General features: G+C 64.6%; 47 protein-coding genes and 1 rRNA gene (2 of these 48 running past the window's edge). 22 read left to right on the top strand and 26 right to left on the bottom strand.

All coding sequences use genetic code 11. The features are described 5' to 3' along the window. The 3 genes in view from atuC to DWF74_RS06240 are tightly spaced (at most 10 nt apart) and all read right to left on the bottom strand, a layout consistent with a single transcriptional unit that may run on beyond the window. Positions 1 to 374, bottom strand: partial view of a geranyl-CoA carboxylase subunit beta gene (gene atuC, locus DWF74_RS06250; protein ID WP_102860944.1) — the 5' portion only. The gene continues 1,243 nt to the left of window position 1, outside the view; the window shows 374 of its 1,617 coding nt (coding positions 1–374); the start codon lies at positions 372 to 374; its stop codon lies beyond the left edge, outside the window. A 3-nt stretch (positions 375 to 377) separates the two neighbouring features. Further along, complete coding sequence (locus tag DWF74_RS06245) at positions 378 to 1,247, bottom strand: SDR family oxidoreductase (RefSeq protein ID WP_102860945.1); 870 nt, start codon at positions 1,245 to 1,247, stop codon at positions 378 to 380. Positions 1,248 to 1,257: 10 nt separating this feature from the next. Next, complete coding sequence (locus tag DWF74_RS06240) at positions 1,258 to 3,048, bottom strand: acyclic terpene utilization AtuA family protein (RefSeq protein WP_102860946.1); 1,791 nt, start codon at positions 3,046 to 3,048, stop codon at positions 1,258 to 1,260. Positions 3,049 to 3,226: 178 nt separating this feature from the next. Here DWF74_RS06240 and DWF74_RS06235 point away from each other — a divergent pair, with 178 nt between their 5' ends. The 3 genes from DWF74_RS06235 (at position 3,227) to DWF74_RS06225 (ending at position 5,190) form a co-directional block, all read left to right on the top strand. Continuing rightward, positions 3,227 to 3,850, top strand: a complete 624-nt coding sequence (locus DWF74_RS06235; protein ID WP_102860947.1) for a TetR/AcrR family transcriptional regulator — start codon at positions 3,227 to 3,229, stop codon at positions 3,848 to 3,850. 96 nt (positions 3,851 to 3,946) lie between these two features. Next, positions 3,947 to 4,741 carry a substrate-binding periplasmic protein gene (locus DWF74_RS06230; RefSeq protein ID WP_115580617.1) on the top strand — a complete coding sequence of 265 codons (795 nt, stop codon included), beginning with the start codon at positions 3,947 to 3,949 and terminating at the stop codon, positions 4,739 to 4,741. Between the two features lie 95 nt (positions 4,742 to 4,836). After that, positions 4,837 to 5,190: a pyoverdine biosynthesis protein gene (locus DWF74_RS06225; protein WP_102861009.1), complete on the top strand. Its 354-nt coding sequence runs from the start codon at positions 4,837 to 4,839 to the stop codon at positions 5,188 to 5,190. A 40-nt stretch (positions 5,191 to 5,230) separates the two neighbouring features. Here the strand turns inward: DWF74_RS06225 and DWF74_RS06220 are convergent, their stop codons facing one another. Then, the gene (locus tag DWF74_RS06220) at positions 5,231 to 5,779 is read right to left on the bottom strand and encodes an RNA polymerase factor sigma-70 (RefSeq protein ID WP_011062465.1); all 549 of its coding nucleotides are present in this window, start codon (positions 5,777 to 5,779) and stop codon (positions 5,231 to 5,233) included. A 374-nt stretch (positions 5,780 to 6,153) separates the two neighbouring features. On the opposite strand from DWF74_RS06220, the gene DWF74_RS06215 reads away from it, so the two are divergent. From DWF74_RS06215 to DWF74_RS06195, 5 genes are all read left to right on the top strand, one after another. Continuing rightward, positions 6,154 to 19,170, top strand: coding sequence for a non-ribosomal peptide synthetase (locus DWF74_RS06215; protein ID WP_115580616.1), 13,017 nt, complete (start codon positions 6,154 to 6,156; stop codon positions 19,168 to 19,170). A gap of 141 nt (positions 19,171 to 19,311) precedes the next feature. Next, positions 19,312 to 20,349, top strand: a complete 1,038-nt coding sequence (locus tag DWF74_RS06210; protein WP_115580615.1) for a ParB/Srx family N-terminal domain-containing protein — start codon at positions 19,312 to 19,314, stop codon at positions 20,347 to 20,349. A gap of 148 nt (positions 20,350 to 20,497) precedes the next feature. Further along, a complete protein-coding gene (locus tag DWF74_RS06205; RefSeq protein WP_115580614.1) occupies positions 20,498 to 21,547 on the top strand; it encodes a hypothetical protein in 1,050 nt (349 codons plus the stop codon). Positions 21,548 to 22,265: 718 nt separating this feature from the next. Continuing rightward, positions 22,266 to 22,622, top strand: a complete 357-nt coding sequence (locus tag DWF74_RS06200) for a DUF6124 family protein (protein ID WP_115580613.1) — start codon at positions 22,266 to 22,268, stop codon at positions 22,620 to 22,622. A 108-nt stretch (positions 22,623 to 22,730) separates the two neighbouring features. Continuing rightward, complete coding sequence (locus DWF74_RS06195) at positions 22,731 to 23,543, top strand: alpha/beta fold hydrolase (RefSeq protein ID WP_115580612.1); 813 nt, start codon at positions 22,731 to 22,733, stop codon at positions 23,541 to 23,543. A gap of 111 nt (positions 23,544 to 23,654) precedes the next feature. Here DWF74_RS06195 and dsbG read toward each other — a convergent pair whose 3' ends face one another. From dsbG to dsbD, 3 genes are read right to left on the bottom strand one after another with little or no spacing between them, the layout of a single operon-like run. Further along, the gene (gene dsbG, locus DWF74_RS06190; protein WP_115580611.1) at positions 23,655 to 24,422 is read right to left on the bottom strand and encodes a thiol:disulfide interchange protein DsbG; all 768 of its coding nucleotides are present in this window, start codon (positions 24,420 to 24,422) and stop codon (positions 23,655 to 23,657) included. Continuing rightward, positions 24,398 to 25,261, bottom strand: coding sequence for a TlpA disulfide reductase family protein (locus tag DWF74_RS06185; RefSeq protein ID WP_115580610.1), 864 nt, complete (start codon positions 25,259 to 25,261; stop codon positions 24,398 to 24,400). The genes dsbG and DWF74_RS06185 overlap by 25 nt, the downstream gene beginning before the upstream one ends. Further along, complete coding sequence (gene dsbD, locus DWF74_RS06180) at positions 25,261 to 27,012, bottom strand: protein-disulfide reductase DsbD (protein WP_115580609.1); 1,752 nt, start codon at positions 27,010 to 27,012, stop codon at positions 25,261 to 25,263. Before dsbD ends, DWF74_RS06185 begins: the two co-directional genes overlap by 1 nt. Before the next feature lie 154 nt (positions 27,013 to 27,166). On the opposite strand from dsbD, the gene DWF74_RS06175 reads away from it, so the two are divergent. The 4 genes from DWF74_RS06175 (at position 27,167) to DWF74_RS06160 (ending at position 31,217) form a co-directional block, all read left to right on the top strand. Further along, positions 27,167 to 27,844 (top strand): response regulator, encoded by a 678-nt coding sequence (locus DWF74_RS06175; RefSeq protein ID WP_016965114.1) that lies wholly within the window; start codon positions 27,167 to 27,169, stop codon positions 27,842 to 27,844. After that, complete coding sequence (locus DWF74_RS06170; protein WP_115580608.1) at positions 27,845 to 29,170, top strand: ATP-binding protein; 1,326 nt, start codon at positions 27,845 to 27,847, stop codon at positions 29,168 to 29,170. Between the two features lie 327 nt (positions 29,171 to 29,497). Then, positions 29,498 to 30,910 (top strand): aspartate aminotransferase family protein, encoded by a 1,413-nt coding sequence (locus DWF74_RS06165; RefSeq protein WP_102860959.1) that lies wholly within the window; start codon positions 29,498 to 29,500, stop codon positions 30,908 to 30,910. Positions 30,911 to 30,992: 82 nt separating this feature from the next. Further along, positions 30,993 to 31,217 carry an MbtH family protein gene (locus DWF74_RS06160; RefSeq protein WP_016965112.1) on the top strand — a complete coding sequence of 75 codons (225 nt, stop codon included), beginning with the start codon at positions 30,993 to 30,995 and terminating at the stop codon, positions 31,215 to 31,217. Positions 31,218 to 31,780: 563 nt separating this feature from the next. Here the strand turns inward: DWF74_RS06160 and DWF74_RS06155 are convergent. The 10 genes from DWF74_RS06155 to DWF74_RS06110 form a co-directional block, all read right to left on the bottom strand. Beyond that, a complete protein-coding gene (locus tag DWF74_RS06155) occupies positions 31,781 to 32,608 on the bottom strand; it encodes a class I SAM-dependent methyltransferase (RefSeq protein WP_115580607.1) in 828 nt (275 codons plus the stop codon). Positions 32,609 to 32,996: 388 nt separating this feature from the next. Beyond that, the gene (locus tag DWF74_RS06150; protein WP_115580606.1) at positions 32,997 to 33,980 is read right to left on the bottom strand and encodes a metal ABC transporter solute-binding protein, Zn/Mn family; all 984 of its coding nucleotides are present in this window, start codon (positions 33,978 to 33,980) and stop codon (positions 32,997 to 32,999) included. Beyond that, a complete protein-coding gene (locus DWF74_RS06145) occupies positions 33,981 to 34,880 on the bottom strand; it encodes a metal ABC transporter permease (RefSeq protein ID WP_115580605.1) in 900 nt (299 codons plus the stop codon). It lies immediately after the preceding gene. Between the two features lie 13 nt (positions 34,881 to 34,893). Further along, positions 34,894 to 35,637: a metal ABC transporter ATP-binding protein gene (locus tag DWF74_RS06140; RefSeq protein WP_115580604.1), complete on the bottom strand. Its 744-nt coding sequence runs from the start codon at positions 35,635 to 35,637 to the stop codon at positions 34,894 to 34,896. Continuing rightward, positions 35,634 to 36,563 (bottom strand): metal ABC transporter substrate-binding protein, encoded by a 930-nt coding sequence (locus DWF74_RS06135; RefSeq protein ID WP_115580603.1) that lies wholly within the window; start codon positions 36,561 to 36,563, stop codon positions 35,634 to 35,636. The genes DWF74_RS06140 and DWF74_RS06135 overlap by 4 nt, the downstream gene beginning before the upstream one ends. A 35-nt stretch (positions 36,564 to 36,598) precedes the next feature. Then, the gene (locus tag DWF74_RS06130) at positions 36,599 to 37,171 is read right to left on the bottom strand and encodes a DUF6162 family protein (RefSeq protein WP_060844244.1); all 573 of its coding nucleotides are present in this window, start codon (positions 37,169 to 37,171) and stop codon (positions 36,599 to 36,601) included. Then, positions 37,168 to 37,506: a hypothetical protein gene (locus DWF74_RS06125; RefSeq protein WP_102860965.1), complete on the bottom strand. Its 339-nt coding sequence runs from the start codon at positions 37,504 to 37,506 to the stop codon at positions 37,168 to 37,170. Before DWF74_RS06125 ends, DWF74_RS06130 begins: the two co-directional genes overlap by 4 nt. Beyond that, complete coding sequence (locus tag DWF74_RS06120) at positions 37,506 to 38,045, bottom strand: hypothetical protein (RefSeq protein ID WP_060840346.1); 540 nt, start codon at positions 38,043 to 38,045, stop codon at positions 37,506 to 37,508. Before DWF74_RS06120 ends, DWF74_RS06125 begins: the two co-directional genes overlap by 1 nt. Beyond that, positions 38,042 to 39,265, bottom strand: a complete 1,224-nt coding sequence (locus DWF74_RS06115; protein ID WP_060840345.1) for a PepSY-associated TM helix domain-containing protein — start codon at positions 39,263 to 39,265, stop codon at positions 38,042 to 38,044. Before DWF74_RS06115 ends, DWF74_RS06120 begins: the two co-directional genes overlap by 4 nt. Positions 39,266 to 39,585: 320 nt before the next feature. Continuing rightward, complete coding sequence (locus DWF74_RS06110) at positions 39,586 to 40,053, bottom strand: VOC family protein (RefSeq protein ID WP_102860968.1); 468 nt, start codon at positions 40,051 to 40,053, stop codon at positions 39,586 to 39,588. Positions 40,054 to 40,332: 279 nt separating this feature from the next. Between DWF74_RS06110 and DWF74_RS06105 the strand changes: the two genes are divergently transcribed. The 3 genes from DWF74_RS06105 (at position 40,333) to DWF74_RS06095 (ending at position 43,079) form a co-directional block, all read left to right on the top strand. Next, positions 40,333 to 41,556: an SfnB family sulfur acquisition oxidoreductase gene (locus tag DWF74_RS06105; RefSeq protein WP_115580602.1), complete on the top strand. Its 1,224-nt coding sequence runs from the start codon at positions 40,333 to 40,335 to the stop codon at positions 41,554 to 41,556. A 4-nt stretch (positions 41,557 to 41,560) separates the two neighbouring features. Next, positions 41,561 to 42,226: a methionine ABC transporter permease gene (locus DWF74_RS06100; protein ID WP_102860970.1), complete on the top strand. Its 666-nt coding sequence runs from the start codon at positions 41,561 to 41,563 to the stop codon at positions 42,224 to 42,226. Positions 42,227 to 42,308: 82 nt separating this feature from the next. Beyond that, positions 42,309 to 43,079 carry a MetQ/NlpA family ABC transporter substrate-binding protein gene (locus DWF74_RS06095; RefSeq protein WP_115580601.1) on the top strand — a complete coding sequence of 257 codons (771 nt, stop codon included), beginning with the start codon at positions 42,309 to 42,311 and terminating at the stop codon, positions 43,077 to 43,079. A gap of 90 nt (positions 43,080 to 43,169) precedes the next feature. On the opposite strand, the gene soxR is transcribed toward DWF74_RS06095, so the two are convergent. Further along, the gene (gene soxR, locus DWF74_RS06090) at positions 43,170 to 43,643 is read right to left on the bottom strand and encodes a redox-sensitive transcriptional activator SoxR (protein ID WP_115580600.1); all 474 of its coding nucleotides are present in this window, start codon (positions 43,641 to 43,643) and stop codon (positions 43,170 to 43,172) included. Positions 43,644 to 43,751: 108 nt separating this feature from the next. Here soxR and DWF74_RS06085 point away from each other — a divergent pair, with 108 nt between their 5' ends. Continuing rightward, the gene (locus DWF74_RS06085; RefSeq protein WP_102860973.1) at positions 43,752 to 44,114 is read left to right on the top strand and encodes an antibiotic biosynthesis monooxygenase; all 363 of its coding nucleotides are present in this window, start codon (positions 43,752 to 43,754) and stop codon (positions 44,112 to 44,114) included. Here the strand turns inward: DWF74_RS06085 and DWF74_RS06080 are convergent. From DWF74_RS06080 to msuE, 4 genes are all read right to left on the bottom strand, one after another. Next, entirely contained in the window at positions 44,111 to 45,211 is a 1,101-nt protein-coding gene (locus DWF74_RS06080; RefSeq protein ID WP_115580599.1) for a sigma-54 interaction domain-containing protein, read from the bottom strand. The genes DWF74_RS06085 and DWF74_RS06080 overlap by 4 nt on opposite strands. 24 nt (positions 45,212 to 45,235) lie before the next feature. Then, entirely contained in the window at positions 45,236 to 46,423 is a 1,188-nt protein-coding gene (locus tag DWF74_RS06075) for an acyl-CoA dehydrogenase family protein (protein WP_115580598.1), read from the bottom strand. Positions 46,424 to 46,557: 134 nt separating this feature from the next. Continuing rightward, positions 46,558 to 47,697, bottom strand: coding sequence for an FMNH2-dependent alkanesulfonate monooxygenase (ssuD, locus tag DWF74_RS06070; RefSeq protein WP_115580597.1), 1,140 nt, complete (start codon positions 47,695 to 47,697; stop codon positions 46,558 to 46,560). Positions 47,698 to 47,706: 9 nt separating this feature from the next. After that, on the bottom strand, positions 47,707 to 48,270 hold the full coding sequence (msuE, locus tag DWF74_RS06065; protein ID WP_102860977.1) for an FMN reductase: 564 nt from the start codon (positions 48,268 to 48,270) through the stop codon (positions 47,707 to 47,709). Positions 48,271 to 48,669: 399 nt separating this feature from the next. On the opposite strand from msuE, the gene DWF74_RS06055 reads away from it, so the two are divergent. The 4 genes from DWF74_RS06055 to DWF74_RS06040 all read left to right on the top strand — a co-directional run bounded on the left by DWF74_RS06055 (position 48,670) and on the right by DWF74_RS06040 (position 52,892). After that, the gene (locus tag DWF74_RS06055) at positions 48,670 to 48,930 is read left to right on the top strand and encodes a hypothetical protein (RefSeq protein WP_102861010.1); all 261 of its coding nucleotides are present in this window, start codon (positions 48,670 to 48,672) and stop codon (positions 48,928 to 48,930) included. 103 nt (positions 48,931 to 49,033) lie between these two features. Further along, positions 49,034 to 49,648, top strand: a complete 615-nt coding sequence (locus DWF74_RS06050; protein ID WP_102860979.1) for a LysE family translocator — start codon at positions 49,034 to 49,036, stop codon at positions 49,646 to 49,648. A gap of 210 nt (positions 49,649 to 49,858) precedes the next feature. Next, positions 49,859 to 51,028: a cysteine desulfurase family protein gene (locus tag DWF74_RS06045; RefSeq protein WP_115580596.1), complete on the top strand. Its 1,170-nt coding sequence runs from the start codon at positions 49,859 to 49,861 to the stop codon at positions 51,026 to 51,028. Between the two features lie 55 nt (positions 51,029 to 51,083). After that, the gene (locus tag DWF74_RS06040; RefSeq protein WP_102860981.1) at positions 51,084 to 52,892 is read left to right on the top strand and encodes an aminopeptidase P family protein; all 1,809 of its coding nucleotides are present in this window, start codon (positions 51,084 to 51,086) and stop codon (positions 52,890 to 52,892) included. Positions 52,893 to 52,963: 71 nt separating this feature from the next. Here the strand turns inward: DWF74_RS06040 and DWF74_RS06035 are convergent, their stop codons facing one another. After that, entirely contained in the window at positions 52,964 to 53,557 is a 594-nt protein-coding gene (locus tag DWF74_RS06035) for a 2-hydroxychromene-2-carboxylate isomerase (protein WP_115580595.1), read from the bottom strand. Positions 53,558 to 53,592: 35 nt separating this feature from the next. Beyond that, positions 53,593 to 54,333, bottom strand: coding sequence for an SDR family oxidoreductase (locus DWF74_RS06030; RefSeq protein ID WP_102860983.1), 741 nt, complete (start codon positions 54,331 to 54,333; stop codon positions 53,593 to 53,595). Between the two features lie 92 nt (positions 54,334 to 54,425). Between DWF74_RS06030 and DWF74_RS06025 the strand changes: the two genes are divergently transcribed. Continuing rightward, complete coding sequence (locus DWF74_RS06025; RefSeq protein ID WP_115580594.1) at positions 54,426 to 54,995, top strand: TetR/AcrR family transcriptional regulator; 570 nt, start codon at positions 54,426 to 54,428, stop codon at positions 54,993 to 54,995. Between the two features lie 9 nt (positions 54,996 to 55,004). Here the strand turns inward: DWF74_RS06025 and DWF74_RS06020 are convergent, their stop codons facing one another. Continuing rightward, positions 55,005 to 55,286: a hypothetical protein gene (locus DWF74_RS06020; protein ID WP_102880366.1), complete on the bottom strand. Its 282-nt coding sequence runs from the start codon at positions 55,284 to 55,286 to the stop codon at positions 55,005 to 55,007. Positions 55,287 to 55,444: 158 nt separating this feature from the next. Further along, positions 55,445 to 56,332: a threonine/homoserine exporter RhtA gene (rhtA, locus tag DWF74_RS06015; RefSeq protein WP_115580593.1), complete on the bottom strand. Its 888-nt coding sequence runs from the start codon at positions 56,330 to 56,332 to the stop codon at positions 55,445 to 55,447. A gap of 696 nt (positions 56,333 to 57,028) precedes the next feature. On the opposite strand from rhtA, the gene DWF74_RS06005 reads away from it, so the two are divergent. After that, positions 57,029 to 57,402, top strand: a 16S ribosomal RNA gene (locus tag DWF74_RS06005) (it continues 1,165 nt past the right edge of the window).

Raw genomic sequence — 57,402 nt, 5'->3', positions numbered from 1 at the left:
TTCAGGCCACTGGGGGAAATGGTCCCGCCCTTGATCGCACTGTTGTTGGCCACCACCAGCATGCGCACCCCGCACACGTAGCCGATGCCGGCGATCAGGCCGCCGCCGGCCTGGCTGCCGTCCTTGTCGTCGTGCAGCTTGTAGCCGGCGAGGCTGGCCAGTTCAAGAAAGGGCGCGCCGGGGTCCAGCAGCAGGTTGAGGCGTTCCCGGGGCAGCAACTGGCCGCGCTTGTCGAATTTGGCCTTGGCCTCGGCCGCCTTGTTCAGCAGGTTTTGCTGCAGGGTCTGCAACTGTTGCAGGCCCGCCAGCATCGCCTCGCGGTTCTGCGCGAACTGCGGGCTGTGGGGATCGAGCTGGGATTGGATCACCGGCATGGCTCAGTCCTCGCCTTTGAGCACATCGGGCAGGTAGGCCCGATGAAAACCGTTGTACGACTCACTGTTGCGCGCCTTGGCCAACGGCCAGGCGCGGCTGCCGAGGCTGGCGGCGCCGTCGATGCGCAAGGTGCTGCCGCTGACAAAGGCCGCACCGGGGCTGAGCAGAAAGACGATGGCCGCGCTGACTTCCGATTCCGTACCGATGCGTTTGAGCGGCACGTGCTCGCGCAGGGTGGGAATGATTGCCTTGAACGCGCCTTCGTAGGTGTCCATGCCACTGGAGGCGATCCAGCCCGGGGCCACGGCGTTGACCCGGACCCCGGCGTGGCCCCATTCGTAGGCAGCGGTCTTGGTGAAGTTGTCCATCCCCGAGCGGGCCGCGCCGGAGTGCCCCATGCCGGGCATGCCGCCCCACATGTCGGCGAGCATGTTGACGATGCTGCCGCCGTGGCGGCTCATGGATTGGTTGAAGACTTCCCGGGCCATCAGGAAGCCGCCCACCAGATTGGTGCGCAGCACGGTTTCGAAACCTTTCTGGTTGATCGAAGCCAGGGGCGCCGGATATTGGCCACCGGCATTGTTCACCAGGCCATGGATCGGACCAAAGCGCTCCACCAACTGCCCTACCAGGGCCTTGACCGCTTCCTCGTCGCGAATGTCGCAGGCCTGCCAGTGGGCCTGGCCGCCGTCCTCGGCAATCTCCCCGGCAACCTTCTGCAGTTTTTCCGCCTTGCGCCCCACCAGCAGCACCTGGGCCCCCAGGGCCGCCAGCTCATGGGCGGTGCAACGACCAATGCCGCTGCCACCGCCGGTGACGATGATGGTCTGGCCGGTAAACAGTTGCGCTTTGAAAATCGAGTCGTACACCACGGCAGCTCCTTTAATTGACGGCATCGGCAATGCTCTGCGGCACCGGGATCTGGATTTCCAGCAACTGCTGGGCGAAGGCCTTGCCTTGCGGGTCGATGCGCAGGCTGGCGACACCGCCGCCGCCCAGGGCGTTTTCCAGCAGGAAGTTGAGGCCATGAATGCCCGGCAGGTACCAGCGCTGGACCCGGCCGTGGACCGGGTCCAGCACATGCCCCATCCAGTCCACCAGCACTTCGGGGGTCAGGGCTTCGGCGATCCATGGCAGATAGTCGGGATGGCGCGCCAGCACACCGATGTTGCTGTGGTTGCCCTTGTCGCCCGAGCGCGCCACCGCCAACTTGACCAGGGGCACGCTGGCATCGGGACGACCTTGGGGCTTGGGCAGTGAATGCGGGGCGGGCAGGGCGCTGGCGTCCAGGCGGTCGACTTCGGGCAGGGCGCAGGGATGACGCTGGCCGGCGAGGTCGATTTCCAGGTGGCAGGCGTCCTTGTCCAGCAGGAAAGAAAACAGCCGGATCACTGGATACACCGTGGGTCGTCCACCGACGATGCCGGTCAGCCCTGGAGCCATGCCGGTGGCGGCCTGGGCAATCTCCCTGGAGAACAGCACCAGCGCCGCCTTGTGCGGATGGCGCACCGCCAGCTTGATCACCACTTCGCGGCTGTCCTGGCGACGGCCATGGGGGCCGTAGGTGGCTTCGCTGCCCAACAGTTCAATGTTGACTTCGCTGTAGTCCGGCCAGCCGCGCTGGCTGAACATTTCGCGGGTCTTGTCGATGATCGCCTGGCTGACCCGGCGTGCCTTGGCCACCGCGTCGATCCCGGCCATCAGGCAACTGGCGGTGCAACGGAAGCCGTCCGGGTAGGTGGCGCTGACCTTGTACTGGTGGCTTGGGGGCAGACCCTTGGCGCCCTGGACCCGGACTTCATTCGGTGCCGACTGCTGCACCTGCACCTGGGAGAAATCGCACACCACATCGGGAAGCAGATAAGCCCGTGGATTGCCTATTTCGTACAGCAACTGCTCACCGACCGTCAGCGGACTGATGAGCCCACCGGTACCCGGAGCCTTGCTGACCACGAACCCGCCGTCGGCGTCGACCTCGACGATGGGAAAGCCGATGTGCTCGTAGTCCGGCACCTCGCGCCAATCGGTGAAGTTGCCGCCACTGCACTGGGCGCCACACTCGATGATGTGTCCGGCGAGGGCCGCCTGGGCCAGGCGGTCGTAGTCCCGCCAGGACCAGGCGAATTCGTGGACCAGGGCGCCGCTGACCACCGCGCTGTCGACGCCGCGACCGGTGATTACGATATCCGCTCCCAGGCGCAGGGCCTCGACGATGCCCGGGGCGCCGAGATAGGCATTGGTGGAGACGCACATCGGTGGCAAGGGGGCGTCACTGAACATTTCCTTGATTCCGGCGCCGGCCAGTTGCTTGAACTGCGGTTGCAGGTCGTCCCCCAGCAGCACGGCGATCTTCAGTGGCACCCCGGCCTGCTCGCAGGCGCTGCGCAAGGCACTGGCGCAGGCGTGGGGATTGACCCCGCCGGCATTGCTGATCACGCGGATCTGCTGTTCGTGGATCGACGCCAGCAGCGGCTTGAGCACCTCGACAAAATCCGTGGCGTAACCCGTGTCCGGGTCTTTCATGCGGGCCCCGGCCATGATCGACAGGGTGATCTCCGCCAGGTAATCGAACACCAGGTAATCCAGGCGTCCACCTTCCACCAGTTGCGCGGCGGCGCTGCTGGTATCGCCCCAGAAGGCGCTGGCGCAGCCGATTCGTACGGTCTTGGTCATGGCAGGGCTCTCGAGAAAAGAACTGCGAGGAGGCTACCAAGCAAGCGCTTGGTTTGTAAATGGGCGAGTGGATTCTTCGACCCAAGCGCTTGCTTGGTAGCAGTGAGGGGCTTAAATTGCGCGCGCTACAGCCGGTTTCCGGCTGAGCTTTTGACGAAGTGACGGTAGGAGAACACCGGTGGATGAGCAAAAAGCCTTGCAGGTAGTGCGCGAGCTGATCGCCAGCGGACAAGTGACCGATCCCGACAGCGCCCGGGGCAAGCTGTTGCAGACTGCCGCGCACCTGTTTCGCAACAAGGGTTACGAACGCACCACGGTGCGCGATCTGGCCGGCGCGGTGGGTATTCAATCCGGCAGCATCTTCCACCACTTCAAGAGCAAGGACGACATCCTGCGCGCGGTGATGCAGGAAACCATCCACTACAACACCGCCTTGATGCGCGCCGAACTGGCCGAGGCCGGCAGCGTGCGCGAGCGGGTGCTGGCGCTGATCCGCTGCGAACTGCAATCGATCATGGGCGGCAGCGGCGAAGCCATGGCGGTGCTGGTCTATGAGTGGCGTTCGCTGTCCCCGGAAGGCCAGGCCGCGGTCCTGGCATTGCGGGACATCTACGAACAGATCTGGCTGCAGGTGCTGGGCGAGGCCAAGGACGCCGGATTCATCAAGGGCGATGTGTTCATTACCCGGCGCTTCCTCACCGGCGCCTTGTCCTGGACCACTACCTGGTTTCGCGCCCAGGGCAGCATGACGCTGGAGCAATTGGCCCAGGAAGCCTTGCTGTTGGTGCTCAAGGATCATTGAGGCGCTGATTTATTCTCTGCCGCGAGATTGTCGAAGCGCCTGAAAACGCCTAGCTTTACGGCATTCCTTTTCTTTTCTCCGAGGTGTGTTGCCTTGATGTCCTTGCCGCTGCGGTCAGCCTTGCGAATGCTCTTGCTGGCGCTGGCAACACTTTGGGTCTGTCCGGCCTTCTCGGCGCAGCTGGTGCGGGTCGCGGCGGCGCATTTTCCGCCCTATACCGTCCGTCCTGAAACCGGTGCCGATACCGGTTTGCTGCCGCAATTGGTGGAAGCGCTCAACCAGTCCCAGAACGACTACCAGTTCGTCCTGGTTCCCACGTCGATTCCCCGGCGCTTCCGAGACTTCGAACAAGGTCGGGTGGACTTGGCGATCTTCGAGAATCCGGCCTGGGGCTGGCAGAGCGTTGCCCATACCAGTGTCGACATGGGCCTGGAAGATGCGGAGATTTTCGTTGCTCAGCGCGAGCCCGGCCGCGGCCAGGAGTATTTTGCCGAGCTCAAGGGCAAGCGCCTGGCACTGTTCAGCGGCTATCACTACGCCTTCGCCCAGTTCAATGCCGACCCCAAGTACCTGGCCGACAGCTACAACGCCACGCTCACCTATTCCCATGACAGCAACCTGCTGATGGTGCTGCGGGGCAGGGCGGACATTGCCCTGGTGACCCGTTCCTACCTCAGCGACTTCCTGGCCCGCAATGCCCAGAGCAGTGGCCAATTGCTGGTGTCCCAGCGCATCGATCAGGTCTACCACCACTACACCCTGATCCGGCCCAAGGCGCCCATCAGCGCCGAAGACTTTGCCGGGTTCCTGCAAAAACTGCGGGACAACGGCCAGATGCGCAAAATCTTCGATCCCTACCGCATCGTCGTGATGCCCGTGCCCCACGCCTGAGGCCCGGGTTTTCCCGCTTCTGCGGCGAGCGCGCCTAAATTTCTCCTCGCGGCCCACGTCACTTGGTTGAATGCCCAATGACGGTGAGCCTTGCCATGTCCCTTGTGAATCCGCTGAGTGTCGAGGCTGTGTCCGCCGGCAGGGCGCCGGTGATCGACGAAGTTGCCGGCCGGCAGCGGCTGTTCGAATGGATCTGTGCCCGGGGGGCGGCGCCCATCGATGCCCAGTCCGTCGAAGTGGCCCGGCAGGACCGGCTGGCATTCTGGCTGTCGGCGCAGGTGCACGCGCTGTACCTGGACCCGCCGGGTACGCAAGCGCCCCCGGCATTCGCCCACGCCCCCGCCTGTGCCGGGCATAACCGTTGTCGGTACTGCCAGCAGGAGTTCGATCTGTTGCACAAACGTGCGGCATTGCTGGTGCTTGGCCAGAGTGGCCTGCTTGAGGTGTGAACACGGTTCAAGCCAGGTGCTGCAGGGTGCCGGTCGCAGGTCAGCGGCGGGCGAAGGTGTCGGGTCGGTTGCCCGAGACTTTGCGGCAATGCACCAGGGCATCGCGAATCATGAAGTTCACCAGGGTCGGCGAGACACCCAGCTCCTTGGCGATGTCCTTTTGCGGAACGCCATGCAGGCGGTACATCTCGAAGGCGTAGCGCGTGCGGCTGGGCAGTTCGGTCAGGGCTTCGGCGATGTTTTCCAGGGTGGAAAAGTTCATGTGGGAGGTTTCAGGTGAGGCGCCATGAATGACCACATTCAAGCCTTCCTCTTCAGTGCCTGAATACTTCTGCTCCAAGGCCTGCTTGCGGTAGTGATCGATGGCCAGGTTGCGCACGATCTGGAACAGGTAGCTGAGCTGGGCCTTGAACGAGGAGGTGATTTGCGGCGCCGACTGCAGGCGGAAAAAGGCATCCTGGACCACATCTTCAGCCCGGGATCGGCAGCCGGTAATACGGGCTGCGATCTTGACCAGGATCAGACGGTTGTCGACAAAAGCCTGGAGTAACGGTGAATCGCACCTGCTTGTGGATACTTGTTCCGTCATGGAAATCACCTTGTTGCAAAGAGGTAAGTGGGACGTCAGAAAAATCCGACCTGTCCTACACATCGAGCGACAAATTAGGCTGAATGATAATGATTGTCAATTGAGAAAAAGAACTAATGCTCTCTGCCGGTGAAGATTGAGAACGGCTGCTCGTTCATGGGGTGGATCAGGGCCTTGAAGGGCAGCATGCGGACTAATTATTTCAAGACGTCATCCGTTCTCATTGGAGAAAGATTCCGGGCAGCAAGCCCGGCCACGGCGCCTTCCGGATGCCCATGATTTACTTATAACTATTTGATTTATAGATAGTTTTTTAGGTTATGGCAGAGCAGGGCCCGATCTCCATTGCAAGCATAATCCTGGCAGGAAACCCCATGACGGACGCGTTCGAACTCCCCAGTACCCTGGCCCAAGCCCTTCAACGCCGGGCAGTCCTGGCACCTGATCAAGTGGCGTTGCGTTTCCTCGCCGAAGAGCAGGCGCAGAGCGTGGTCCTCAGTTATCGGGATCTGGACCTTCGCGCGCGGACCATTGCGGCCGCCCTGCAAGCCAATGCCCGGCAGGGGGATCGGGCGGTCCTGCTATTCCCCAGTGGTCCGGACTACGTCGCGGCATTTTTCGGTTGCCTGTATGCCGGGGTGATCGCGGTGCCGGCCTACCCGCCGGAATCGACCCGTCGTCATCACCAGGAGCGCCTGATCTCGATCCTCGCCGACGCCGAGCCGCGGCTGCTGCTGACCAGCGCCGGGCTGCGCGATTCGCTGTTGCAGATGGACGAACTCAAGGCCACCGGCGCGCCGCAACTGCTGTGCGTGGACACCCTGGACGCCGGGCTGGCCGAAGACTGGCAGGCCGTTGAGCTTGAGGATCACGACATCGCCTTCCTGCAATACACCTCCGGTTCCACCGCGCTGCCCAAGGGCGTGCAGGTCAGCCACGGCAACCTGGTGGCCAACGAGCTGTTGATCCGCCGCGGCTTCGGCATCGACCTCAACCCGGACGACGTGATCGTCAGCTGGCTGCCGCTGTACCACGACATGGGCCTGATCGGCGGCCTGCTGCAGCCGATCTTCAGCGGCGTGCCCTGCGTGCTGATGTCGCCGGCCTACTTCCTGGCCCGCCCCGTGCGCTGGCTGGAAGCGATCAGCGAATACGGCGGCACCATCAGCGGTGGCCCGGATTTCGCCTACCGCCTGTGCAGCGAGCGGATCAGCGAATCGGCCCTGGAGCGCCTCGACCTCAGCCGCTGGCGCGTGGCCTATTCCGGTTCCGAGCCGATCCGCCTCGACACCCTGGAAGGCTTTGCCGAAAAGTTCAGCGCCAGCGGTTTTTGTCGCGACAACTTCCTGGCTTCCTACGGCCTGGCCGAAGCCACCCTGTTCGTCGCCGGCGGCGTGCGCGGCCAGGGCATCCCGGCCTTGCGCCTGGACGACCAGGCCCTGGCGCAGAACCGTGCCGAGCCGGGGCAGGGCAGCGCCATGATGAGCTGCGGTTTCAGCCAGCCGGAGCACGCCGTGCTGGTGATGGACCCACAGCAGCTCAGCGAACTGCCTGACAACCGCATCGGCGAAGTCTGGGCCGCCGGGCCGAGCATCGCCCACGGCTACTGGCGCAATCCCGAAGCCAGCGCCAAGACCTTCGTCCAGCATGCCGGCCGCACTTGGCTGCGCACCGGCGACCTGGGTTTCATGCGTGACGGCGAGCTGTTCATCACCGGGCGCCTGAAGGACCTGCTGATCGTGCGCGGGCACAACCTGTATCCCCAGGACATCGAAAAGACCATCGAGCGCGAAGTGGAAGTGGTGCGCAAGGGGCGGGTGGCGGCGTTTGCGGTCAGCGACCAGGGCCAGGAAGGCATCGGCATCGCTGCGGAAATCAGCCGCAGCGTGCAGAAGATCCTGCCCCCCGAGGCACTGATCAAGGCCATCCGCCAGGCCGTGGCCGAAGCCTGCCAGGAAGCGCCCAGCGTGGTGGTATTGCTCAACCCCGGGGCCCTGCCGAAAACCTCCAGCGGCAAGTTGCAGCGCTCCGCCTGCCGCACCCGGTTGGCCGATGGCAGCCTGGATTACTACGCGCTGTTCCCGCAGGCCGGCAGCGAACCCGCCCGCGTCGGTGAAGGTTCTGATGATGAACTGCAAAACCTGATCGGGCGAATCTGGCAGGAACAGCTGCAATGCGCGGCAGTGGCCGCCGACGATCACTTCTTCCTCCTGGGGGGCAACTCCATCGCGGCCACCCAGGTCATGGCCCGCCTGGGTCAGGAACTGGGCCTGGAGTTGAGCCTGCGGCTGTTGTTCGAAGCGCCGACCCTGGGTGAATTCAGTGCCGCCGTGGCGCGCCTGCAACAGGATGGCGGCGTGGCCCAGGGCGGCATCCAGGCCCTGTCGCGCCAGCAGCCGCTGCCCCAATCCTTGGCGCAGAACCGCCTGTGGATCACCTGGCAACTGGACCCCCACAGCAGCGCCTACAACATTCCCGGCGGCCTGCGCCTGCGTGGCGAACTGGACGAAGACGCCCTGCGCAGCAGCTTCCAGCACCTGCTCCAGCGCCACGAAGCGCTGCGCACGCGGTTCTTCGAGCGCGACGGCCAGGCCCTGCAACAGGTGGACGCGGCCGGTGAGTTCAACCTGCAGGTGATCGACATCAGCGACCTGCCGCCAACCGAGCGCGAAGCCCGGGCGCAGCAGATTCGCGAAGACGAGGCGCGCACCCAGTTCGACCTGGAAAAGGGCCCGTTGTACTGGGCGACCCTGATCCGCCTGGATGATGAAGAGCACCAACTGCTGTTGACCCTGCACCACATTATCGCCGACGGCTGGTCGCTGACTGTGCTGATCGACGAGTTCTCCCGGCTCTACGCCGCTGCGGCCCAGGGCCAGCGCCTGGAGCTGGCGCCCCTGAGCTTGCAGTACGCCGACTACGGCAGCTGGCAGCGCCAATGGCTGGCCCAGGGCGAAGGCCAGCGTCAGCTGGACTACTGGAAGCAGCAACTGGCGGATGAGGCCCCGGTACTCAGCCTAGCCACCGACCACCCGCGTTCGGCCCAGGTCCGCCACAGCGCCGCACGCCACAGCCAGCGCTTGAGCGTGACCCTCAGTGAGGCGATCCGCCAGACTGCCCAGGCCCAGCAAGTGACGCCGTTCATGCTGTTGCTGGCCACCTTCCAGACCCTGTTGCACCGCTACAGCGGGCAGACCGACATCCGCATCGGCGTGCCCAACGCCAACCGTCCACGCCTGGAAACCCAGGGCCTGCTGGGCTTCTTCATCAACACCCAGGTACTGCGCGGCCAGCTGGATGCGCGCCAGACCTTTGCCGAGCTGCTGCAGCAGACCCGCCGCATCGCCCTTGAAGCCCAGGCGCATCAGGACCTGCCCTTCGAACAGTTGCTCGAAGCCTTCCCCGACGCCCGCGAGCAAGGCCTGTTCCAGGTCATGTTCAACCACCAGCAGCGCGACCTCAGCGCCTTGCGCCGTCTGCCCGGTCTGCTGGCCGAAGAGCTGCCGTGGCACAGCCGCGAGGCCAAGTACGACCTGCAACTGCACAGCGAGGAAGACCGCAACGGCCGCCTGAGCCTGGCCTTCGACTACGCTGACGAGCTGTTCGACGCGGCGACCATCGAGCGTCTGGCCGGGCACTTCATCAGCCTGCTGGAGCAGGCCTGCCAGCAACCGGACCGCGCCCTGGGCGACTTGCCGTTGCTCGGCAAGGTCGAAGCGGCGCAATTGCAACAATGGAGCGTGGCGCCTTGCGCGAGCGCTGAACGCTGGCTGCCGGAACGCCTGCATGAGCAACTGCAGCAGACCCCGGAGCGCACCGCGCTGATGTGGGACGGCGGGCAACTGAGCTTTGCCGAACTGCACGCCCAGGCCAACCGCCTGGCCCATTACCTGCGGGACAAGGGCGTCGGCCCGGACGTGTGCGTGGCCATCGCCGCCGAGCGTTCGCCGCAACTGCTGATCGGCCTGTTGGCGATCATCAAGGCCGGTGGCGCCTACGTGCCCCTGGACCCGGATTACCCCGCCGAGCGCCTGGCCTACATGCTCGAAGACAGCGGCGTGCAACTGCTCCTGACTCAAACCCATTTGCTCGGCCAGATGCCCGAGGCCCCAGGCGTCAGCACCATCGCCATGGACAGCCTCAAGCTCGACAGCTGGCCGAGCCAGGCCCCGGGCCTGCACTTGGACGGCGAGCACCTGGCCTATGTGATCTACACCTCCGGCTCCACCGGCCAGCCCAAGGGCGTGGGCAACACCCATCGCGCCCTGATGGAGCGCCTGCAATGGATGCAGGACAGCTACCAGCTGCAAGCCGACGATGTGCTGATGCAGAAGGCCCCCATCAGCTTCGACGTGTCGGTGTGGGAGTGCTTCTGGCCGTTGATCACTGGCTGCCGCCTGCTGCTCGCCGCCCCCGGCGAGCACCGCGACCCGCATCGCATCGCCCAACTGGTTCAGGAGTACGGCGTGACCACGCTGCACTTCGTGCCGCCGCTGTTGCAGCTGTTTGTCGATGAACCGCTGAGCGCCGAATGCCACAGCCTGCGCCGGGTGTTCTCCGGTGGCGAAGCCTTGTCCGCCGAGCTGCGCAACCGGCTGTTGGAGCAGTTGCCGAACGCGCAACTGCACAACCGTTACGGCCCCACCGAAACCGCGATCAACGTCACCCACTGGCAGTGTTCGGTGGAGGACGGCGAGCGCTCGCCCATTGGCCGGCCGCTGGGCAATGTGCTGTGCCGGGTGCTGGATGCCGAGCTCAACCTGCTGCCCGCCGGGGTTCCGGGCGAGCTGTGCATCAGCGGCCAGGGCCTGGCCCGGGGTTACCTGGGACGCCCGGCGCTGACCGCCGAACGCTTTGTGGTCGACCCCCTGAGTGAGGAGGGCGCGCGCCTGTATCGCACCGGCGATCGGGTGCGCTGGTGCGCTGACGGCGTGCTGGAATACCTCGGCCGCCTCGACCAGCAGGTCAAGCTGCGGGGGTTTCGGGTCGAGCCGCAGGAAATCGAAGCACGGCTGCTGGCCCAGGACGGCGTGGCCCAGGCCGCGGTGCTGGTGCGCGACAGCGTCGCCGGCCCGCAGTTGATCGGCTACTACACCGCCCCTGCCTGCGACGAAGATGAAACCGAGCAACGCGCTCGGCTGACCACCGCCCTGGCCGCCGAACTGCCGGAGTACATGGTGCCGGCGCAACTGTTGCGCCTGGAGGCCATGCCCCTGAGCCCCAGCGGCAAGCTCGACCGCCGGGCCCTGCCGGAACCGCAATGGCAGGTGCGCGAGCACGTTGAACCGAGCACCGATCTGGAACGGCAGATCGCCCAGATCTGGCGCGAAGTGCTGGGCCAGCCCCGGATCGGCCTCAAGGACGACTTCTTCGCCCTGGGCGGGCATTCGCTGCTGGCCACCCAGATCATTTCCCGTACCCGTCAGGCCTGCGACGTCGAGTTGCCGCTGCGGGCGCTGTTCGAAGCCAGCGAGCTGGGAGACTTTGCCGAACAGGTGCTGCTGATCCAGCAGTCCGGCGCGCGCAACCAGCAGCCGCCGATTGCCCGGGTCGACCGCAGCCAGCCGGTGCCGCTGTCCTATTCCCAGCAGCGCATGTGGTTCCTCTGGCAGATGGAGCCCGACAGCCCGGCCTACAACGTCGGCGGCATGGCGCGGCTGTCCGGGGTGCTGGACGTGGGCCGCTTCGAGGCCGCGTTGCAGGCGTTGATCCTGCGCCACGAAACCCTGCGCACCACCTTCCCCAGCGTTAATGGCGTGGCCCACCAGCAGGTGCATGCCGACACCGGCCTGCGCATGGCCTGGAAGGACTTCTCGGCCCTGGCTCCGGAGGCCCGGCAACAACGCCTGCAACAACTGGCGGACAGCGAAGCGCACCAGCCCTTCGACCTGGAGACCGGCCCCTTGCTGCGCGCCTGCCTGGTCAAGGCCGGCGAGCAGGAGCACTACTTCGTCCTGACCCTGCACCACATCGTCACCGAAGGCTGGGCCATGGACATCTTCGCCCGCGAGCTGGGCGCGCTGTACGAAGCCTTCCTCGACGACCGCGAATCGCCCCTGGAACCCTTGCCGGTGCAGTACCTGGACTACAGCGTGTGGCAGCGCCAGTGGCTGGAATCCGGCGAGCGCCAGCGCCAGCTGGACTACTGGACCGGGCAACTGGGCCGCGAACACCCATTGCTGGAACTGCCCAGCGATCGGCCACGGCCCGCGGTGCAAAGCCACCAGGGCGAGCTGTACCGCTTCGACCTGAGCGACGAGCTGGCGGCCCGGGTGCGGGCTTTCAATGCCGAACACGGCCTGACCCTGTTCATGACCATGACCGCCGCGCTGTCGGTGCTGCTCTATCGCTACAGCGGCCAGACCGACCTGCGCATCGGCGCGCCGGTGGCCAACCGTATCCGCCCGGAAAGCGAAGGGCTGATCGGCGCCTTCCTCAATACCCAGGTGCTGCGTTGCCAGCTCGACGGGCAGATGAGCGTCGGCCAGTTGCTGGAGCAGGTGCGCCACACCGTGATCGAGGGCCAGTCGCACCAGGACCTGCCGTTCGACCATCTGGTGGAAGCCTTGCAGCCGCCGCGCAGCACCGCCTACAACCCGCTGTTCCAGGTGATGTGCAACGTCCAGCGCTGGGAGTTCCAGCAAAGCCGGCAACTGGCGGGCATGACCGTGGACTACCTGGTCAACGATGCCCGGGCCACCAAGTTCGACCTCAACCTGGAAGTCACCGACCTGGATCAGCGCCTGGGTTGCTGCCTGACCTACAGCACCGACCTGTTCGATGAACCGCGCATTGCGCGCATGGCCGCCCATTGGCGCAACCTGCTGCAGGCCCTGATCGACGATCCGCAACGGCGCCTGTGCGAACTGCCGCTGCTGCACACCGAGGAACAGCAACAGCTGCTGGACAGCCTGAGCGTCGAGCCCGGCGAGCACCGTCTGGACCAGTGCATCCACCACCTGTTCAGTGAACAGGCCCTGGCCCGTCGCGACGCTCCGGCCCTGACCTTCGCCGGGCAGACCCTGAGCTACAGCGAACTGGACAGCCGCGCCAACCGCCTGGCCTGGATGCTCCGCGAGCGTGGCGTGGGCCCGCAGGTGCGGGTCGGCCTGGCGCTGGAACGTTCCCTGGACATGGTCGTCGGCCTGCTGGCGATCCTCAAGGCCGGTGGCGCCTACGTGCCCCTGGACCCGGAATACCCCCTGGACCGCCTGCACTACATGATCGAAGACAGCGGCCTCGGCCTGCTGCTCAGCGATGCGCGAATGTTCGCCGCCCTGGGTGAGTTGCCGGCGAGTGTCGGCCGCTGGTGCCTGGAAGAAGACGGCGCGTTGCTGGCCGACTACCCGGCCAGCGAGCTGCCCTTGATCAGCCTGCCCCAGCATCAGGCGTACCTGATCTACACCTCCGGCTCCACCGGCCAGCCCAAGGGCGTGGTGGTGTCCCACGGGGAAATCGCCATGCACTGCCAGGCGGTGATCCGCCGTTTCGGCATGCGCGCGGACGACTGCGAGTTGCACTTCTATTCCATCAACTTCGACGCCGCCACCGAGCGTTTGCTGGTGCCGCTGCTCAGCGGCGCCCAGGTGGTGCTGCGGGCCCAGGGCCAGTGGGATGCCGAAGAGATCTGCCAGCTGATTCGCCAGCATCGCATCAGCATCCTCGGCTTCACCCCCAGCTACGGCAGCCAACTGGCCCAGCACCTGGCGACCCAGCAGCTGACCCTGCCGGTGCGCATGTGCATCACTGGCGGCGAGGCCCTGACCGGCGAACACCTGCAGCGCATTCGCGCGGCGTTCCAGCCGAGCCTGTTCTTCAACGCCTACGGCCCCACCGAAACCGTGGTCATGCCCCTGGCCAGCCTGGCGCCGGAGCACTTGGCCGAAGGCGTGGCCAGCGTGCCCATCGGCCGCATCGTCGGGGCGCGGGTGGCTTACATTCTCGACGCCGATCTGGCGCTGGTGCCCCAAGGGGCGACCGGTGAGCTGTATGTCGGCGGCGCAGGGCTGGCCCAGGGGTATCACCGTCGTCCGGGGATGAGCGCCGAGCGTTTCGTGGCCGATCCGTTCTCCGGCGATGGCGGGCGCCTGTACCGCACCGGGGATCTGGTGCGCCAGTGCGCCGACGGTCAGCTGGAGTACATCGGCCGGGTCGACCATCAGGTGAAGATTCGCGGTTTCCGCATCGAGCTGGGAGAGATCGAAACCCGTCTGCTGGATCATCCGGCCGTGCGTGAAGCGGTGGTGCTGGCTCTCGACACCCCGGCGGGTAAGCAGCTGGCCGGTTATCTGGTGAGCGAGGTGGCCGAGCACAACGAGGCGCAGCAGGCCAACCTGCGTGAAGCCCTCAAGCAGCAGCTGAAAACCCAGCTGCCGGACTACATGGTGCCGACCCACCTGATCCTGCTCGACAGCATGCCGCTGACCGCCAATGGCAAGCTCGACCGCCGGGCCCTGCCGATGCCGGACCCGGAGCTCAACCGCCAGCAGTACGTGGCGCCGAGCAACGAGCTGGAGCAGACCCTGGCCAAGGTCTGGGGCGAAGTGCTGAACGTGCAGCGCGTGGGCCTCAACGACAACTTCTTCGAACTGGGGGGCGACTCGATCCTGTCGATCCAGGTGGTCAGCCGCGCCCGCCAGTTGGGGATTCACTTCACCCCGCGGGACCTGTTCCAGCACCAGACCGTGCAGACCCTGGCCCGGGTCGCCAGCCACACCCAGCGCATCAGCGCCGAGCAGGGCCAGCTCAGTGGCGAAGCGCCGCTGACGCCGATCCAGCACTGGTTCTTCGACAGCCGCATTCCCCAGCCACAGCATTGGAACCAGGCATTGCTGCTGGAGCCGCTGAGCCTGCTCGATGCCCAGACGCTGGAACAGGCGCTGCTGGCGGTGCTGGAGCAGCACGACGCCCTGCGTCTGCGTTTCTCTCAAGCGGACGGTCAGTGGCGCGCCGAGTACCTGCCGCTGTCCGACGCGCCTGTGCTGTGGCAAGTGCGGGTGCCGTCCATGGCCACCTGCGAGGCACTGTTCGCCGATGCCCAGCGCAGCCTCGACCTGGAACACGGGCCGCTGCTGCGGGCGGTGCTGGTGGACGGGCCGGAAGGCGAGCAACGCCTGCTGCTGGCGATCCACCATTTGGTGGTGGATGGCGTGTCCTGGCGCGTGCTGTTGGAGGATCTGCAGAACGCTTATCGCCAGTTGCAAGCCGGACAGAGCCTGAGCCTGCCGGCCAAGACCAGCGCCCTGCGGGACTGGTCGAGCCGCCTGCAGGCCTATGCCGGCAGCGAATCCCTGCGTGAAGAACTCGGCTGGTGGCAGCAGCAACTGGCCGGCCCGGCCGCGCAACTGCCGGGGCTCAACGCCACTGGCCGCCAGCAGCATCAGCAGGCCCGCAGCCACAGCGTGACCCTGGATGCCGAGCGCACCCGCCAACTGCTGCAACAGGCCCCGGCGGCCTACCGTACCCAGGTCAACGACCTGCTGCTGACCGCCCTGGCCCGGGTGCTGTGCCGCTGGAGCGGGCAGCCTTCGGCCCTGGTGCAACTGGAAGGCCACGGCCGCGAGGCGCTGTTCGACGAGATCGACCTGACCCGCAGCGTCGGCTGGTTCACCAGCGCCTATCCGCTGCGCCTGACCCCGTTGCAAGTGGAAGAAGCGGCCGGGCAGGGCGCTTCGATCAAGGCCATCAAGGAACAACTGCGGGCCGTGCCGCACAAGGGCCTGGGTTACGGCGTGCTGCGCTACCTGGCCGATGACGCCTGCCGCGAGGCCCTGGCGGCGCTGCCGCTGGCGCCGGTGACCTTCAACTACCTGGGGCAGTTCGACCAGAGTTTTGGCGCCGACGCATTGCTGCGTCCGCTGGATGAATCCGTCGGTCCGACCCATGCACCTGAAGCACCGTTGCCCAACGAGCTGAGCATCGACAGCCAGGTCTATGGCGGCGAGCTGGTACTGCGCTGGACTTACAGCGGCGAACGCTTCGCCGCCGAACTGATCGGTGAACTGGCGGACGCCTACCTGGGTGAGCTGCAGAGTCTGATTGCCCATTGCCTGCGCGACGATGCCGGTGGCCTGACGCCGTCGGACTTTCCCCTGGCGCGCCTGACTCAGGCCCAGCTCGATGGCCTGCCGGTGCCGGCTGTGCAGATCGAAGACGTCTACCCGCTAACCCCGATGCAGGAAGGCATGCTGCTGCACACCCTGCTGGAGCCGGGCACCGGCTTGTATTACATGCAGGACCGCTACCGCATCAACAGCGAGCTGGACCCGGAGCGTTTCGCCCAGGCCTGGCAGGCGGTGGTGGCGCGCCACGAGGCTCTGCGCGCGTCGTTCTGCTGGAACGTCGGCGAAGACATGCTGCAAGTTATCCACAAGCCGGGCCGCACCCCGATCGAATTCCTCGACTGGAGCGCGGTGCCCGAGGCCGAGCAGGAACCCAAGCTCCAAGCCCTGCACAAACAGGAGCGCGAGGCCGGTTTCGATCTGCTCAACCAGGCGCCGTTCCACCTGCGGCTGATCCGCGTCGGCGCCGCGCGCTACTGGTTCATGATGAGCAACCACCACATCCTCATCGATGCCTGGTGCCGCTCGCTGTTGATGAACGACTTCTTCGAGATCTACACCGCCCTGGGCGAAGGCCGCGAGGCGCAACTGGCAGTGCCGCCGCGCTACCGCGACTACATCGGCTGGCTGCAACACCAGAGCCTGTCCGAGGCGCGGCAGTGGTGGCGGCAGAACCTTGAAGGCTTTGAACGCACCACGCCGATCCCCAGCGACCGGCCGTTCCTGCGTGAACACGCCGGTGACAGCGGCGGCATGATCGTCGGCGACTGCTACACCCGCCTGGATGCCCGGGACGGCGCGCAACTGCGCGAGCTGGCGCAGCAGCATCAGCTGACCGTCAACACCTTCGCCCAGGCGGCCTGGGCCCTGGTGCTGCGGCGCATGAGCGGCGATCGCGACGTATTGTTCGGGGTCACCGTGGCCGGGCGCCCGGTGGACATGCCGGAGATGCAACGCACCGTCGGCCTGTTCATCAACAGCATCGCGCTGCGGGTCAAGCTGCCCGAGGAGGGCCAGCGTTGCAGCGTGCGCCAGTGGCTCGGCGACCTGCTCGACCGCAACATGCAACTGCGTGAATACGAATACCTGCCGCTGGTGGCGATTCAGGAGTGCAGCGAGCTGCCCAAGGGCCAACCGCTGTTCGACAGCCTGTTCGTGTTCGAAAACGCCCCGGTGGAAGTCTCGGTGCTGGACCGCGCCCAGAGCCTGAACGCCAGTTCGGATTCCGGCCGTACCCACACCAACTTCCCGATCACCGCCGTGTGCTACCCGGGGGATGACCTGGGCCTGCACCTGTCCTACGACCAGCGCTACTTCGAACAGGCGACCATCGAGCGCCTGCTCGGCGAGTTCAAGCGCCTGCTGCTGGCGCTGATGCAGGGCTTGCATGGCGACATGGCCGACCTGCCGCTGCTGGGTGAAGAGGAGCAGGATTTCCTGCTGGCCGGCTGCAACCAGAGCCAGCGTGAGTACCCGCTGGAGCGCAGCTACGTGGAGCTGTTCGAGGCCCAGGTGGCGGCCCATCCGCAGCGCATCGCCGCCAGTTGCCTGGACCAGCGCTACAGCTATGCCGAGTTGAACCGCTACAGCAACCGCTTGGGTCATGCCTTGATCGCCAACGGCGTGGGCTTTGATCAGCCAGTGGCCTTGCTGGCCGAGCGCGGCCTGGAACTCTTGGGCATGATCATCGGCAGCTTCAAGGCCGGGGCCGGCTACCTGCCCCTGGACCCGGGCCTGCCAAGCCAGCGCCTGGGGCGCATCATCGAGCTCAGCCGCACGCCGATCCTGGTCTGCACCGCGGCTTGCCGCGAACAAGCCCAGGCCCTGCTGGACGAGTTCGCCTGTGCCGCACGGCCACGGTTGCTGGTCTGGGAAGAGCTGCAAGCCGCCGGGCATGCCGAAAGCAACCCGGGGCGCTACAGCGCGCCGGACAACCTGGCCTACGTGATCTACACCTCCGGTTCCACCGGCCTGCCCAAGGGCGTGATGGTGGAGCAGCGCGGCATGCTCAACAACCAGCTGAGCAAGGTGCCGTACCTGCACTTGAGCGAGGCTGACGTGATCGCCCAGACCGCGTCCCAGAGCTTCGACATTTCGGTCTGGCAGTTCCTTGCCGCGCCGCTGTTCGGTGCTCGGGTCGACATCGTGCCCAACTCCATCGCCCACGATCCCCAGGGCCTGTTGGCTCACGTCCAGGAGCAGGGCATCACCGTGCTGGAGAGCGTGCCGTCGCTGATCCAGGGCATGCTCGCCCAGGACGCCATCGCCCTGGATGGCCTGCGCTGGATGCTGCCCACCGGCGAGGCCATGCCGCCAGAGTTGGCACACCAATGGTTGCTGCGTTATCCACAGATCGGTTTGGTCAACGCCTACGGTCCGGCGGAATGTTCCGATGACGTGGCCTTCTTCCGGGTGGACCTGGCTTCGACCCGGGGCGCCTACCTGCCCATCGGTACGCCCACCGACAACAACCAGCTGTACCTGATGGACGAAGCCCTGGCGCTGGTGCCCCTGGGCGCGGTCGGCGAGTTGTGCGTGGCCGGCACCGGGGTCGGCCGCGGTTACGTCAGCGACCCGTTGCGCACCGCGCTGGCCTTCGTGCCCCATCCGTTCGGTGCGGCGGGCGAACGCCTGTACCGCACCGGCGACCTGGCACGCCGGCGCAGCGACGGCGTACTGGAATACGTCGGCCGGATCGACCATCAGGTGAAGATCCGCGGCTACCGCATCGAGCTGGGGGAGATCGAAGCGCGCCTGCACGAACAGCCGGAACTGCGCGATGCCGCCGTGGCGGTGCAGGAAGGGGTCAACGGCAAGCACCTGGTGGGCTACCTGGTGGCCAGTGACTCAAGCCTGAGCCCGAGCGAATGCCTGGAGCGGATCAAACCGCGTCTGCGCGCCGAACTGCCGGAATACATGGTGCCGCTGCACTGGCTGTGGCTTGCGCGCCTTCCCCTCAATGCCAACGGCAAGCTTGATCGCAAGGCCCTGCCGGCCCTGGAGATCGGCCAGTTGCAGAGCCAGGACTACCAAGCCCCGGGCAGCGAGCTGGAGCAGACCCTGGCGGACATCTGGGCCGAGGTGCTCAAGGTCGAACGGGTGGGCGTGCGCGACAACTTCTTCGAGTTGGGCGGGCATTCCCTGCTGGCCACGCAGATCGCCTCGCGGGTACAGAAAACCCTGCAACGCAACGTACCGCTGCGGGCCATGTTCGAATGCAGCACGGTGCAGGAGTTGGCCGCGTACATCGACGGTTTGGGTGCCAATGAAATCAGCGAGGAGAAGGTCGACCGGCTGAGTGATCTGATGGCTGAGTTGGAGGGCTTGTAACCAAGGTGTCGGCTTCGCTGGCAAGCCAGCTCCTACAGGAGTCGGGTTGACGGTACATAGGCCCTTGGACCCTCTGTTATGATCGCGCCCGGCCCAGGTCCAAGCACCTGCGCCGGGCGTTTTCATTCAAGGACCGGAACCATGGCAGAGCCGCTTTACTGGCACGACATCGAAGATACGATGGGCAACTGGAGCGGTCTGGGTGTCGAAGTGCAGCCAAATGCCACGGACAAACCGCCGCTGTATCTGCGCACCGGCGCCAATGCCCGGATCAAGTTGATGCACCACGACACGCCGTTGTTCTGGGCCACCCTGGCCCGCGACCACGGCGGCGTTTGGCTGGTGCGCAACCCGTTGGCCGAGTGCGCCGAATGCCGGTTGCTGGCACCCATCGACTCACCCACGGTGGAGCAGCACGCGGCGCTGGCGCCCGAGCGGCGGATCAAGGCCTGGAGCCGCTATTTCGTGAGCCATCTCAGTGAAAGCGCCCGGCACTTCCTCACCCCCGGTTACTGGCTGGCCCAGGGCCTGCTGCCGGAGCCCTCCAGCACCGCGAGCGGCCTGGACAACTGGCGCTTCAGCTCTCGCGAAGATGCCCTGACCCACGTGCCCAACTGGCGGCTGTACGGCGAGGATTTTCTCGACAACCTGCAACCCCAGACCCTGGAATGGATCGATTGGTGGCACGGCGGCGGCAAGCTTATCGGCCTGCACCGGGTCGACCCCGAGGCTGGGCGCTTGAAATGGTGGCGCAAGAAGGCCCGGGAAGGCAGCCTGCCGCCGATTCTGCTGTGGTACGTCGGCGGGCTGGCCTCCTATGTGGTCATCGATGGGCATTACCGCTTGCAGGCGGCCATCGCGGAAAACCTCGCGCCATCATTCATCGTTCTCAGCGCCACCCGCGAGCGCGACTTCACGCCGAGCCTGGAGCATCAGCAGCGGGTCATGGATTCACTGCGCAAGCGCGGCGACGCGGTGCCGCGCAACCCGGCGCTGAGCACCGAGCACCTCAACCGGGTGCTGATCCAGGCGTTCGATGACCGGCCGCAATACCGCAGCGCTACCCCGGCCTGGGTCGGCAACGAGCCGCAATCGCAGTGGTGCGACGAGGTGCGCCAGTGCCTGAGCGGGCAAGGGCTGGAGGACCAGATGGAGGCGGTGATTGCCCGGCGTGGATAGGGCGCTGGCCGTGTTCGCTGGCAAGCCGGCTCCTACAGGGGGGCTGCTTGTAGGAGCCGGCTTGCCGGCGAACAGGTCCCCAAACACTCTGCTATATTCGCGCCCGCCCGCCGCAGGGCCGGTCATTGATAAAGGATTAGGGACAATCGTGGAACAGCTTTTCTGGCGTGACATCGAGGATTTGGCCGGCCAGTGGAACGGCCTCGGCGTGGACGTCAAACGCCCGGCCGGCGGCAAGCCCAACCTGTGCCTGCTCAGTGGCAACAACCGCCGCATGCAGCTGGTGCTGGGGGACCAGACCCTGCTCTGGGGCACCATGTCGCACTGCCGCTATGGCGTGTGGCTGGTGCGCAATGACCTGCCGGAGCAACTGCCGCAAACCCTGGTGGGCCCCATCGACTCGCCTCAGGTTGAACAACAGGCGCGCCTCGACCCGGCCCTGCGCCTCAAGGCCTGGAGCCGCTTCTTCGTCGAGCAACTGATGCAGCACCAGCCGGACTTCTTCTACCCCGGCTCCTGGCTGGTGCGGGCCTTGCGCCCGGCGTCCCAGAAACCCATGCGGCCACTGCTCAGCGGCACCGAAGCCTGGTACTTCAAGGGCGGCGAAGACGCCCAGAGCCATATGCCGCAGTGGGCGATCTACGGCCGCAACATCCTCGACAACCAGCAGCCCGGCTCGGCGCGCTGGGTCGAGTTGTACGAGGGCGGCGGGGCGGTGGTCGGCCTGCATGCCGTGGACCCCCATTCCGGACGCTTGAAATGGTGGCGCAAAAAAGCCCGCGAAGGCAGCTTGCCGCCGATCCTGCTGTGGTACGTCAGCGGCCTGAACTGCCACCTGATCCTCGACGGTCATTACCGCCTGCAGGCGGCCATCGATGAAAACCTGCCACCGGAGTTCCTGGTGCTCAGCACGCCGCGGCTCTACCACTATCGCCCCAATCCGCAAGAGCAGCAGAAAGTGCTGGGGGCGCTGCAAGTGCAGGTCCAGCGCAACAACCTGGACACCAGGCGCTTCAACCAGTTGCTGATCAGCACCTTCGACGATCGGCCGTATCACGGCTTCGGCAGCCAGTCGTGGGCGGGGATTGCTTCGGAGCAGGAGTGGATCGACCAGGTCAGCGGCATCCTCAAGGCGCGCGGAGGCCTGAGCGATCTGGAGGAAATCCTCGAACGCGAGGCGCCGGAAGAATACCGCTGAGTCATGCTTGCGGCTGATGCCAATCGGTTTTTTGTAGCCGCTGCCGCAGGCTGCGTACGGCTGCGCAGCAGACGCGGCGATTTCAAGGCCGCCTCAGGTCTTTGACGGGAGATCGCCAAGCAAGGTCCTGCGGACCTTTTCGCAGCCTCGCTAAGGCTCGACAGCGGCTACAGTACCCCCTGGCGACCCTGTAGCCGCTGCCGCAGGCTGCGTAGCAGACGCGGCGATTTCAAGGCCGCCAGCGGTCTTTGACGGGAGATCGCCAAGCAAGGTCCTGCGGACCTTTTCGCAGCCTCGCCAAGGCTCAGCAGCGGCTACAGGGCAACAATTCCATAGGTCCACAGGCCAATGCCGATTGGGGCAAGGTGATTTCGGAAGCGGGCTGGAAGGTCGCTGGAACGGTGTTTAGTCGCTTTCTTTTGTAAGGCAAATCCGAGAAACTGCGGGCCGCTTGAATGCGCCTGGTGGGCGGGCTAGGGTTCCGGAGCCATCGCCCAATCGATGGCTCGGATGTGCAAGTCCGACCGTTACCAGACGCATAAGCGCTCAGTCATGCCTGAGCGATTTCATGTTCGCCGTGTTATGGCGGCCGTGCGCGGGAGATCTTCGGATCTGCCGGGGTTCTGGTAACTCGGTCTTGCACACCCGCGTACGGCTGCCACCTTATTCGTGTGCAAGCGAACGGTGTCAGCTCCTTGTCATTACCAGGAGTTTGACCATGAAAAAGCTCGTCCCCGATCCCCCCACGTCCTATCGCGATCCCGCCCTGAAGGAAGCCAACGCCACCCTGCGCGTGGCCCTGGCCCGGCAACCGCTGGACCCCGCGCTGTTCCAGCTCACGACCCAAGCCAAAGCCGTTTCCCCCGACTCGCTGTTCAGCGTGCGCGAAGGCGTCAGCGCCGAAGAGGCCCTGGTGCATATGGCGTTGTTGCTCAAATGTGCTGAAGAGGTCTGCGATGAAATCACCCAGCAGGGCAGCGGCCTGGAGCGCGGGCTGATCTGGTCCATGGTGCATTCGGTGGAGATGGCCCGCGCGGTGGTGGAGGCCTTGCTCGACGGCCAGCGCGAGCCCTGAATCCGGGCATTTCCTGATACGTTTTTGTCGCCCCGGTCCGATTGACTGAGCCTGGTTCACGGCACAGTCTGCCGGACCTTTTTCGTCATTCCCTTCAGGAGCTAGCCGATGCCTTTCGCCACCCTCGATGGACAACCGTTGCACTACCTTGACCAGGGCCAGGGGCCGGTGGTGTTCCTGGCCGGCAGTTATTTGTGGGACACCAGCATGTGGGCGCCGCAGATCGAGGCGTTGTCGGCGCAGTACCGGGTGATTGCGGTGGACCTGTGGGGCCATGGCCAGTCCGGGGCGCTGCCGGCAGGCACCGCGTCGCTGGACGATGTGGCGCGGCAGATGCTGGCCTTGCTCGATCATTTGCACATCGAGCGGGTGACGTTGGTGGGCTTGTCGGTGGGCGGCATGTGGGGTGCACGTCTGGCCCTGGCGGCGCCGCAGCGCATCGACGGCCTGGTGCTGATGGACACCTACCTGGGGGCCGAGCCGGAGCCGACCCGGCAATACTACTTTTCCCTGTTCCAGCAGATCGAGGACAGCGGCCTGATCGCCGAAGCGCTGCTGGATATCGTGGTGCCGATCTTCTTCCGCCCGGGTATCGATCGGCAGTCGGCGTTGTATCAGGGTTTTCGCGCCAGCCTCGCGGCACTGCCGGCCGAGCGTTTGCGCGCGAGCGTGATTCCCATGGGGCGCATCACCTTCAGCCGGGCGGATGTGCTGGAGCAGTTGCAGCACCTGGATGGGCCGAACACCTTGCTGCTGTGTGGCGACCAGGACCAGCCGCGGCCACCGGCGGAAACCGTCGAGATGGCCGAGCGCATTGGCTGCCCTTATCAGCTGGTGCCCGAGGCCGGGCATATCTCCAGCCGTGAGAACCCGGAGTTCGTGACCCGGGCCTTGCTGGCGTTTTTAAAGCGCCACGGTTGAAGCCCGATTCTTCCGTTGCAGGAGCTGGCTTGCCAGCGAAGGGGCCCGCAAGCCGGACGCCAGCCTGACGGACGCTTTCGCCGGCAAGCCGGCTCCTACAGGGGCGGGGATTTATTTCGGGCCGAAAATCTGCGTCAGCTTGCCCGGGGCCGGGGCGCCTTGCTGTTGTTGCAGTTCGCCCTTGTCGTCGAGGTAGAAGATCGCCGGGGTCGCCGACAGCTCCAGTTCCTCCATCAGCTTCATGTTGGCGTCGAGCTTGGTCTGCACCGCCGCTGGAATGCTCGCCAGGGGTTTCAGGGCGCTGGCCTTGCCGGCTTTCTCGTGGTCCTGCAGGGCCTGTTGCGGGTCCTTGGCGGCCAGCAGGGCGGCGGATTTGCCCGGGCTGTCTTCGCGGATGATGCCCACCATGATGTGCCGCAATTGCACCTTGCCGGCGTTCACCCAGGGCCGCGCCTGTTGCCAGAACATGTTGCAGTAGGGGCAGTTGGGGTCGCTGAACAGGTAGACGATGCGCGGCGCATCGGCCTTGCCGTCGGCGATCCAGTTGCTCTTGTCCAGGTTGTTCCAGACTTCCTTGGCCATCGGTGCGTAGACCAGTTTCTGCAAGGGTTCGGCGCTCAGGTCCTTGCCGTCGGCGTCGTACAGGTTGCCCAGCAGCACGTGCTTGCCGTCCGGGGTCAGGTACAGGGTCATGCCACGGTTCTGGTACTGCGCGGCGTAGCCCTTGAGGCCATCCGGGGCATCGAAGCTGCCGAGGATCTTGGCGCCTTTTTCTTCGATCTTGCGGATCGGTGCGGGCAGTTCTTCGGCCTGCAGCAGCGGCGCGTTGAGCAGGGCTGCGCCCAGGGACAGGCTCAGCAGGTGGCGGATGAAGGGCATGGCAGTTTCCTTGCAGGGGCGACCGGGGTCGGATGGGCGTCGTCGAAGTTTTCCAGGGCACGGGCCAGGCTGGCTTCCGAGAGTTCACCCAGGTGACTGCTCAGCAGGCGGCCGTCGGCGCTGTAGAACAGTGTAGTGGGCAGGGCCATGGAGCCCACGGCCTGGCCCAGGCGGCCGCCGCTGTCGAACAGTACGTTGTTCAGGTTCAGTTCCTGGGTGGCGAGGAAGGTGGCCACGCTTTGCATGCTTTCGCCCTGGTTGACGAACAGGAAGGTCAGGTCCGGACGTTGCTGCTGGGCGCGCTCCAGGACCGGCATTTCTCGCCGGCACGGCGGGCACCAGGTGGCCCAGAGGTTGATCACCAGTGGCCCACCCTGGTAGTCGGTGAGCTGCACGGTGTCGCCTGTGGCATTGCGCAGGGGCATTTCCGGCAGGCGGGTGCCCTGGTCGTAGAGCGTCAGGGACAGGCTGGCCAGCAGCCAGAAGGCCAGGCCGCTGGCGATACCGGCGCCCAGCGGGCGGCGCAGCGGTGGGCGTTTCCAGCCCCAGGCCAGGGCTGCCAGGAGCATGAAGATGACCCCCGGCCAGGCCAGGAAGCCGCCGTCGCGCAGGTCGATGATCAGCCACAGGTTGTGCTGGTAGTGCTTCCAGTAAGCGATGACGAAGCAGATCCGCGCCGCGAGCATGCCCAGCAGGAACAGCATGAACAGCACCGATTCCGGGTTGTCGCCGCCGCGCTTGGCCACCCGCCAGCCCACCAGGGTGGCCAGGGCCAGGGCACTGATCAACAGCAGGTGGTTGAGGGCGATGGCGAAGGTGCCGATGGTAAAGGTCAGCATCAACGGGCTTCCCGGGTCTGGGTCCAGCGTTGCAGGAAGGCCGTGGCATCCACTTCGCCGGTGATGCGCTGGCTGCGGCGCTCGCTGCCATCCGGGCCGATCCACAGGAAGCTGGGTGGGCCGGGCACTTTGTAGCGGCTGAGCAGTTCGCGGCCGTCGGCGTTGTCATGGGTGACGTCCAGGCGCAGCAGGCGCACGTCCTTCAGGGCGTCGAGGACTTGGGGCTGGCCGAACACGGTTTTCTCCATGATCTTGCAGGACACGCACCAGTCGGCGTAGTAGTCCAGCAGCACCCATTGGCCCTGGGCCTGGGCGCTGTCCAGGGCACGTTGCAATTCCGCGGGCGACTTGACGGTGGTGAAGGCATCGTGGGCCGTGGCGCTGCTGGCCACGCTGCCACCGCTGTAGACCTTCAGCGGTCGCCACAGGTCATCGCTGCCACCGGCGGCGCCCACCAGCAGCACGCTGCCCCACAGGCCAGACAGCACGGCGGCGGCGCCGAACAGGTGCAGCAGGCGCCCGGCGATGGCCCGTTGCTGCCAGGCGCAATAGGCCAGTACCAGGGCCAGGGCGCCCCACAGACCGATCCACAGGCTGGTGTCGAGCACCGGGCGCAACATATAGATAGCGGTGCCCAGGAACAGGAAGCCGAACACGCCCTTGAGCAGGTTCATCCAGGGCCCCGGCTTGGGCAGGAAGCGGTTGCCCAGGGTCACCAGCAACAGCAGCGGCAGGCCAATGCCCAGGCCAAGGGCGAACAGCGCCAGGCCGCCAAACAGGGCGTTGCCGGTCTGGGCGATGTACAGCAGGCCACCGGCCAGGGGCGCGGTCATGCACGGACCCACCAACAGCGCCGACAGCGCGCCGAGAGCGCCACAGCCGATCAGGCTGCCGCCCTGGCGCTGGCGGCTGGCGCCTTCCAGGCGGTCGCGCAGAAACGCCGGCATTTGCAGTTCAAAGAAGCCGAACATCGGCAGCGCCAGCAGCACGAACAGCGCTGCGAAGCTGCCCAGCACCCAGGGCTGTTGCAACCAGGCCTGCAGGTTGCTGCCCAGCAGGGCGGCGATCACCCCCATGCCGGCATACACCAGGGCCATGCACAGCACGTAGCTGGAGGCCAGGGCCAGGCCCCGGCGCGGGCTGGCGCCGCTGCCGACCACGATCCCCGCGAGGATCGGCAGCATCGGCAGTGAGCAAGGGGCGAAGGCCAGCAGCAGGCCGAAGCCGAAGAAGGCCAGCAGGCCCAGGCCCCAGGATTTTTGTTGCAGGTCGTTGGCCAGCAGTTGGTCCTGGGCCGTGCCGTTGCCGGTTGCGGCGCTGTTGCCGGCGGCAACGGCGGGGGCGCCCCCCAGGTTGACTTCCAGGGTCTGAGGCGGGTAGCACAGGCCGGCGTCGGCGCAGCCCTGCCAGCCCAGTTTGATCTTGCCGCTGGCGGCTGCCGGCAGCTTCACTTCCAGGCCCTGGCGATACACCGTCTGTTCGCCGAAGAACTCGTCGCTGTGGTGTTCGCCGTCCGGCAGGGCCGGCTGATGGTCCTGGGCCAGGCCGTCGAACTTCAGGCGTTTCTGGTACAGGTAGTAGCCGTCGGCAATCTGCCAGAACAGCTGGGTTTCCCCGGAAGGCAGGCGCTCGGAGGTGAAGGTGAAGGCCTTGTCCACCGGCAGGAAGTCGGGCTTGACCTCGAACGGATTGTTGCTGGCTTCTGCCAGGGTGGTGAACAGCATAAACAGCAAAATGAGCAATCGACGCATGGTCAAGCCTTAAACCGGTGCAAGTGGGATGCACAATGGCGGGTCCTGATTAACCGATGATTAACCATACTTGGGTTGTTGCACGGCAGTGGCGGGCATAATGTCCGCTTAATCCGCCGCCTGTCTAATCAACGCCTTTGTTACAGGACCGACCATGCACGTACTTGTCTGTGAAGATGATGAGCTGATTGCCAGCGGAATAGTCGCCGGCCTCACGGCCCAGGGCCTGACGGTCGAGCATGTGGCCTCTGCCTCGGCGGCGCGGGCCATGCTCGGCGTGGCCGATTTCGACGTGATGGTACTGGACTTGGGCCTGCCGGATGAAGATGGTTTGAAGTTGCTCAAGCAACAGCGCCAGCAGGGCCTGGAGATTCCGGTGCTGATCCTCACCGCCCGCGACTCGGTGACCGATCGGGTCGACGGCCTGCAGGCCGGGGCCGACGATTACCTGCTCAAGCCCTTCGACCTGCGGGAACTGGCGGCGCGCCTGCACACCCTGTTGCGCCGGGTGGCGGGGCGCAGTGTCAACCTGATCGAGCACGGGCGCCTGACCTACGACCCCAGCACCCGGGAAACCCGCCTGGGCGGCGAACCGGTGGACCTGTCCCGGCGCGAACAGGCGCTGCTCCAGGCCCTGCTGCACAATCGCGGCCGGGTGCTGTCCAGCGAACAGCTCAAGGACAGCGTCTACGGGTTCAACGACGAACTGGAAAGCAACGCCCTCAACGTGCACATCCACCACCTGCGACGCAAACTGGGCAACGGCATCGTCGAGACGGTGCGCGGCCTGGGCTATCGCCTGGGGCCGGCCGATGGCCAGGAGAAGTCCTAAGTGAGGAGCCTGCGCCTGCGCCTGAGCGTGACCCTGGGCGCCGCCTTCATTCTGATCTGGACCCTGGCCGCGGCCTGGATGCTCAGCGATCTGCGCAATCAGATGATGTTTTCCCTGGACCAACGCCTGGTGGCCTCGGCGCGCATGGTGGCGGGCCTGCTGGAACAGATGCCGGCGCTGCCTTCAGACACCCACGCCCATCCCATTGCCAGCGCGGCCTTGACCATTCCCGGGGGCATGGCCTGTCAGGTCAGCTCCCTGCGCGGGCAGGTCCTGGCCCGCAGCCACAGCACGCCTGAACACACCCTGGAAGCCGAGAAACTGGGCTTTCATGACCAGATGATCGACGGCGCGCCCTGGCGCACCTTCACCCTGGTGCGCGGTGATCTGCGCATCACCACCGCTGACCGCCAGGTGGAACGCGAAGCCCTGAACATGTCGGTGCTGCTGGCCGCTTCGGTGCCGGTGGGGGTGGCCTTGCTGGGCTGTCTGTGGCTGTTGTGGCTGGGCATCGGCCAGAGCCTGGCGCCGCTGAACCGGATTCGCGACGCGCTGATGCGCCGTAGCGCCGATTCCCTGGAACCGTTGCAGATCCGGCCCATGCCCAGCGAATTGCGGCCGCTGGTGGACACCCAGAACCAGCTGTTCCAGCGCATCGCCAAGACCATCGAACGCGAACGCCGCCTGACTGGTGATGCCGCCCATGAATTGCGCAGCCCGCTGACCGCGATCAAGACCCACCTGCAGGTGGCGCGCATGACCGACGGTGCGGCCCGGGATCAATCCCTGGCCCGGGCCGAGGAGGGCGCCGACCGCCTGCATCGGACCCTGGAACAACTGCTGTTGCTGGCTCGGGTCGAGGGCAGCCTGTCGTTTGATGACGGCGTGCACTGCAATGCCGAGCAAGTGGTTCGCCTGGCAATCCAGGATGCCGCCGTGGGCGCCCGGCAGCGGGTCAAGGTGCACCTGGGAGAGCACGCCGCCGAGGCCCCGGTGGCCATGCCCTCGACCCTGGCGATTGCCGCCTTGCGCAACCTGTTGGACAACGCCCTGCGCCACACCCCGCAAGACTGCCCGGTGGAGTTGAACCTGGAGCTGGTGGCCGGTCGCCTGCGTTTCCAGGTGCGTGACCATGGCCCGGGGATTGCCCAGGAAGACCTGCAGCACCTGACCCAGCGCTTCTGGCGCAACAGCCAGAGCACGGGGTGCGGACTGGGCCTGGCGATTGTCCAGGCCATCGTCCAGCGCTGCGGCTGCGAGCTGAACTTCGACAGCCGTCCTGACGGCCTGCGGGTCGAACTGACCCTGCCTGCCCACCCCGCCTGACCCATCACCGCCCGCCGCAGGCGCTGGCTTGCCAGCGAAGGGGTCCTTGAAACCGCCTTCGCCAGCAAGCGGGCTCTTACAGGGCCTTGTACGTTCCGCCTGCCCGCCGCAGGCGCTGGCTTGCCAGCGAAGAGGCCCCTGAGATCGCCTTCGCCAGCAAGTTGGCTCCTACGGGGCGGTATATGCAATTTCCTCGTCCTGGGGTGTAAATCCCGACCGCGCTGATGCGTTTTTAGAACAGGAAAACCTGTCAGTGCGCACCCGCGCTTGGGCTGCGCATCCGGCCGGTGGTCGTTTTGCTCAAATTGCAGCGCGAGGGTTCGAGACATGTCAGCCGTTACCAGCCTTATGGACGATCAGCCGGTGGGCCTTGCTCCCGCCCCGGCCGAGGCGCTTTACCAGTTCGAGGAGTCGCCCCTGCTGGCCCGTCAGAGCCGTCAGGAATCCAATGCCCGCAGCTATCCGCGGCGCATTCCCCTGGCCCTGAAGCGGGCCAGTGGCATTCATGTCGAGGATGTCGAAGGCCGGCGTTTCATCGATTGCCTGGCCGGGGCCGGGACCCTGGCCCTGGGCCACAACCACCCGGAGGTGATCGCCGCGATCCAGCAGGTGCTGGCCGATGAACTGCCGCTGTTGACCCTGGACCTGACCACCCCGGTCAAGGACCAGTTCGTCCAGGACCTGTTCGGCCTGTTGCCCGAGGCCCTGGCCGCCGAAGCCAAGATCCAGTTCTGCGGCCCCACCGGCACTGATGCCGTGGAAGCCGCGCTGAAGCTGGTGCGCACCGCCACCGGACGCAGCACCGTGCTGTCGTTCCAGGGCGGGTACCACGGCATGAGCCAGGGCGCGCTGAGCCTGATGGGCAGCCTGGGGCCCAAGCGTGCGTTGGCGGGACTCTTGAACAATGGTGTGCAGTTCCTGCCCTTTCCCTATGACTACCGCTGCCCGTTCGGACTGGGGGGCGCCGAGGGGGTCAAGGTCAACCTGCATTACCTGGAAAACCTGCTGAGCGATCCTGAAGCGGGCGTGGCCCTGCCGGCGGCGGTCATCGTCGAGGCGGTGCAGGGCGAGGGCGGGGTGATCCCGGCGGACCTGGACTGGCTGCGAGGGTTGCGGCGCATCACCGAGCAGGCCGGGGTGGCGCTGATCGTCGATGAAATCCAGAGCGGCTTCGGTCGCACCGGCAAGATGTTCGCCTTCGAGCACGCCGGGATCATTCCCGATGTGGTGGTGATGTCCAAGGCCATCGGCGGCAGCCTGCCGCTGGCGGTGATGGTCTATCGCGACTGGCTCGACACCTGGCAGCCGGGGGCACACGCCGGGACCTTCCGTGGCAATCAGATGGCCATGGCCACCGGTTCCGCGGTGATGCGCTACCTCAAGCAGCACCGTCTGCCCGAGCACGCGGCGGCCATGGGCGAGCGCTTGCGCGAGCACCTGCTGATCCTGCAGCGGGACTTCCCGCAACTGGGGGATGTCCGTGGCCGTGGCCTGATGCTTGGCGTCGAGCTGGTGGACCCGGCCGGCGCCCCGGATGCCCAGGGCCATCCGCCGCAACATTTGCGCCTGGCGCCGCTGGTGCAGCGTGAATGCCTCAAGCGCGGCCTGATCCTCGAACTGGGCGGGCGCCATGGCAGCGTGGTGCGCTTCCTGCCGCCGCTGATCATCAGCGCGGCGCAGATCGATCAGGTGGCGGACATCTTCAGCAAGGCAGTGGCTGCCGCGGTGGCCAGCCTCTAATTTTTCTCGGCCCTGGTTCGTTCCTTCTACACAACTGCCACGCCTGGGGCGCGGCACACCTTATTAACGACGGAGACAAGCAATGACTTCAGTATTCGACCGTGAGGACATCCTGTTCCAGGTGGTGGTCAACCACGAAGAGCAATACTCGATCTGGCCCGACTACAAGGCCGTGCCCCAGGGCTGGCGCACTGTGGGCAAGAGCGGCTTCAAGAAAGAGTGCCTGGCCTACATCGAAGAAGTCTGGACCGACATGCGGCCCCTGAGCCTGCGCCAGAAGATGGACCAGCAGGCCGTGGCCGGCTGATCTGCAAGACCTGTAGCCGCTGCCGAGCCTGCGAGGCTGCGCAAAGGGCCGCAGGCCCTTCAGCGTTCTCAAGAGCAGCGCCTCCTGCGGAGCCGTTCGCAGCCTGCGGCAGCGGCTACAAAAAACCGGGTCGAGATTGTTGTGTAGCTGCTGCTGAGCCACGGCGAAGCTGCGCAAAGGGCCGCAGGCCCTTTTGCGATCTCAAGAGCAGCGCCTCCTGCGGAGCCGTTCGCAGCCTGCGGCAGCGGCTACAAAAAACCGAATCGAGATTGTTGTGTAGCTGCTGTTGAGTCACGGCGAAGCTGCGCCAAGGACCGCAGGCCCTTCAGCGTTCTCAAGAGCAGCGCCTCCTACGGAGCCGTTCGCAGCCTGCGGCAGCGGCTACAAAAAACCGGATCGAGATTGTTGTGTAGCCGCTGCTGAGCCACGGCGAAGCTGCGCCAAGGGCCGCAGGCCCTTCAGCGATCTCAAGAGCAGCGCCTCCTGCGGAGCCGTTCGCAGCCTGCGGCAGCGGCTACAAAGGCGCTGGCGTCTTGAGCTTGGTGGTTTTTCATGCCGGGCGATCAGGCCGTGCGCTTGACGGCCTGCAGGGTGTAGCTCAGTGGCAGGCGCCATGGCGCTTCCTTGAGTCGCCATTCGCCGCGTTCATCCACCACCATCTGCCCGGGCAGGGCCTCCCAGGGAATGCTCTGGTGTTCCACCAGCCCGGTGATTTCCAGGCCTTGGGCCAGCAAGGCGCTGATGATTTCCCCCAGGCCGTGATTCCACTCGTGGGTCACTGTGGCCTTGAGGCTGCTGTCGGTTTCCACGTACGTGGCGTCATCGTCCCAGACCAGCGGCTCGCTGCGTTCGAAGTAGGGAAACGCCACTTGCAGCGAGTCGCTGTGACCCTCATCCAGGGCCCAGAGCATTGGATGCCCCTCGCGGATAAACAGCCGGCCACCGGGCTTGAGCAGGGCGCCGACGGTCTGTGCCCAGCGCTCGATGCTCGGCAGCCAGCACAGCGCGCCGATGCCGGTGTAGACCAGATCGAAGCTGCCCTTGGGCAGCACCTCGGCGGCCAGGAACACGTCCGACTCGTGGTAGTCGATGGGCGTATGGCAGCGCTGGGCCAGGGATCGGGCTTCAGCCAGGGACGCCGAGGAGAAGTCCACGCCGCTCATCTGTGCGCCCAGGCGCGCCAGGGACAGGGTGTCGGTGCCGATATGGCATTGCAGATGCACGCCGCGCAGGCCCTGGATGTCTCCCAGCAGGGGGCGGTCGAACTGCACCACGTCGGAGAGAAACTGCGGGTCATCGACAAAGCGCTGCACCGCGTAATCTGCCGAGGCGGCGTGCAAGGGCGCGCGTTCGTCCCAATTGGTCTTATTGAGTGTCAGGTATTCGCTCATGGCCTGGTCTTCCTGTCTGGGCATTGTTGCGACGCGCAGACTAGCACCGGGAAATGACCGCAATCTTGAGCAAATATGTAAGCGGCACCGTTCCCCTGACCCCGACTGTAGCCGCTGCTGAGCCATAGCGAAGCTGCGCAAAGGTCCGCAGGACCTTGCTTGGCGATTGTCTGTCGAACACCGCGTCCCTGCGTCGGAGTGCCGCCCAGGCCGTTCGCAGCCTGCGGCAGCGGCTACAAAAGCCCGGATCGAGATGGGGGCTGTAGCCGCTGCTGAGCCATGGCGAAGCTGCGCAAAGGTCCGCAGGACCTTGCTTGGCGATTGTCTGTCGAGCACCGCGTCCCTGCGCAGGAGTACCGCCCAGGCCGTTCGCAGCCTGCGGCAGCGGCTACAAGGCCAGGGCCTGGGTGACTTTCTGCAGGTTGCCTTCCAGTTCGTCGAGCGGGTCGGCGCCGTCGGTTTCAAGGACCAGCAACTGGCTGCCACCGGCGCTGATGGCGGCTTTCAGTGCCTCGGACGGCTGGCGGTGGTGCAGGACCAGGGCCACGTCGTTGTCCTTGAGCCGGGCTTGCAGCTTCTGCAAGGCTTCGGGCGTCCATTCGTTGTCGGCGCGGGCGTCGACTTCCACCAGCTCCAGGTTCAGGCCGCTGACCAGATAGCCAAAGTGCTCGGAGAGGCTCAGCACGCTGAGGTTGTCGGCCTCGGCCAGGCGCGCTTCGCTGTCGGCGCTGAGTTTGAGCAGGCGTTGTTTGATTCCCGCCAGGTTGCGCTCGATTTGCGGCTTGGCTTCGGGGGCCAGGCGTGCCAGGTCGGCGGCGAGCACATCCGCCATGCGCCCCAGGTTGTTGCTGGACAGCCAGGGCTGGGCGTTGAGCCCGTCGCTCTGGCCCGGTTGCAGGGCCACCCCGGGCAGGGCGCCATCCACCGGGCGGGCGGCATCGATCTCGACGATGCGGATATTGCTGCGCCGGGCGTTGGGGTACAGCGGGTCGTCCGGCCAGATCGAGCGCAGACCGATCACCGCGTCGGCATCCAGCGCCAGCTTGCTCAGGGCTGGGGCACCGCGCCCGGTGAAATAGGCGGTCTGCCGCGAGCCGGGAAGATTGGCCGGGGCCGCCCGTTCCAACTTGACGTGGGTGCCCTGCAGCAAGATCTGCCCCAGGCCGAAGGTCACTGGCAGCGAGGCCAGCACCGTCAGTGGCTTTTGCGAGGCGGCGCTGTGCAGCGCGGTATTGCCCATGCCGTGGCTGGCCACCACGCGCATCGGTTCGAAGTGGTCGCGCTCGGCCAGGGCCGGGCTGCTGATCAGGCCGCCGAGGATCAGGGCCAGGCTCAGTTGAGGCAGTGACAAGTGACGCAGTGAACTGTGCATTTATCCGATATTCCCTTTCAGGCTGGGGACGGTGCCGCGGGCGATGGCAGCCAGGGCGAAGGCCACGCCGGCCACCAGGATGATGGCCGCGCCGGAGGGCACCGGCAGGTCGAAGACGATGGGCAGCAAGATGCCGCACAGGGTGCTGACGGTGGCGATGCTCACCGAGATCCAGAAAAAGCCCTTGAGCGACTGGCTGAGCAGGCGGGCCGCTGCGGCCGGAATCACCAGCAGCGCGCCCACCAGGATCGCGCCGATGACCTTCACCGCGGCCACGGTGATCAGAGTCACCAGGATCACGAACAGGTAGTCCAGGGTCTTCACCGCCACTCCGCGCACGGCCGCCAGCTGCGGGTTGAAGCTGGCCAGCATGATGCGGTTGTACAGCGGCAGGCTCAGGCCCAGCACCAGGGCGCCGACGATCAACAGCACCAAGAGGTCGTTGCCGTTGACCGTGAGCACCGAGCCGAACAGCACGTTCTCCAGGATGTGCACGTTGATCTTGCCGGCCAGGATCAGCAGCAGGCTGGCGCCCAGGGCCAGGGACACCGAGAGGAACACCCCGATCAGGGTGTCCGGAGCCAGCCCGGTGCGGTTGCGCAGGTAGTTGAGGAGGATGCCGAACAGCAGGCAATAGCCGAACAGGCTGCCGTAGGGGCCGGTGTAGGGTTCGCCCAGCAGGATGCCGATGGCCACACCGGTCAGCGCCGCATGGCCCACGGCTTCAGAGAAGAAGGCGAAGCGCTTGACCACCACCAGCGTGCCCAGGCCGCCGAGCACCGGGCCGATCAGCAGGCCGGCCAGCAGCGCATTGACCACAAAGCCGTAGGCCAGGGCTTCGGGCAGGTAGCCGGCCGAGGCCCAGCCCTGGACCATCAGGCGAAAAGTTTCATAAGTCATCAGGCGGTACTCCTCAGACAACGGCAGCGCCGGCTCGTGGATGGGTGGAGAACAGACTGAGCAGGCGCTCCGGGGTCAGGGTCTGTTGCGCCGGACCGTCGAACAGCACCCGGCGGTTGAGGCCGGTGACTCGGTCCGCCAGGCGACCCACCGCCTCAAGGTCGTGCTCGATCCACAGCAGGGTGATGCCGCTCTGGCGCCAGTCGTGGAGCAGGCGTTCGAAGACCTGGATCCCGGCTTCGTCCAGGGCCGACATCGGTTCGTCCAGCACCAGCAGTTGCGGGGCCGGGATCAGGCCCTGGGCCAGCAGCACGCGCTGGCGTTCACCCCCGGACAGGGCGCCCATGCGCCGTTTGCGCTTGTCCTGCATGCCGACCCGTTCCAGGGCTTCGCCAATTGCCTGGGCGTAATGCCGGCTCAGGCCAAGGAAGGCCGGGCGCCGCTGGCACATGGCAGCCATGAAATCGTCCACGGTCATCGGCAGGCCACGGTCGAACTCCAGGGCCTGGGGCACGTAGCCGATGGTGCCGGGGGCGCCGGGCCATTGCAGGCGCAGTTGGCCCTGGTGCGGCATCTGCCCCAGCAGGGTCTTGATCAGCGAACTCTTGCCGCCGCCGTTGGGCCCCACCAGTGCGTGCACGCTGCCGGGCCGCACCTGGAAGGTCACGCGGTCGAGGATGGTGGTGCGGCCCAGGGTCAGGCTGACCTGGTCGAACTCGATGGCCGGGCCGCGCAGCAGGGTTTCGATGGCGGTCATGCCCCGGCCTCCTGGATGGCCCGGACCACGGTGTCGAGGTTGCCTTTCATTTCCTTCTCGTATTTTTCGGCGCTGTAGTCGCCGTAGGAAATGTGCGACAGCGGGTAGAGCTTGACCCCGGATTCGCGCTGGATGGTCTCGACGTAGGTGGAGGGGAAGTCCATCTCCGAGAAGATCACCTTGACGTCCAGTTCCCGCAGTTGGTCGATGGTCTTCTTCAACTGGCTGGGGCTGGGCTCGATGCCGTGGGCCGGTTCCACCACCGCGGTGACTTGCAGGCCGAACTCACGCAGCAGGTAGTCGTAGGCCGCGTGTACCGTGGCCACCCGCAGGTCGGCGTTGGGCGCCTGGGTCAGCTTGGCCAGGGCGTCGGCGCGCATCTGCCGCAGGCGCTTGCCGTAGGCCCGGGCGTTCTGGGTGTAGGTCTTGGCGTTGGCCGGGTCCATCTTGCCCAGCTCCCGGGCGATGTTGTTGACCTGGGCGATGGAGGCGCTGATGGACAGGAAGGTGTGCGGGTTGACCACTTTGCCGGCGCCCCGGGCGGCGACGCCGGTGGCGGCCAGCAGCGGCACGTTCTCGTTGGCTTCGATCACCGGGATGTCCGGGCGCTCGCTGGCGGCGATCATGCGGTCGGCGAAGTCATCGTGGCCCACGCCGTTGAGCACGATCACGTCCAGGCTGCCGATGCGCTTGATGTCCTCGGCCCGGGGCTCGTAGGCGTGGGGGTTGAAGCCGGCGGGAATCAGCGGCACCACCTCGGCCTTGTCGCCGACAATGTTCGCTACGTAGCTGTAATAAGGGTGCAGGGTGATACCGATGCGCAGGCGCTTGGCCGGGTCGGCGCTGACCAGGGGGCTGAGCACTAGGGCCAGCAGGCTGACCAGCAGCACCCGCAGGAATGGGCGGCGTTGCGATGAAATGGGCATGGCTAGCGTTCTTCTCTCGGGTGAATGCAAAAAGATCAGTGACGATGCTGGCGAGTCACCCCGGCATCGAATTGCGCGACCACCTGTTGCCAGCCGGCGGCGGCCAGCGTCGCGTCGCTGAGATCGACCGGCACGGCGACGGATGGGGCGCGGTTGAGCCAGATGTCCACCTTGGCCTGATTCTCGGTGTCCAGGCGCATCAGGAAGGAGCCGGCCACTTGCGGGTTCTGGCTCAGGCCCAGATAGGCCTGGTCCTGCAATTGCCAGGCATGGCCGCCGCGACTCACCGAGCTGGCGTCCTGGGCGAAGGGGGCGAAGCCTTCCTCGGCCAGTTGCTCCGGGCTCGGCAGCGTCTGGCTTTCGGCCTGCAGCAGATGGATCTCGTCGAGGGTCACTCGCAGGTCGGCGTAGATGCCCTGTTCGCCGGCGCTCAGATCGCGGCGGGCGTCGAGCTGGTGGCTGGCGACGCTGGCGGTTTCGACTGTTTCGCCGCGCCACAGCACCACGCTGCCGGCGACACACAGAATCAGCAGGCACAGCAACAGGACGTAGAGGGTTTCGTGACCGGCGCCGGCGGGGCGCACGACCTGGGTGGTGGCAGGAGTCATGGGGTCTCGATATCCGCTTGGTCGATCTCGACCACGTGGCCGGGGCCTGCATCGAACAGCACGTAGAACTCGCTGGAAGGCTTCTTGAAGGTCAGGGTCGAATCGCTGCCGAGCTTGCCCGGCACGAGGATGGTTTCGTCGTAGCCGATCACGTCCAGGGTCACTCCCGGCGCGCCGCTGCCGTCGGAAAAACCGCCGGTGCAGCGGATCTGCTCGGCGTCGATGGCCTTGCATTCGCACATCGGGTTGTGGGCCAGGGCGCTGTGGCTGAAGGCTGCGCCCAGCAGCAACAGGGCAGCGGCGCCGAGGCGCCGGGTGGATACTGCGCGAATCATCATTTGCCTCCTTGTTTTTCGAGCCAGGCCACGGTGGCGGGGGATGCCTGGCTCAGGGGAATGGATGCCTGGTGCATGCTGCCGTCCCAGCCTTCCAGGGTGATCCACAGCTCAGCGTCGGCTTTGGTCTTTTCCGGAATCGGCAGGCTGGCCCCCATGCGGTACGGGCTGCCGAAGAAGATCACCCCGGCGGCCCGCAGGCTGCGGGGTTTGCCGATGCGCAGGTAGGTCGCCTTGACCGGTTCGATGCAGGCCTGGCACAGGGCGGCGTTGAAGCTTTTCAGGTAGCCGGCGGGGCCATCGCTGCGGGGCGCTTCGTTGCGCATCTCGGCCAGACGCAGGCTCCAGGGGCCGACCTGGATTTCACCGATCTCCCGTTCCCCCAGGCCGCTGTCGCCGCGAAACAACGAGGCATCGGCGAGGTACTTGGGCATGAAGCCCAGGGGGATCAGCAACAGCAGGATGTTCAGGTGAAAGCGCCATTTATGCCAAAGCCGGCTCAGCTGCGAAGGCGCGGTTGCGCTGTGGGTCTGGCTCACGGGTGGCTCTCCGAAGTTTCGATGCTCATGGCCGGGGTGGGCGTCGGCACGGGTTTGCTCGCGGGACGCGCCCGGGCGGCCTTCTCCTCACGCTTGAGGGCGTTGGCGGTGGCCAGGGCGGTGCGCTTGGTCCAGATCAACAGCCCGCTGAGGACCATCATGCTCAGCACCAGGCCGAAGAAGAACCAGATCAGCTTGACCCAGATCCCGCCAAAATCTCCGGTGTGCAGCGGGCGCATGGACTCGGTGACGAACTCCAGGGTGTTGCGGTCCCCCAGCAGGTGAGAGGTGTCCAGGGAGCCGGTGTAGGGGTTGATGTTGGCGGTCTGGTACATCAGCGGGTACCAGCCACGACCGCCTACGTACAGGTGGCTGTAGGCATTGCTTGGCAGGCTGACGAAGCTGATGTCGAAACCGGGGATCTTCTGGGTGGCGATGCCGATGGCCTGGTCCAGGCCGATCATCGGCGCGGGGCTGCCATCGGTGGTGGTCGGCACCTGCTCCCGGGCGATGACCGGAACAATGGGTTGGCTGGAAATGCTGATGTGGTTGTCGGCGAGCACGGCCTCGATCAGGAACCAGATGCCGGTGATCGAGATCACCGTGATAAACCAGATGGACCAGATGCCGCTCAGGCGGTGGAAGTCGCCCCAGAAGATCCGTGCCCCATGGCGCAGGCGCAGGGTCGGCTTGAGAAAGCCCTTCCAGAACTTCTTGTAGACCACCAGCCCGGTGATCAACGAAATCAGCAGCGGCAGGCCGAGGAACGACACCAGGTACCAACCCCAGCTGTAGCCGTTGGTGAAGGGCACCAGCCACCAGCCATGCAGGGCCCGGGTGAAGCCCTGGAAGTCGAACACTGGGCTGGTGCCCTGGATCGCCCCGGTGTAGGGGTTGACGTACAGCGTTGGGGACCGGCCGTCCGGGTAGCTGACGCTGACACTCAGGGCGAAATGGCTTTCGTCCGGGGTCACGATGGTATCGATGCGGGTGCTGGGGTCGGCCTGCTTGATGGCCGCCACGATCTGGTCGTAATTGAGCGGCTGGGCATCATCGCTGGGTTTACTGGCTCGGATATCCGGATTGGCCAGCCACACGATCTCCTGGCTGACCACCGCCAGGGTGCCGGTGACACAGACGATCAGCACAAAGAACCAGATGGGCAGGGCCAGCCAGCTGTGCACCAGAAACCAGATTTTTGAACGGGACTTCTTCGACATGGAGTGGGCGTCTTGATTCGAGGAATGGAGCGGCACTGGAACCCTGGGCCGAGCCCGGCGCAAAGGTGCCGGGCATAGCCTTGGCCAACGCGGCCTGCTGCATCTAATTAAGACGAATGAGAATCGTAAATCCTGAAAGGCGATATGAAAGTAAATGTTACGAAGCCAGGGAAGCCCCGTAAAAATGGGTTTTTTCCTGGGCTTTGGGTTTGTGCATCAGGGGCGGCTGATCGGTGTAGGCGCTGGCTGGCCAGCGAAGGGGAGCCTGAGATCACCTTCGCCGGCAAGCCGGCTCCTAGGGTCTTGGACGTCAGGGCGGGTCAAAGGGGTTGTTGCTGGAACATTTCCTGCGCCCGCCGGCTGATTTCCTCGGTACTCAGGTCTTCCTTGCGGCTGGCCAGGAACCACACATGGCCGAACGGGTCACGCAGGCTGCCGCTGCGGTCGCCGTAAAACTGGTCCTTGAGCGCCGACACCTCGGTGCCGCCGACGGCCAATGCCCGGGCGAAGCTGCGATCGACATCTTCCACATACAGATGCAGTCCAACCGACGTCTTGTGGCTGTCCGGGCTTTCCATCGGGGTTTCTTCACAGGGGCTGCCGAGCATGATGGCCGAGCCGCCGATGCGCAGTTCGGCATGGCCCACGCTGCCGTCGGGCATCTCCAGGCGCATGGTTTCCACCGCGCCGAAGGCCTGCTTGTAGAACTCGATGGCCTCGGCGGCGCGCTTGATGCCCAAGTAGGGAGTGACGCCGTTGAAGCCTTCGGGAATGGGTTTGACGCTCATCTGGGTTTCTCCTTGATGTTGTTGGAAACGGGTCCGTCGCTGGATCGAGCAGCGTTCACTCTATACCCGGGAACCTTCGGTGCCGGTGTGGGCTGACGAGGTGTCGTCCAGGCAACAGCGACTCACTGTTGGCCCAACAACAGCCCTCCAGCAATTTGTCTGGCGGCCCGCTGGGCAACCGCCAGGAACGGGCTGTAAGCCCTTGAATTCACGGGGCTGATCTTTCGGCACAGAAGCTGCAATGGCGGGGTGGAACCTTCATTCGCCCGAGAGCGCTGTATGCCTTCATTGCCTGAATCTGCCGTTTATCCCCTGCATACCCCGGCCGCCCATGTGATCCGCGATGGCGCCGAAGCGTTGATCGTGGCCCGGCGCGTGGCTGCCGTCCTGCTGGAGCAGGACGCCGAGCGCGACCGCACTCGTGAGGTGCCGTCGCAGGTGGTCGACCTGTATTCCAACAGTGGCCTGTGGGGCATCAGCGTGCCCCGGGAATATGGCGGTGCCCAGGTGTCCTACGCGGTGCTGGCCGAGGTGATCGCCATCATTTCCGCCGCCGATCCGTCCCTGGGGCAGATCCCGCAGAATCACTACTGCCTGCTGGAAGACATCCGCCTGCAAGGCACCCCGGAGCAGCAGGCGCACTTTTTCGCCCTGGCCCTGCAAGGCCACCGTTTTGCCAATGCGCTGTCGGAAACCGGCGGCAAGAACGTTCAGGACATTCAGGCCAGCATCCGTCGCTCAGGTGAGGGTTATGTGATCAACGGTCGCAAGGGTTACTGCACCGGTTCGCTGTACGCCCACTGGCTGGCGGTGCTGGCCCTGGACGAGCAGGGCCGCGGGCAACTGGCCTTTGTGCCCCGGGGCAGCGAAGGGCTGGTGGTGATCGATGACTGGGACAGCATCGGCCAGCGCACCACGTCCAGCGGCACGGTGCTGGCGCAAAACCTGCTGGTGCCGGCCTTCAACCTGTTCCCCACCTATCGCTCCTATGAAAGCCCGACCCTGGCCGGGCCCTTCGCCCAGCTGACCACGGCGGCCATCGACGCCGGCATCGCCCGGGCGGCGTTACGGGACACCATCGCCTTTGTTCGTCAGCACGCCCGGCCGTGGATCGACGCCGGGGTGGAAAAGGCCAGTGAAGATCCACTGACCATCATCCAGGTGGGGGCCCTGGAGATCCGCCTGGAGGCCGCCGAAGCCCTGCTGGAGCGGGCCGGCCTGGCCCTGGATGCGGCGCGTCCGGCACCTGATGAAAACAATGTCGCCCGGGCGTCCCTGGCGGTGGCCAAGGCCAAGGTGCTGACCACCGAGATCGCCATCGAGGCCAGCAACAAGCTGTTCGAGTTGGGTGGCACCCGCTCGACCCTCAAGCGCCACAACTTCGACCGCCACTGGCGCAATGCCCGGGTGCACACCCTGCACGACCCGGTGCGCTGGAAGTACCACGTGGTGGGCAACTGGCTGCTCAACGACATCAAGCCACCGCGCCACGATTGGTCCTGATGCCATGGCCGAGTGGTTCAAGAACATTTATTGGGCCGATATCGCCCAGGCCTGTCTCGACACCCTGAGCATGCTCGGTGCGGCCCTGGGCTTTACCGTGCTATTGGGGCTGCCGCTGGGGGTGCTGCTGTTTCTCACCAGCAAGCGCCAGTTGCATGAAGCCCAGGGCATCTATCGAGTGCTGTCGGTGCTGGTCAACGTGCTGCGTTCGTTGCCCTTCATCATCCTGCTGATCGTGCTGATTCCCCTGACCACCCTGCTGGTGGGCACCTCCCTCGGGGTGCCGGGCACCATCCCGCCGCTGGTGGTGGGCTGTACACCGTTCTTTGCCCGGCTGGTGGAAACCGCCCTGAGGGAGGTGGACCGTGGAGTGGTGGAGGCGACCCAGGCCATGGGCGGCAGCACCTGGCAGATCATCCGCCACACGTTGTTGCCCGAAGCCCGAGGCGGCCTGCTGGCAGCGGTCACGGTGACCGCCATCGTGCTGGTGGACTACACCGCCATGGCCGGGGTGATCGGCGCTGGCGGGCTGGGGGACCTGGCGATTCGCTACGGCTATCAGCGTTTCCAGACCGACGTGATGCTGGTCACCGTGGTCCTGCTGCTGGTGCTGGTGCAGGCCCTGCAGATGACCGGCGACCGCCTGGTGGCGCGCTACAGCCGACGTTGACCCGACGTATTCACAACCTGAAAAAAACCGGCCTCACGTGCGCCCCACGACGGCTCTCCGTATCTGCCTTAGGAGCAACTCCATGAAAAAGACCCTGGCCATGTTGGCCGCTGTGCTGTCCTTGAGCGTGCATGCCAACGAGAAACTGGTGGTGGGCGCCACCCCGGTGCCCCACGCCGAGATTCTCGAATTCGTCAAACCCGAGTTGGCCAGGGAGGGCGTGGACCTGGACATCAAGGTCTTCACCGACTTCATCCAGCCCAACCAGCAATTGGCGTTGAAGAACCTCGACGCCAACTACTACCAGTACCGGCCGTTCCTCGACGACTTCAACAAGACCCGGCACACCGACCTGGTGCCGGTGGTGGGGGTGCACATCGAGCCCTTCGGTGCCTATTCCACCAGGATCAAGCACATTGCCGAGCTCAAGGACGGCGCCACGGTGTCGATTCCCAACGACCCGGTGAACACCGGTCGTGCCCTGGTGCTGCTGCATGAGGCGGGGCTGATCAAGCTCAAGGACCCGAGCAACACCCAGGCCACCCCGCGTGACATCGTCGACAACCCCAAGCACCTGAAGATCCGTGAACTGGAAGGCGCCTTGCTGGCTCGCTCGGTGAGCCAGGTGGACCTGGCGTTCGTATTCGCTAACTACGCCCTGGAAGCCGGGATCGACACCAACAGCGCCTTGATCGTAGAGAAGGGCAAGGACCTGTACATCGAGTTCCTGGTGGCCCGCCCGGACAACCGCAACGACCCGCGGGTTCAGAAACTGGCCAAGGCGCTGAACTCCGACGCTGTGCGCCAATTCATCCTGACCCGCTACAAAGGCCAGATCGCCCCCGGCTTCTGAGCACCTGCTCCCCTTGTGGAGCTGGCTTGCCAGCCAAGAGGCTCGTGAATCCGCCTTCGCCGGCAAGCCGGCTCCTTGGAGGGAGGCCGGCTACGGGGTGTCGATGGTGGCGTCGGGCTCCAGCAGGCGGGCGCCCGGGCCGGCGTCTCCCAGGGCATCTCCGTGGTTGCGCAACGGACACCCTTCCAGGGACAGGCAGCCGCAACCAATGCACTGGTTCAGCCGCTCGCGCAGCAGGCTCAGTTGGCGGATGCGTTCGTCCAGTTCGCGGCTCCACTGTTCCGACAGACGCTGCCAGTCCGCGGCAGTGGGCGCGCGGTCGGCGGGCAGGGTCGCCAGGGCCTGGCCGATCTCTGCCAGGGGAATGCCCAGGCGCTGGGCCACCTTGATCAAGGACACTCGACGCAGCACCGAGCGCGGATAGCGCCGCTGGTTACCGGCGTTGCGGTTGCTCTTGATCAGTCCTTTGTTTTCGTAGAAGTGCAGCGCGGTCACGGCCACGCCGCTGCGGGCCGAGAGCTGGCCCACCGTCAGTTCTTTGTGGAGGGCGTCGGGTTCGATCATTAAAGGGCACCAGGATGAAAAACAGGCTTGACCTTGACTTAACTAGAGGTTTTACCCTGCAGCGCATTCAATCGCAAGATTCTGTCCGATCGCTGTAAGGAGCCGTTCATGACCGCATTTGAGAGAAACCGCAGTTTCACCCAGTTGATCGAGTTCGAGATCGAACCGCACCAGCAGGAGGCTCTGGTGTCGGCCTTGTCCTTGCAGACCGAGCGTCTGGCCCAGGGCTATGGCGGCTTTCTCAGTGCCAGTGTGCAAGCCAGCGACGACGGTCGGCGGGTGCTCAATTACCTGCAATGGCAATCCCGGGAAGCCGGCGAGGCGGCCTTCGAGCGTTTCGAGAGCGGCGAGCAGGATTTCTGGCAGTTGATCCTGACCCATCAGGCCAAGACCGTGACCTTCGGTTCGTTCCAGGTGCTGAGCAGTATTGCCCGCAGCCAGGACAATGCCTTGCACTGCAAACTGCTCTAGATCGACAATTGCAGGGTGCGTTCGCTGTGGGCGTCCACCGGGCGCCGCTTGTTGACCGCCAGTTCGCCGATCTTGATCAGCCGGGTGCGGGTGACGTTGCGGCTCAGGCCCAACAGGTTGGCGGTGTGCACCTGGTTGTAGTGGCTGAAGCGATAGGCCGCCCGCAGCAGGGCGTCCTCGACCTTTTCATGCAAGGCGCCGGCCTGTTCGGCGAAGAGTTTCTGGAAGGCGCGGTCCAGCAGCGCTTCGGCTGAGTCGTCGTGGCTGGGATGGCTGTCGTCGGCACGCTCGATGCGCATGTTCGACAGGCGCAGGTCATCGCGCTCGATCACGCCGTTGCGGCAGATCAGCAGGGTGTGGTGGATGACGTTTTCCAGTTCGCGGATGTTGCCCGGCCAGCTGTAGCTCTTGAGTTTGTATTCGGCCTCTTTGCTGATGCTGATGCTGCCGTAGCCCAGGCGCTGGCTGTAGGCCTCGATGAAATGCCGGGTCAGGGGCAGGATGTCGCCGGGGCGTTCGCGCAGCGGGCTCAGTTCCAGGCTGACCACGTCCAGGCGGTAATACAGGTCCTCGCGAAAGTGCCCGGCGTTGATGGCCTTTTCCAGTTGCACGTTGGTGGCGGCCAGGACCCGCACATCGATGGGGATGCTTTTGCGCGAGCCCAGGCGCACCACTTCGCGCTCCTGCAGCACCCGCAGCAGCTTGACCTGGATGGCCATGGGCAAATCGCCGATCTCGTCGAGGAACAGGGTGCCGCCGTCGGCCTCTTCGAACCAGCCGGCCTTGGCGCCGAGGGCGCCGGTGAAGGCGCCTTTTTCATGGCCGAACAGTTCGGCCTCCACCAGGGATTCGGAGAAGGCTCCGCAGTTCACCGCCACGAACGGCCGGTTGCGCCGGGCGCTGAGGTTGTGGATATGGCGTGCCACCAGCTCCTTGCCGGTCCCGGTTTCACCGATGATCAGCACGCTGGCTTCACTGGGTGCCACCTGTTGCAGGTGCGCCAGCAGGGCCTGGGATTTCGGGTCCTCGAACACCTGGGCGGTGGCGCGGATCGAGGTCGCCAGGGCGGGCGAAGGGGGTAGGGTCAGCAGCTGCATCGGCACTCTCCGTGAACAATAGGGCTAGGAGTAAAAAGTCGGGGTCGGCAGGGACTGGTTCAGTGCCCAGTCACCCAGCTCGTGAAGCTTGTAATCCAGCGGGTCGTGCAGGGTCTGGGTGCGCAGGTTGCGCCAGTGGCGGTCCAGGCGCAGGGAGGCGTGGGTCGAGCGTGCGCCGGTGACTTCGAACAGCCGGCTGCACAGGTCCAGGCCCTGGCGGCTGGCGGCGACCTTGGCGGTGGCGATCGCCGTGGCCAGGTGCCCGCGCTCCTCGGCACTGAGGATCGGGCCTTTGGCCCAGGCCTGGTCCAGCAGCCCGGCGGCCCGCTCCACCAGCAGGCGGATGCCTTCAAGGGCCACCCAAAACTCGCCGTAGTGGCTGAGGATGTAAGGGTCCTGGCGCACATCCTGGGCGCTGGACTTATGCCAGACCCGGGTTTCGCTCAGGGTGTATTGCCGGGCTTCCTCGAAGGCGCCTTCGGCAATGCCGAGGAACATGTGGGTAAAGGTCAGCTGAGCGATCAGCGGGCGCAGGCAGGCGAACGGGGTGCTCAGCGGGCCCGGGTCCAGCAGCAGTTCCGACTCTTCCACCCTGACCCGTTCAAAGGTGGCGCTGCCGCTGTCGGTCTGGCGCTGGCCCATGTTGTTCCAGTCGTTGTGCAGGGTGATGCCGCTGCGGCCGCTGGGGATGGCGGCGATCAGCAATTTGCCGCCGTTGCTCTCATCCACTGCCGAGGCGATGAGCATTTCCGAATCGCTGGCCCCGGAGCAGAAGCTCTTCTTGCCGGAGAACTCGCGCCAGCCGCCGAGGTTCTTGACCAGGGTGCGGGTGTCCAGCGGGTTGAGGGCGTTGCCCCAGAACCAGTTCTTGCGCGCGGTCTGTTCGAACCAGGGTTGCCATTGTTCGGGCTTGGCGAACAGGCGCACGGTGGCCAGCATCAGGTGATGGAAGCCGAAGACGTGGGCGATGGAGCTGTCGACCCGAGCGAACTCGCGGACGATGTTCAGGGTTTCGCTCCAGGGCGCGCCGAGCCCGCCGAACTGGGTGGGGATGCTCAGGGCCAGCAGGCCACTGTGGCGCAGGGCATCACGCTCGGCTTTGGGGGTGCCGCCACGTTCATCGCGCTCGACGGCGGTGAGGGCAAACTCGGCGGCCAGTTGGCGAGCGGTCTGCAAGGGGGACAACAGGGCGCTTTGCGGTTTGGCAGTCACGCGGTGTTCCTCGTGGGTGGCCGTTGCGGCGGCCGGGAAAAGGTACTGCGAGCTGCAGGAGCTGGCTTGCCAGCGAAGAGGACCGGAAGATCGCCTTCGCCGGCAAGCTGGCTCCTACAACAGCTTTGGGGATTTCAGCGGCTGTTGGGCAACACGTCATTGGCGATCATTTCGCCGAACGGCCCGGTCAGGTTGGTCACACCGCGGCCGGCCAGGCTGGCATAGGGTTCCGGCAGCAGTGGGAACACCAGTTCGGCGAAGCGGTAGGCCTCTTCCAGGTGCGGATAGCCGGAGAAGATGAAGCTCTCGATCCCCAGGTCGGCGTATTCCTTGATGCGCTCGGCCACTTGTTGCGGGTTGCCCACCAGGGCGGTGCCGGCGCCACCACGCACCAGGCCGACCCCGGCCCAGAGGTTGGGCGCGATCTGCAACTGATCGCGGCGACCGCCGTGCAAGGCGGCCATGCGCCGCTGGCCTTCGGAGTCGAAGCGCGCGAAGGATTGCTGGGCGGCGGCGATGGTGTCGTCACTGATGTGTCCGATCAGTTTGTCCGCAGCTTTCCAGGCTTCGTCCTCGGTTTCGCGGACGATCACGTGCAGGCGAATGCCGAACTTCACCGTGCGGCCCTTGCGCGCAGCGCGTTCGCGCACGTCGGCCAGCTTTTGGGCTACCGCCGCCGGAGGCTCGCCCCAGGTCAGGTACACGTCCACCTGATCGGCAGCCAATTCGTGGGCGGCCTCGGAGGAGCCGCCGAAGTACAGCGGGGGATAGGGTTTCTGCACCGGTGGATACAGGGCCTTGGCGTTCTGCACATGCAGGTGCTTGCCCTCGAAGTCCACGGCTTCGCCTTGCAGCACCCGGCGCCAGATCTGCAGGAATTCGTCAGTCACTTCGTAGCGTTCGCTGTGGCTGAGGAAGCTGCCGTCGCCACGGTTCTCGTCCGGGTCGCCACCGGTGACCACATTGATCAGCAGGCGGCCGTTGGACAGCCGGTCCAGGGTGGCGGCCATGCGCGCGGAAACAGTGGGGGAGATGATCCCCGGGCGAATCGCCACCAGATAGCGCAGGCGCTCGGTCAGCGGCACCAGGGCCGAGGCGATGACCCAGGAGTCTTCGCAGGAGCGTCCGGTGGGAATCAGCACGCCGTGATAGCCCAGGCTGTCCGCAGCCTGGGCCACTTGCTTGAGGTAGTTGAGGGTGACCGGGCGGGCGCCCTGGGCAGTGCCCAGGAAGTGGCCGTCGCCGTGGGTCGGAAGAAACCAGAACACATCCATGACAGGTCCTTAAGCGATTTTCAGCAGGTTTTTCGGGTGAGCGCCAAACAGCGGCGCAGCCCGTTCGGCGGCCAGCTGGATGCGGGCTTTCAACAGTTCGCTGGTGATCTGGTAATGGCTGAAGTCGGCTTCGGTGGCGTACACGCCGATCGGCAGGGTCAGGGCCTGGAAGAAACTGAACAGCGGACGCAACTGGTGATCCAGCACCAGGGCGTGGCGCTCGCTGCCTCCGGTGGCGGCCAGCAGCACCGGGGTATCGATCAAGGCGTTCAGGTCGATGAGGTCGAACAGGTGCTTGAGCAGGCCAGGGTAGGAGCCGCGATAGACCGGGGCGGCAACGATCAACAGGTCGGCGTTTTCGATGGCCTGGAGCTCGGCCTCGACCTCGGCGGGCAGTTCCTGGCGCGACAGGGCTGCGCCTAGCGGACGGGCAATATCGCCCAGTTCGATGAGGTGGCTGTTGATCGGCAGGTGCCCGGACAGTTCGTCCAGCAGGGCCTGGGTCAGCACCAGGGTGCGGGACGGGCGCCAGGTTCCACCGGAGAGGGCAACGACGTTCAAGGGACGGGACATGATCGGTTCCTTTTTAAACAGTGGCTCTACGAGCAATGGCAGGTGTCCTGGATCGGGAGCAAGAGCTGTACCAACCCGTTAAAGCCTTGTATTACGGGGCTTTCCGGCGATCCGGTGCGGATTGGCTGCTGTTGCGCAGGCACTGTTTTGTTGATCGACTGTTGCCGGATGAACAGTTGCCAGGGCAACAGTTGGGCAACGCAATGCAGCTGTTATAAAGGCTTGCTGTTATTCCTCAAAAGAGCTTGTTTCCATATTTATAGGTCTTTATGGAATATGAGGGGTGACTGCCAAGGCCTTGGAACGGTCAATAGCGACTATCGAGCTGGATGATTTTTGCCAGTGCCGGTGCGGGAGTAGCCTTTGTTCATTGTTCGCAACCCGCTCCTGGTGCTCGCCATGAAGGCTTCCTCCGTTGTTCTGTCGATGTTGGTTTTTAGCGTGCTGGCCGGCTGCGCCAGCCCGGGCACTCCAGAGCTGCGTCCCTACACGGCCGAGGAAACCCGCGAACTGGCGCTGGAAGCCTTGAATCGCCGCGGCTTGTCGTTCGATGAGTACCAGCAGAAAAAGGCCGAGCTGCTTGGCCGTCCTGCGGCGTTCGATCACCAGGGCGAGATGAGCGCCCAGCGCAATATCAGTCGACACCATCCGGCCAGTTGAAGAGAACTGTACGGGTCGAAGTTTTGCGTAACTGTCCGTGGGTTTCAGGCAGGCCCTGAGTTAGGGTCGAGGCCTGATCGCCCTTGCCCAGGACCTTGCATTCATGACCCTTTCCGTTGACCTGCTGTTGGCGTTCGCCCTGTTTGCCCTGGTCACTTCCATCACGCCCGGCCCTAACAACACCATGTTGCTGGCCTCGGGGGTGAACTTCGGCTTCAACCGTTCCATTCCTCATATCCTGGGCATCAGCTGCGGTTTTTTCGTTCTGGTGCTGGCGGTTGGCCTGGGCCTGGGGGCGGTGTTCGAGGCCTATCCGTTGCTGTACAGCGTGCTGCGATATGTCGGAGCGGCGTACCTGCTGTACCTGGCGTGGAAGATCGCCCGTTCCGGGCCCATGTCCGAGGAGCAGCAGGGCCAGGGGCAACCTTTGGGGTATTGGGGGGCTGCGGCGTTCCAGTGGGTCAATCCCAAGGCCTGGGTGATGGCGGTGGGGGCCATCAGCACTTACACCCCGCTACAGGGTTATTTCACCAATGTGCTGGTGATCGCGGCGGTGTTCGCTTTGATCAACGCCCCTACGGTCAGCCTCTGGGCCGCGTGCGGCAGCTTGCTGCGTAACGTGCTGCGCAACCCTCGCTGGCTGCGCCTGTTCAATCTGGGAATGGCCGGATTGCTGGTGATTTCCCTGGCGCCCTTGCTGCTGGAAAACATCAGTTAAGCGGCGCTTCAACGCGTTGCCCCGAGCCTGTTAAGCTGCGTCCCAGGAGCGTTCCTACGCACTTTTAAACGAAGGTGTTCTTCTTTAACTGCATCCGATCGCGTATTGCTCAGTGCCCGCTGTTGACGCGCCGTTCTTGTACGGCGCGCTTGTGCATCATCTTCTCTGAGCCAATGCCGATCCTGGAACAAGCTCTGCGGGTCTTCAGTCATGAACAAACGTCCTCTTTATTTCGACTACGCCGCCACCACGCCGGTGGATGAGCGGGTCATCCAGGTCATGCTGGAATGTCTGGGTTTCAACGCCAATTTCGGCAACCCGGCGTCCAGTTCCCATGCTTTTGGCCAGGAGGCGCGGCGCAGTGTCGAGCGCGCCCGGCAGCAAGTCGCACAGTTGGTGGGGGCGCAGCCGGAGCAGATCGTCTGGACTTCCGGCGCCACCGAATCCAACAACCTGGCGCTCAAGGGCGTGATGCAGGCTCGGGGCCTGAGCGGTGGGCACATCATCACCAGCCAGATCGAACACAAGGCGGTGCTCGACACCGCCCGCCAGTTGCAGGAAGCCGGCGTGGCGGTGACCTATCTGGTGCCCGACGCCGACGGGTTGATCACCGCCCAGGCGGTCAGTGAAGCCTTGCGCGACGACACTTTTCTGGTCTCGTTGATGCTGGTCAACAACGAACTGGGCACCCTCAACGACATCCCGGCGATTGGCCAGGTGGTGCGTGAGCGAGGCGCGCTGCTGCACGTGGATGCGGCCCAGGGTGCCGGCAAGGTGGCGATTGATCTTGGGCACTGGCCGGTGGATCTGATGTCGTTCTCCGCGCACAAGGTGTATGGCCCCAAGGGCATCGGCGCGCTGTATGTCGGGCCGCGGGCGCAGCAGCGGCTGCTGGCACAGATTCATGGCGGCGGTCACGAAGGCGGATTGCGTTCTGGGACCCTGGCCACCCACCAGATCGCCGCCATGGGCGCGGCCTTTGCCCTGGCGGGTGAGTTGTTCGAGGAAGAAACCGCGGCCATCGTCCGTCTGCGCCAGCGACTGCTGGAGCAACTGGCGGGCATTGCCGGCCTGCGCTTGAATGGCAGTGTCAGCCAGCGCATTCCCCATACCTTGAGCCTGACTTTCAGCGAGGGGGGCTTCGATTCGGCAGCTCTGAGTGCGTCCCTGGCGTTTTCCGCGACCTCGGCCTGCAATTCGGCGAGCAATGCGCCTTCCCATGTGCTGCTGGCCCTGGGGCACGATGCATTGCAGGCCAGTCGCACCATTCGCTTGAGCCTCGGGCGTTTTACCACCGAGGAGGATGTGGATCGCGCCGCACAATTGATCAAGGCGTCATGCGCCACTGCTCCGGCGTTCTGGGCCGGAGCCCAGTCTTGAAGGTCGAGTGATCTCGATCTTCCATAACAATGAATAAGCCGGTTAAGGAGACACAATGAGTACCCAGCCTTCGACCCAGGGAGTGGTCCCCCAGCGCTTGGCGCACGTCCGTCAGTTGATGAGCCGCGAGGGCATTCATGCCTTGTTGGTGCCGTCGGCCGACCCGCATCTGTCGGAATACCTGCCGGGTTACTGGCAGGGGCGCCAGTGGCTGTCGGGCTTCCATGGCTCGGTGGGCACGCTGATCGTGACCGCGGATTTTGCCGGGGTCTGGGCCGACAGCCGTTACTGGGAACAGGCCAGCAAGGAGCTCAAGGGCAGTGGTATCGAACTGGTGAAGTTGCAGCCGGGCCAGCCTGGCCCCCTGGACTGGCTGGCGGAGCAGACTCCGCAAGGCGCGGTGGTGGCGGTCGATGGCGCGGTGATGGCTGTGGCCTCGGCCCGCACCCTGAGCGCCAAGTTGCAGGAGCGCGGAGCCCGTCTGCGGACCGACATCGATCTGCTTCAGGAAGTGTGGAGTGACCGTCCCGCGTTGCCGGATCAGCCGGTGTATCAACACGTGCCGCCGCAGGCGACGCAGAGCCGGGTGGAGAAGCTCGGCAAGCTGCGGGAAACCCTGAAGGAGCGTGGCGCGGATTGGCATTTCATCGCCACCCTCGACGATATCGCCTGGCTGTTCAACCTGCGGGGGGCGGACGTTTCGTTCAACCCGGTGTTTGTGTCCTTCGCCTTGATCAGCCAGCAGCAGGCCACTTTGTTCGTGGCCTTGAGCAAGGTCGATGACCCGCTGCGTGGGGTGCTGGAGGCGGATGGCGTGAGCCTGCGGGACTATTCGGAAGTGGCGGCGGCGCTGCGCGCAGTGCCTGAAGACGCGACCTTGCAGATTGATCCGGCACGGGTCACCAGCGGCCTGCTGGACAATCTGCTTCCCGGGGTGAAGCTGCTGGAAGGGCTCAATCCCACTACCTTGTCCAAGTCACGCAAGAGCCTGGCGGACGCCGAGCACATTCGTCAGGCCATGGAGCAGGACGGCGCGGCCCTCTGTGAGTTCTTCGCCTGGTTGGAGAGTGCCCTGGGGCGTGAACGAGTCACCGAGCTGACCATTGATGAACACCTGACCGCCGCCCGTGAGCGGCGTCCGGGTTATGTCTCCCTGAGTTTCAATACCATTGCCGCATTCAATGCCAATGGGGCGATGCCTCATTACCACGCCACGCCTGAAGAACACGCGGTGATCGAGGGCGATGGCCTGTTGCTGATCGACTCCGGCGGCCAGTACCTGGGCGGCACCACCGATATCACCCGCATGGTGCCGATCGGTACACCAAGTGCCGAGCAGAAGCGCGATTGCACCCGAGTGCTCAAGGGGGTTATCGCCTTGTCCCGGGCGCAGTTCCCTAGGGGCATTCTTTCGCCGCTGCTGGATGCCATCGCTCGTGCGCCGATCTGGGCCGAAGGCGTGGATTACGGACATGGCACCGGGCATGGTGTCGGCTACTTCCTGAATGTGCATGAGGGGCCGCAGGTGATTGCCTATCAGGCCGCACCGGCGCCGCAAACCGCGATGCAGCCGGGGATGATTACTTCCATCGAACCGGGGACTTATCGTCCCGGGCGTTGGGGGGTGCGGATCGAGAATCTGGTGTTGAACCGTGAGGCAGGTACGACCGAGTTTGGTGAGTTCCTGAAGTTTGAAACCCTGACGTTGTGCCCGATCGACAGCCGTTGCCTGGAACCGTCGTTGCTGACTCAGGATGAGCGCGAGTGGCTCAACGCTTATCACGGTGATGTTCGCCGGCGCCTTAGTCCGCTGTTGCAAGGGGCGGCGCTGGAGTGGTTGCAGGCGCGCACTGCGGCGATCTGATGCAAGGCCTCACCCGCGCAACGCGGGTGAGGTGGCTGCGGCGACTCAAGCGTCGCCGCAGATGCTGGTGGTCACTTGCTCAAGGCTTCCCGGACGAAGTCGAGCCGATCCTGACCGAAAAACAATTCCTCACCCACGAACATGCTGGGAGCACCGAATACTCCCCGCTGCAAGGCCTGTTCGGTGTTGTTCCTGAGAGCGGTCTTGACGTCCTCGGCATTGCTCAGGTCGAGGATCTGCTGTGGGTCGAAACCGCCTTGTTCCAGGACCTGGGCGACGCTGGCGGCGTCGTTGAGGTTGCGTTTGTCGACCCAGAGTGCGCGGAACAGGCAGTCGATGAAATCGATGAAGCGTTCCGGTAAATGCATCTGCACTCCGGTCGTGGCGCGCATCAGCAGCAGGGTGTTGATGGGGAAGTGCGGGTTGAAATTGAGCTCCACCTGATAGCGCTGGGCGAAGCGCGCCAGGTCCTGCAGCATGTAGCGGCCTTTGGCGGGGACGCTGATGGGGGATGCGTTGCCGGTGGTCTTGAAGACGCCGCCCAGCAGCATGGGTTGGTACACCAGTTGGCTGTCGGTCTGGGCACAGATCTTCGGCAGTTGGGTGTAGGCCAGGTATGAAGTCGGGCTGCCCAGGTCGAAGAAGAACTCCACCTTTTTATTCATGATGCAGATTCCCTGATTGTTGTTATGGAAGGGGATTACCAGCGTTCGTTCCAGGGACGCAGGTCCAGTTCGAAGGTCCAGGCATCACGGGGCTGGCTGTGCAGGTACCAGTAGTTCTCGGCGATATGCTCGGGGTTGAGGATGCCGTCCTGATCCTTGAGGGCATATTTCTCGGGAAAGCTGGTGCGGATGAAGTCGGTGTCGATGGCACCGTCGACGATGATGTGGCCGACGTGGATGTTCAAGGGCCCCAGCTCCCGGGCCATGCTCTGGGCCAGGGCGCGGATACCGTGCTTGGCGCCGGCAAAGGCGGCAAAGCCCGCAGCGCCGCGGACCCCGGCGGTAGCGCCGGTGAACAGGATGGTGCCGCGCTTGCGGGTGACCATGCGCTTGGCCACCTCGCGGGCATTGAGGAAGCCCGAAAAACAGGCCATCTCCCAGATCTTGAAGTATTTGCGTGCGGTTTCCTCAAGGATGCTGCAGGGCACGTTGGCGCCGATGTTGAAGACGAAGGCTTCGATCGGACCGATCTGGGTTTCGATTTGTTCGATCAGTGCCACCACGTCTTCTTCTTTGCGCGCATCGCAGGCAAAACCATGGGCTTGGCTACCGGTTTGCTGGATGGCCTCCACCAGCGGCTGCAGTTTGTCCGCGCTGCGTCGGGTCACGCAGGCAGTAAAGCCTTCTGCGGCGAAACGCTTGGCAATGGCACCACCGGTGGCATCACCGGCACCGACCACCAGTACGACTTTGTTCTTGTTCGAGGCTGTAGTCATGGGAGGCTCGCTATTGGGTAAACGATCGTTAACTAAACGAACGTTATGCTATGATTTTTCTGTCGTCAAGCGAGCAGGGGAGTCCATCAGGAATGCGTTATTCAGTCGGCCATAAGCAGGAAACCCGTGAACGCCTACTGCGGAGCAGTGCCACCCAGGCCAAGAACAACGGTTTTTCTACTGTCGGTGTAGATGCGTTGATGAAGGCCATCGGCCTCAGTGGCGGGGCTTTTTATACGCACTTCACGTCCAAGGACGAGTTGTTCGGTTCCATCGTCGAGCGCGAGTTGAGCCAGAGCCTGGAGCGCCTGGGCGGGGAGGGGCGGCAGAATCAGGCAAAGCTGCGGCGCTGTCTGAAGCAGTATTTGAGTGTGGCGCATCTGCAGCAGCCGGGAGCGGGCTGTGCGTTGCCAGCGTTGGGTGCGGAGATTGCTCGGGGCAGTGTCGAAGTCCGACAGGAGGCGCAAGACTGGATCTGCCGTTTGCATCAGGCTTGGGCGCAGACTTTAGGTAGCGAGAGCCTGGCCTGGTCGATTCTGTCGCAGTGTGTCGGCGCGTTGGTGGTGGCGCGAATGCTGGTGAGCCCGAGTATCCAGCAGCAGGTGCTGGCGTCGAGCCATGAACAGATCATTGGGCAACTGGAAGGGCTGCCCGAAGATTGAACGGTGCCACTATTTGCAGATGATGATCATGCTGCGGCTGGTGTAACCGGCTGGGTTCAGGCCGAAGGGGTAATCCCCCGGGTCCTCCACGGCATCACCAGATTTGGCGATCACCTTGTAGCCTTTGGGGCCGCAGGACTGGGTGGCCTTGGTGTAGCACTTGTCCCAAGAAGAAGACAAACCCGAGCAGTTGATGTGGAGTCCTTTCTTACCCCGTTTGACTTCAGTTTTCGCGGTCGCAGCGCAGCCTGCAATGGCAAGTACGGCCAACATTATCAAAAATCGTTTCATCCCCGTCCTTATCGCTAGCCCCGGATCTAACGCCCGAGTGTGACTGCATTAGCTATGGTCTTTTGCGTTTGCGATATCCCTGTCTGACAACTCCATGGCTGACGTTGAGTAGCCGACTAAACATGGCCTAATTGAACGGCAATTACCAGAGTTGAATCTCAATCAACCGCAACTAATGGTTTGGACTCGCGGCGCATGGTCAGGGTTGCCCCTACGGAAGCAAGGATGATGCAGGCGATGGCCATCCATTGCGCGAGGGAAAGGTATTCGTGCAGGAATAGCAGGCCGGAAAGTGCACCGAAAGCGGGTTCGATACTCATCAGGGTGCCAAAGGTGCGCGCGGGCATGCGAGTCAGGGCGACCATCTCCAGGCTATAGGGAAGCGCGGTAGACAAGATGGCCACGCCCAGGGCTACGGGGATCAAGGAAGGTGTGAGTAGTGCGGCGCCGGCGTGGACGATGCCAATAGGAGCGACGAAGAGTGCCGCGATCATGACTCCCAGGGCTGCGGTCTGGATACCGTTTTCGGCCCCGGCCTTTTGCCCGAACAGGATGTACAGTGCCCAGCAGACTCCAGCCCCGAGTGCGTAGCCTGCGCCCACTAGGTCGATGGCGGTTTCGGTAGCTCCAGTGGGAATCAGCAGTAGCAGTCCGACGATGGCCAGGGCGATCCACAGGAAGTCGATAGCCTTGCGTGAGGCGTAGATGGCCACCGCCAATGGGCCGGTGAACTCCAGAGCGACAGCGATTCCCAGGGGCACGCTTCTCAGGGACATATAGAAGAGGAAGTTCATCCCGCCCAGGGCCATGCCGTAGACAATCACGGTGCGCATGGTATTGGCGGTGAACTTGGCGCGCCAGGGCCTTAATAGAAGCAGCATGATGATGCTGGCGAAGATCAGGCGCAGGGTGGTCGTGCCTTGGGCGCCAACGACGGGGAACATGCTCTTGGCCAGGGAGGCGCCTGATTGAATCGAGGCCATGGCAATGAGCAGTAACCCCACCGGAAACAAGGTCGAGGCAAGGCTGCGCGGTTGGTCGTTCATGCGGAGAGTCATCCAGAGTCTGAGGGGAGGAGCGCGTGGGTCATGATGCTTAACTAATGCTCAATGAGCAATATAGTGCGCAAAGTCTTTTTTGCGCCTCTATATAGACGCTGCCGGCAGGGCTTTTTGCGTTGAATCATAGAAAATGCAAATTAAGTGTTGACGGCAGATTCTACAGGTCTATAATTCGCCCCACTTCCGGCGCAGTCGAAACGGAAAACTCCTTGAGATTCAACGAGTTACGCGGTTTTCGGCAGCGGTTACGCTTCAGTTCATCGAGGCCAGAAGCAGTTGGTAAGGCAGTGTGTTTTCGCCTTATTAACGATTCGATCCTCTCGGTCGAAAGCGGTTAAAAAGAGGTGTTGACAGCAGCGTGTAACGCTGTAGAATTCGCCTCCCGCTAACGAGAGATCGGAAGCGCAAGTGGTTGAAGTTAAAAAGGAAACTTTGAAAACTTCTTAAAAAAATCACTTGACAGCAAATGAGGCTGCTGTAAAATGCGCGCCTCGGTTGAGACGAAAGATCTTAACCAACCGCTCTTTAACAACTGAATCAAGCAATTCGTGTGGGTGCTTGTGGAGTCAGACTGATAGTCAAAAAGATTATCAGCATCACAAGTTACTCCGCGAGAAATCAAAGATGTAACCAACGATTGCTGAGCCAAGTTTAGGGTTTTCTCAAAACCCAAAGATGTTTGAACTGAAGAGTTTGATCATGGCTCAGATTGAACGCTGGCGGCAGGCCTAACACATGCAAGTCGAGCGGCAGCACGGGTACTTGTACTTGGTGGCGAGCGGCGGACGGGTGAGTAATGCCTAGGAATCTGCCTAGTAGTGGGGGATAACGTCCGGAAACGGGCGCTAATACCGCATACGTCCTACGGGAGAAAGTGGGGGATCTTCGGACCTCACGCTATTAGATGAGCCTAGGTCGGATTAGCTAGTTGGTGAGGTAATGGCTCACCAAGGCGACGATCCGTAACTGGTCTGAGAGGATGATCAGTCACACTGGAACTGAGACACGGTCCAGACTCCTACGGGAGGCAGCAGTGGGGAATATTGGACAATGGG

It is taken from the genome of Pseudomonas protegens (genome assembly GCF_003363755.1).
Taxonomy (GTDB): Bacteria; Pseudomonadota; Gammaproteobacteria; order Pseudomonadales; family Pseudomonadaceae; genus Aquipseudomonas; species Aquipseudomonas danubii.
The sequence above is the reverse complement of the archived record's forward strand: the minus strand, read 5'-3'. Positions and strand labels throughout refer to the sequence as shown.

Coding starts and splice junctions, on each gene's coding strand:
- soxR (WP_115580600.1), bottom strand. CDS start 43,643: ATGATCGAACCCGACGCCCTCCACAAAGAACTGACGGTGGGCCAGCTC.
- DWF74_RS06080 (WP_115580599.1), bottom strand. CDS start 45,211: ATGCAGCTGCTGACCCTACCCCCTTCGCCCGCCCTGGCGACCTCGATC.
- DWF74_RS06045 (WP_115580596.1), top strand. CDS start 49,859: ATGAACAAACGTCCTCTTTATTTCGACTACGCCGCCACCACGCCGGTG.
- dsbD (WP_115580609.1), bottom strand. CDS start 27,012: ATGCGTCGATTGCTCATTTTGCTGTTTATGCTGTTCACCACCCTGGCA.
- DWF74_RS06240 (WP_102860946.1), bottom strand. CDS start 3,048: ATGACCAAGACCGTACGAATCGGCTGCGCCAGCGCCTTCTGGGGCGAT.
- DWF74_RS06115 (WP_060840345.1), bottom strand. CDS start 39,265: ATGTCGAAGAAGTCCCGTTCAAAAATCTGGTTTCTGGTGCACAGCTGG.
- DWF74_RS06130 (WP_060844244.1), bottom strand. CDS start 37,171: ATGACTCCTGCCACCACCCAGGTCGTGCGCCCCGCCGGCGCCGGTCAC.
- DWF74_RS06125 (WP_102860965.1), bottom strand. CDS start 37,506: ATGATTCGCGCAGTATCCACCCGGCGCCTCGGCGCCGCTGCCCTGTTG.
- DWF74_RS06185 (WP_115580610.1), bottom strand. CDS start 25,261: ATGCTGACCTTTACCATCGGCACCTTCGCCATCGCCCTCAACCACCTG.
- DWF74_RS06055 (WP_102861010.1), top strand. CDS start 48,670: ATGAAGGCTTCCTCCGTTGTTCTGTCGATGTTGGTTTTTAGCGTGCTG.
- DWF74_RS06030 (WP_102860983.1), bottom strand. CDS start 54,333: ATGACTACAGCCTCGAACAAGAACAAAGTCGTACTGGTGGTCGGTGCC.
- DWF74_RS06215 (WP_115580616.1), top strand. CDS start 6,154: ATGACGGACGCGTTCGAACTCCCCAGTACCCTGGCCCAAGCCCTTCAA.
- DWF74_RS06220 (WP_011062465.1), bottom strand. CDS start 5,779: ATGACGGAACAAGTATCCACAAGCAGGTGCGATTCACCGTTACTCCAG.
- DWF74_RS06035 (WP_115580595.1), bottom strand. CDS start 53,557: ATGAATAAAAAGGTGGAGTTCTTCTTCGACCTGGGCAGCCCGACTTCA.
- DWF74_RS06195 (WP_115580612.1), top strand. CDS start 22,731: ATGCCTTTCGCCACCCTCGATGGACAACCGTTGCACTACCTTGACCAG.
- DWF74_RS06150 (WP_115580606.1), bottom strand. CDS start 33,980: ATGCACAGTTCACTGCGTCACTTGTCACTGCCTCAACTGAGCCTGGCC.
- DWF74_RS06140 (WP_115580604.1), bottom strand. CDS start 35,637: ATGACCGCCATCGAAACCCTGCTGCGCGGCCCGGCCATCGAGTTCGAC.
- DWF74_RS06110 (WP_102860968.1), bottom strand. CDS start 40,053: ATGAGCGTCAAACCCATTCCCGAAGGCTTCAACGGCGTCACTCCCTAC.
- DWF74_RS06230 (WP_115580617.1), top strand. CDS start 3,947: ATGTCCTTGCCGCTGCGGTCAGCCTTGCGAATGCTCTTGCTGGCGCTG.
- DWF74_RS06210 (WP_115580615.1), top strand. CDS start 19,312: ATGGCAGAGCCGCTTTACTGGCACGACATCGAAGATACGATGGGCAAC.
- DWF74_RS06175 (WP_016965114.1), top strand. CDS start 27,167: ATGCACGTACTTGTCTGTGAAGATGATGAGCTGATTGCCAGCGGAATA.
- DWF74_RS06165 (WP_102860959.1), top strand. CDS start 29,498: ATGTCAGCCGTTACCAGCCTTATGGACGATCAGCCGGTGGGCCTTGCT.
- DWF74_RS06225 (WP_102861009.1), top strand. CDS start 4,837: ATGTCCCTTGTGAATCCGCTGAGTGTCGAGGCTGTGTCCGCCGGCAGG.
- DWF74_RS06100 (WP_102860970.1), top strand. CDS start 41,561: ATGGCCGAGTGGTTCAAGAACATTTATTGGGCCGATATCGCCCAGGCC.
- DWF74_RS06085 (WP_102860973.1), top strand. CDS start 43,752: ATGACCGCATTTGAGAGAAACCGCAGTTTCACCCAGTTGATCGAGTTC.
- DWF74_RS06145 (WP_115580605.1), bottom strand. CDS start 34,880: ATGACTTATGAAACTTTTCGCCTGATGGTCCAGGGCTGGGCCTCGGCC.
- DWF74_RS06160 (WP_016965112.1), top strand. CDS start 30,993: ATGACTTCAGTATTCGACCGTGAGGACATCCTGTTCCAGGTGGTGGTC.
- ssuD (WP_115580597.1), bottom strand. CDS start 47,697: ATGGATGTGTTCTGGTTTCTTCCGACCCACGGCGACGGCCACTTCCTG.
- DWF74_RS06155 (WP_115580607.1), bottom strand. CDS start 32,608: ATGAGCGAATACCTGACACTCAATAAGACCAATTGGGACGAACGCGCG.
- DWF74_RS06095 (WP_115580601.1), top strand. CDS start 42,309: ATGAAAAAGACCCTGGCCATGTTGGCCGCTGTGCTGTCCTTGAGCGTG.
- rhtA (WP_115580593.1), bottom strand. CDS start 56,332: ATGAACGACCAACCGCGCAGCCTTGCCTCGACCTTGTTTCCGGTGGGG.
- DWF74_RS06200 (WP_115580613.1), top strand. CDS start 22,266: ATGAAAAAGCTCGTCCCCGATCCCCCCACGTCCTATCGCGATCCCGCC.
- DWF74_RS06020 (WP_102880366.1), bottom strand. CDS start 55,286: ATGAAACGATTTTTGATAATGTTGGCCGTACTTGCCATTGCAGGCTGC.
- DWF74_RS06135 (WP_115580603.1), bottom strand. CDS start 36,563: ATGCCCATTTCATCGCAACGCCGCCCATTCCTGCGGGTGCTGCTGGTC.
- DWF74_RS06025 (WP_115580594.1), top strand. CDS start 54,426: ATGCGTTATTCAGTCGGCCATAAGCAGGAAACCCGTGAACGCCTACTG.
- msuE (WP_102860977.1), bottom strand. CDS start 48,270: ATGTCCCGTCCCTTGAACGTCGTTGCCCTCTCCGGTGGAACCTGGCGC.
- DWF74_RS06105 (WP_115580602.1), top strand. CDS start 40,333: ATGCCTTCATTGCCTGAATCTGCCGTTTATCCCCTGCATACCCCGGCC.
- DWF74_RS06050 (WP_102860979.1), top strand. CDS start 49,034: ATGACCCTTTCCGTTGACCTGCTGTTGGCGTTCGCCCTGTTTGCCCTG.
- dsbG (WP_115580611.1), bottom strand. CDS start 24,422: ATGCCCTTCATCCGCCACCTGCTGAGCCTGTCCCTGGGCGCAGCCCTG.
- DWF74_RS06040 (WP_102860981.1), top strand. CDS start 51,084: ATGAGTACCCAGCCTTCGACCCAGGGAGTGGTCCCCCAGCGCTTGGCG.